Below are 49,684 nucleotides of genomic sequence, written 5' to 3'. Positions count from 1 at the left end.
TCCGGCTTTACTTTTTTGTTTTGCACAAATCAATCAACTCCGGGGTCCCTGGGGGGGGGCTTCCACACCTCGCCGGCGTCTACCCCCGCCTCCGTTGCCTAGGCTGGGGTCATGGGACGGGTGACGGTGCGCAGGTCGGTGGTCCGGGTGACCCCGGACGGGCGGCGCGAGCGGTCGGACGCGCTGGCCGCCGAGGAGCCGCTGGAGCTGCGGGTCGGCGGCCGGGCGCTGGCGGTCACCATGCGCACCCCCGGCCACGATGTCGAACTGGCGCACGGGTTCCTGCTCACCGAGGGCGTGATCGGCGACCGGGCGGACATCTCGATCGCGCGCTACTGCGATGGCGTCGACGACGCCGGGCGCAACACCTACAACGTGCTCGACATCGCGCTCGCCGACGGGGTGGCGCCGCCGGACACCGGGGTCGAGCGCAACTTCTACACCACCTCGTCGTGCGGGGTGTGCGGCAAGGCGGCGCTCGACGCGGTGCGGCTCAAGACCCGGTTCCCCCCGGCCGGAGACGGCGTGCGGGTGTCCGCTCGGGTGTTGGGGACGCTGCCGGCGGTGTTGCGGGAGCGGCAGAAGGTCTTCGCCAGCACGGGCGGTCTGCACGGCGCGGGCCTGTTCACCGCGGCGGGCGAGCCGCTGGTCGTGCGGGAGGACGTGGGCAGGCACAACGCGGTCGACAAGGTGGTCGGCTGGGCCGTGCAGGCGGGACTGGTGCCGCTGGCGGGCACCGTGCTGCTGGTGTCCGGGCGGGCGTCGTTCGAGCTGGTGCAGAAGGCGGCGATGGCCGGGATACCGGTGCTGGCGGCGGTGTCCGCGCCGTCGTCGCTGGCGGTGGAGCTGGCCGACGAGCAGGGCATCACCCTGGTCGGCTTCCTGCGCGGCGACACGATGAACCTCTACGCGGGCGCCGGGCGGGTCGAGTGAAGCCGCTCGACGGGATCGTGGTGGTCAGCCTGGAACAAGCCGTGGCCGTGCCGTACGCGACCCGGCTGCTGGCCGACCTGGGCGCCCGGGTGATCAAGATCGAGCGACCGGGCACGGGCGACTTCGCCCGGCAGTACGACACGTCGTGCGGCGAGGTGTCCAGCTACTTCGCGTGGACCAACGTCGGCAAGGAGTCGGTGGTCCTCGACCTCAAGCATCCCGACGGCGCGGCGGTTGTCGCCGAGCTGATAGCCCGTGCCGACGTCGTCCTGTGCAACCTGTCCCCCGGCGCGGCGCGCAGGCTCGGCTTCGATGCCGACAGCGTCCGGGCACGGCATCGCGGGCTGGTGGTGGCCGAGCTGTCGTCCTACGGCGACGGCGGCCCCTACAGCGACCGCAAGGCGTTCGACGCGCTGATCCAGTCCGAGACCGGGCTCGTCGCGGCCACCGGAGACGGCCCGGCGATGGCCCGCGCGGGGATTTCCGTGGCCGACATCGCCGCCGGGGTGCAGTTGCACGCGGCGGTGCTGGCCGCCCTGGTGCGCCGCGGCCGGACCGGCGAGGGCGCCACCCTGCGACTGACCCTGATGGAGGCGCTCGCCGAGTGGATGCACCAGCCCGCGCTGTATGCGCATGGCACCGGGCGCGCGCCCGAGCGGCACGGCGCCCACCACCCGACGATCGCGCCGTACGGCCCGTTCTGCTGCGCGGGCGGCGCCACGGTGCACCTTGCCGTGCAGAACGACGGCCAGTGGCGGCGGCTGTGCGGCGTGGTCGGGCGCCCGGAGCTGGCGGACGCCTTCCCCGCCGTGGCCGACCGGGTGACGCACCGGGCGGCGCTGCACGCCGAGCTGCAGCCGTACTTCGACACCGTGGACGCCGATGCGCTGCTCGCCGCGCTGGACGCCGCCGACGTGCCCGCCGCCCGCACCCGCGGCGTCGCCGAGCTGCCCGACCACCCGCAGCTCGCCGCCCGCGACCGCTGGTCGGCGGTACCGGTCCCTGGCGGAACGGTGCCGATGCTGCGCCCACCCGTCGACGCCGACTCGTGGACCTGGGACCCGGCCGCCGTCCCCGCGCTCGGCGAGCACACGACAGCCGTACTTGGCTGGCTGGGCTATCCCCCGGACAAGATCGATGATCTCCGCGCCCGCTCGGTCATCTGAACCGAGAAACATTCGACCGGGTAATCCCGATTGGGTGGTCAGGGGGCGTATGCCTGAGGTGTCCGGGGAGCATGGAGGGGGCCATGGGGGTCGGGGACAACGCGCTGGGCAGGCGCTCGCTGCTGGTCGCGGGCGCGGCCGGGCTGGCGACCGCGAGCATCGCCATCGGCGCGCACCCGGCACTCGACGTCCTGGCGGGCGCGACCGCCGCGGGCAGCGCGGGCCCCGAGTCCGTGGTGCGCACCGAACAGGTGTACTCGGCCGCGCGCGGGCGTGCGGTCGACCTGGTCACGGTCCTGCCCACCGAGCTGCCCGCGAAGAACCTGCCGATGTGCCTGTTCCTGCACGGCCTGCGCGGCAGCGCCCGGCACGCCACGCCCACCGGGCTCGCCCGGTCCCTGGTGGACGGTGTGGCGCGCGGCGAGCTGCCGCCGTTCGGTTTCGCCGCCGTCGACGGCGGCGACAACTACTGGCACGAGAACCACGTCGGCGACAACGCGATGGCCATGCTGCTCGACGAGGTGCCGCGCTGGCTGCGGGCCCGCGGCCTCGGCGACGCGGCCGGAACGCCGTTCGGCTGCGCGGGCGTGTCCATGGGCGGTTTCGGCGCGCTGCTCTACGCGCGGCGGCGCCACGAACTGCGCGCGCCGCTGTCGGCGGTGGCGGCGATCTCGCCGGGCCTGCTGCTGTCCTGGCGCGAGATGAGCACGCGGCGCGCGTTCAAGGACCACCAGGAGTGGGCCGCCCTCGACCCGCTGCGCAACGTCGACCAGCTGGGCAAGGTGCCGGTCGGCATCTGGTGCGGCACCGAGGACCACTTCATCGAGGGCACCCGCAGGTTCATCCGGCTCGCCGCCCCCGAACACGTCCACACCGCCCCCGGCGGCCACGGCGACGGCTTCTACCGCCGAATCGTGCCGGACGTGCTGGCGTTCCTGGGCAGACACGCCCCGGCGTAGCGGCGTGTGTCCTCAAGGGACAGGATGGGCCTGCCGCGACACTGACCCACGGAGCAACTCAGTGACTATTCACCGCATCGTGCCGAACCTCAACGTCGACAACGCGACCACCGGCCACGACTTCTACGAGAGTTCCTCGGTCTTCGCAAGCAGTTCGACATGGGCTGGGTCGCCAGCTTCCGATCACCGACGAACCCGAGCGTCCAGGTGAGCCTCGTCTCCGGCGACGCCACCGCACCTGCGCAGTCGTTGCTCACGGTCGCCGTGAGCGACGTCGACGCCGCCTACGCGCAGGCACAACGCCGCGGTTACGAGATCGTCCACCCACTCACCCGCGAGCCCTGGGGCCTTCGACGGTTCTTTGTCCGGGATCCGCACGGCATCGTGTTCAACATCGCCGGCCACACGGACTAGTCCGTCACCTGGCCATGATCATCTGCTCGGGCGCCTCAACCCGCCGCTCGTCGCTTCGAACGAGGGCTGGGCTGGGCTGGAATCTCCCGTCATCCACGGCTCCACTATGCCGTGCGGTCGACCGGCCAGTCCCGGTGCCGGTGGGCACCGGGATGTCCACTCCCGGGTGGTCAGCGCGTGCGGCGCAGGGTGTCGACCAGTTCGCCCACCTTGTGCGCCACCCGTTCGGCGTCGGCGGGGAAATAGGTGACGTTGGTGTCGCCGCGCTCTTCGGCGCGGGTGAGGCAGAGGTAGCGCCCGGCGTCGGTGTCCATCCAGGACAGTCCGGGCGCGCGGCGTTGTCCTTCGGCGACGACGAAGTACCCGGCGCCGAGACGAGGGCGGCGCAGGATGTCCTGGACGACCCGGAGTTGAACGTCGGCACTCGTGCGCGGAGCACGGACCACGCTGCGCACGGCGAACCCCTGGTCCGGGCTGGGCGGCGGCGAGCCGGGCTGGGTGATCGTCACCGACTGCCCGGGACCGGCATCGGCCGACGGCAACAGTTGCACCACACTGCGGATCAGCGCCTCGGGCCGGACCACCAGGAACCGCAGCCCGTGCTCGACGTGCATGACGAGCCCCGCGTTGCGGGCCGTCATCGATGCGCGGGCACACAGGCCGCCGCCCGAGTCGGAGTTGCCGACCACCGCGATCGCGATGTCGTGCTCGGCCAGCAGTCGCACCGCCGCTTCGACCTCGGGAACGAGATCACCGGATCGAGCGGGCCCGCGCCGGTGCAGGTCGTCGCGGACCGCCTGCGTGATCCGGGTCCGGTCGTCGAGGTAGGTGCCGAAACTGGGGATCTGGAAGGGAAACAGCCGACAGTCGAGCCGAAGTCCCTGGGCCAGGATGTCGATCGCAGCGAACGACAGGTCGAACGAAGTGATCATTGTCCGATGACCGGCGGCGCCGTGATCTCGTCGGTGCCGAAGATGCCCTCCGGGTCCGCCTCGACCAGGAAGGCCGGACGCTGGTGCTCGGAGTCCTCGCCGCCCTGACCTCGTCCGCCACCGCCACCCATACCGCCCCCGCTTGCCGCTCCACCGCGCCCGGCACCCGCAGCGCCACCCCCACGGCCACCCGAGGCCGCGTGGTCGGCGGCCACCGCGCCGACGCCGGACTTCGGCGCACCCGCTCCGAGCCCACCACTTCCAGGTCCGCCGGACCCGCCGCCCGGGCCGAACCCGCCACGGCCACCGCCGGGCCCGAACCCACCCGCTGAACCACCACGGCCGCCGGGGCCGAACCCCCCACCGGAACCGAGTCCGCGACCACCCCGCCGCCGGTCGTCGTCAGCGCCGCCCACGGGTCCGCCGATCGGCAAGCCGCCCGGCAGACCGGGATTCGGCGTGGCTTTCGGCGGCGGCAACTGGCCCGGCCTGCCTTGACCCCCGGTCGGCGGCTGAAAGCTCTGCGCGGTCACCGGCGCACTGTCCCGCGAACCCGGCCAGGCAGACGGCCGACCGAAAGGCTCGGACACCCCGATGGGCCCACCCGGTGGAACAGGAGGCACAACCGGCGGCGGCTGGGACGGAGGAGGTGGGGGCTGCGGCGGTGTCCCGCCACCGCCCATGGCGGGCGGTGCGGCGAACGCGGGCATCGTGCTGGCACCCGACATGCTCTGGTCATACCCCGAGGCGACCAGGGCGGCCTGGCCGTGCGCCTCCTGGCTGCGGGTGAAGGTCGCGTAATGCTCGTTGGCCTTTTCGGCGAACGCGAACGGATCGGAGGTAGACCGCAGGTCGGCGAGGGCGGCGTTCATGTCGAACGGCACCGGCTCGGGCATCGTGCGCGCGGTGGCCAGGGCGTCGGAGTGCAACTGCGCCTGTCGGCCCGCCAACTGCGCGCTGGATCCGGCGGTGCCGACGTAGGTGCCCACATCGGCCATGAACTTGCGGGCGGCGTCACCGTCCATACCGCGCCACTGGGACTCACTGTTCGAGATGGCGGAGCTGAACTGCTGCTGAAACCCGATCATCCAGTCGCCGACCCCCACCCAGGCGTCGCCGACTCTGCCGACCTCACCCGGATCGGCCTGCTCCATGACATTGCGCTTCAACTCGTCGTGCGGCACCGCGAGATAGTTCATCCCTGGAATCGTCGGCGCGTCGCGGACCTCGCCACCCTGCGCCAGGATGTGGGCGTCCGCAGCCATCTCGGCACGAGCCAGTTCGTTGACCCTGCCGTCGCGCACCATCTGCGCCATGAGCCTGCCGAAGAACCCGTCGCCGTACTGCTCCCGAAGCCGCTGGTCAACCTGCCGCTCCGCGTCGGCCCGCAACTCCCCCTGAGTCCGCACCGACCCCACCTGATCAACCCTCGGCCGCGCCACCATCACCGTCGCCCCCTCACGGCAGATTCCGCTCAACAGCCTGAGCCATCTTCATCGCGATCTCACACGACTCCGCATCCGTATTGCCGGACGCGGTTGCCGACACGATTGAGGTCGCGGTGATCTCCATCGTCACGGCACAAGTAATACCGAACATCGACTGCAACGCCTTGTGTCGACCCACCACTGGCACCGGTCGTGCGTCGGAATCGGTCGCGTCGACACTGTCCAGACCGAGGTCGTCAAAAATCGTCACACTGGTGGTGACATCTTTCTCACTGAACTGACACGCCCGCCGGTCGCCCTCGTCAATTTCCTTTGGTGTGCTCTTCAGGCCCAACTGGGCGCGATCCGCGTTGGTCAGGAACGAGCACGGCAGCACCCCTGCCAGCGGGCCTGTCCCGCTGGGTTTGGAACCGGCCGTCGCACCGCTGGACGAGGTGGTGGTTGGTCGCTGGCTCTTGGTGACGGTCTGCGACACACCCGACACTGGACCCGCCAGGCCAGGTGTTTGAGTAGAGCACCCAGCCATGGCCACCAACGAACCCAGCATCGCCGCAAACCATGCGGTTCTGAACCTCATCGAAACTCTCACTCCAGCCCACCCAACAGCTTGGTCATCGCCACTCTGTTCGCTTCCTCGGTCGCTTGGTAGTTGGCCATCGCCTGGCGGATGCCCTCCTCCGCCTGCGTCAACGACTCCCGCAATTCTCTGAACCGAGTGACGAACCCGTTCTCATCGGTGGCAACCTGCACCATGAACGGCGCCATTACCTCGCCACCCTTCAACCGCCCCAACGGCGGCGGCTGCGAGATGCGATAGAGGTTGTTCTCCTGCTCACGCATTTCAGCCCTGAAGCGGTCGAGGACGGCGAGGAGGGCTTGACCGCCGTCCGGGCTGACCTCCACCGCGCCTGACGACGCAGCGCTCGCGAAGTCGCGCATGCCATCGAACAGGGAACCGCCCACCGAACCGAACGGGTCCGGCGGCGCACTGCCCCCGTCGTCAACACTCATGCCCGTGACCTCCCCGCCACCGAACGTGCCCAGAAAACGGGGCCAGCACAACTACCGCCCGTGTCCGAGTTACGACGAAGGACCACCATCGCGAGTTCCGTCAGGCTCGATGACGATCTCCGGGAGCACGGCGGGCTGGTAGCGGGCAGCGGCGGCGAAGTGCTCGTCGGCAAGGGCACCTTCGCCACGGCCGAGTGCGCGGAGCGCTTCGGCGCGCAACGCCCACGCCATAACCCAATCCACCGCACCCTTCCCGCGCGCGTGCGGGAGCATGCGGTCCGCCACGGCGTCGGTGCTTCGGGCGATCTGCTCGCACATCGACCACAGCGTGGTCATCCGCGCCAACGCGGCGGCCCGCTGCTCCTCGCTGTCGAGCGAGTCAAGCCATTCGCGTTGGGTCGTGCTGGGCTGGAATCCCCCGTCGTCCATGGGGCCACTATGCCGTGCCGTCGACCGCCACTGACAGGACCGTCGGGCCGTTCGGGTGCACGCGCACGACGGTGACCCGGGCGCGTGGACCGGTGATCACGGCAAATTCACCGCACGCCGACACCCGCGCGACGTGCGGTGCGACACCGTGTTCGTCGGCGAGCGTCGAGAGCCAGGCCGCAGGCAGGGCGCGGGCACCCAGCACGCACAACACGTCGGCGCCGGGTGCGGGTTCAGTCATCGGCTGCCTGCTCACGCATGGTCGCGAGGGCCTTGGTGGTCGCGTCGACGAGGCATTGCAGGCCCTCCTGCGTGGCGACCATCTGGACGTCGTTGGCCCAGCCGCCGCCAATCGAGAACTCGGCCTCGCCGTGACAGACATTGACCTGGATCTCGCACTCCCGCTCGATCTTGACCCACGAACTGACGATGACCCCGTTGTTGGACACGATCACTACCTCCCGATAGATGCGCGCACTTTCGATTTGGCAAGGTTGCTACGATGAGTCCGCCAGGTGGCTCCAGGCGCATGTTCATCGTAAGGTGCTCGTCAAACACGGGCGCGCATATTTAGTTGGAATTCACCCGAAGGAGTTAACCTGTGGCAACGGGACAGCGGCGGACCGCCGACCGCATCCAGGTCGGCGCGACCCTCAAGCGGATGCGTGTCGAGTCAGGCGTGAGCCGCGAGCAGGCCGCCGACAAGGTCGGCTGCACCACCACGACCATCGGCAACATCGAGCAGGGCCGCACCAAGATCAGCCAAGGTGATCTGACTCTGCTGCTCGGGCTGTACGGGGTGCGCGAGGATCAGAGCGGCGACCTGATGGAGGTCAACCGCGAGGCACGTCGATCATTGAAGCGGGTCGCCAACAGCGCGGACATCCAGCCGCACCAACGCCGCGCAGCCGACCTGATCCGCGCCGCACACCGCATCCGGTTCTACAGCCCCGAAGTATTCCCCGGCCTGCTCCAGGAGGAGAACTACGCTCGCGCGATCATGGCCCCGACCGGACATGCGGACAACGTCGTGGAAACCCGCCTGCGCTTCCGTCTTGGCCTGAGCGACGTGCTCACCCGAGATGACCAGCCACCGCTCCAGTTCTGGGTGGTCATCGGGGAGGCTGCGCTCCGTAAGAACATCGGCGGCGGGAACGTCATGCGCAACCAACTTCGCCACGTGATCGAAATGTGCCAGGCCTACCCCAACGTGACGGTCCAGGTTCTTCCGTTCAACGCCCGTGAGCACTACCTCCTCGGCACAACGATGAGCATCTACACCTTCGACAAGATCATCCCGGAGATCGCCAGCGTCGACACCACGATCGGCGAACACTTCCTGGACCGGGACTCGGCCGTCACTGAGGCGATCACCAAGTTCGATGACCTTCGACTCAAGGCACTCGATCCGTTGACGAGCCTGGATATGATCGACAGCCTCAGCGGAAATCACTGAATCGAGTGACGCCATGCCCCTGCAGCCCAACACGTGGACCAAGTTCTCGGACAACGGCAACAACTGCGTGGAGGTCATGCTGACCGAGACCGAGGTGCTGGTCCGCAACTCCAACCGGCCCGACGCGGGTGCCGTGTCGTTCACCTTCGCCGAGTGGGACTCCCATACACAGGGCCACAAGCTCGGCCACTTCGACCTCCCCGCAGGCACGCTCTAGCCGACCGTGCCCACCGCCATCACGGAAGGGTGGCGTGGGCGGTCAGGCGGGTGTGGCGGTCGCGGACCCAGTCGAGGACGCTGGGCCAGGGGCCGTAGCCGGTGCGGGAGTCCAGGGCACCGCCCGCCGGGATGACGTCCAGGTCGATCTTCAGGTCGGCCGCCATGGTCACCGCCTCGCCGACAGGCAGGTAGGCGTCGTTCTCGCCGGTGACCAGTTGGGTCCAGCCCGCGGCCCGGCGGATGCCCGCGGCGTCGAGCGGGGCCGGGGTGAAGCCGTGGACGTCCGGGGAACGCCAGGCCGCGCCCGGCGGGGCGACGAGCAGGACCCGGTCGACGCGCAGCGCGGGGTCGGCGGGGACGCGGGCCGCGTGGTGCAGCCAGAGGGCCGCGCCGAGGGCGTGGGCGACGACGACCCGTTTGCCGGAGCGCGGGGCGGCCTCCAGGTGGTGGGTCAGCTCACCGAGCCACGCGTCCAGGGAGGGGCAGTCGGGATCGCTGAACACCGGGACGTCGATGGCGGCACCCGCGTCGGCCAGCTCGTGCGCGAGCCAGGACTGCCAGTGGCCGCGACCGGCACCGGTGTAGCCGTGCAGCAACAACACGTACGGCCAGGACTCCGCGTCGGTCACCGGCTCAGGCCGACTTCTCGCGGCGCTCCCGTCGCGTGGGTTGGCGGGACACGATGGTCGGGTTCACGTTCTCCCGGACCGTCAGCTCGGTGATGACGACCTTGGCGACGTCCGTGCGGCTCGGGATGTCGTACATCACCGACTGCAGGACCTCCTCCATGATCGCGCGGAGGCCGCGGGCACCGGTGCCGCGCAGGATCGCCTGGTCGGCGATCGCTTCGAGCGCGGTCTCGGTGAACTCCAGCTCGACGCCGTCCATCTCGAAGAGCTTCTGGTACTGCTTGACCAGCGCGTTGCGCGGCTCGGTCAAAATCTGCACCAGGGAGACCTTGTCGAGACTGGTCACGCTGGCAATCACCGGCAGCCGCCCGATGAACTCGGGGATCAGGCCGAACTTGATCAGGTCCTCGGGCATCGTGTCGCTGAAGAAGTCGGCGGCGTCGATGTCGGCCTTGGAGCGGATCTCCGCGCCGAAGCCGAGGCCACGCTTGCCGACCCGATCCTGGATGATCTTCTCCAGGCCCGCGAACGCGCCTGCCACGATGAACAGCACGTTCGTGGTGTCGATCTGGATGAACTCCTGGTGCGGGTGCTTGCGCCCGCCCTGCGGCGGCACGCTCGCGGTGGTGCCCTCCAGGATCTTGAGCAGCGCCTGCTGCACACCCTCGCCGGACACATCGCGGGTGATCGACGGGTTCTCACTCTTTCGGGCGATCTTGTCGACCTCGTCGATGTAGATGATGCCCGTCTCGGCGCGCTTGACGTCGTAGTCGGCGGCCTGGATCAGCTTGAGCAGGATGTTCTCGACATCCTCGCCGACGTAGCCCGCCTCGGTGAGCGCGGTGGCGTCGGCGATGGCGAACGGCACGTTGAGCAGCTTGGCCAGCGTCTGCGCGAGGTAGGTCTTGCCGCAGCCGGTGGGACCGAGCATGAGGATGTTCGACTTCGACAGCTCGACGGTCTCCTCGCGCGACTCCCGACCTTCCCGGCCCTCGGGACGGGCCCGGTCGCCTGCCTGGATGCGCTTGTAGTGGTTGTAGACCGCGACGGCCAGAGAACGCTTGGCGTCTTCCTGGCCGATGACGTACTGGTCGAGGAAGTCGTGGATCTCGGCAGGCTTGGGCAACTCGTCGAGTTTGACGTCGCCCGCCTCGGCGAGCTCCTCCTCGATGATCTCGTTGCAGAGGTCGATGCACTCGTCACAGATGTACACGCCGGGGCCGGCGATGAGCTTCTTCACCTGCTTCTGGCTCTTCCCGCAGAAAGAACACTTGAGCAGGTCTCCGCCGTCACCAATACGTGCCATGACCGCTGACCTCTGTCCCCTCCGGCGCCCTTGGGGGAAGTGCGCCTGGCTGTGTGGCCGGCCGCGCCCGGGAACCGATGTCCGCCGCGGTTCGTTTCCACGACGTACAACGGCCCGGTCGCGTCCGTTGTCCTCGACGGTACCTGCCTACCCCCGGTCAAGGGGAGAACCTGATGCCCGACGCGGCCGAATCCGTGCCCAAAAGCCTTAGTCCACCACCGTAGGCCGTCCGGCCCGCGGGTGTCGGCTGCTTTCGTGCGGAGTTCGGCGCGCCGGGTTCCGCGAGCTGCTACTTGGCCGAGAGCTTCCGGTAAGGCAGCACCTCGTCGATGATGCCGTACTCCTTGGCCTCCTCGGCGGTGAGGATCTTGTCGCGCTCGATGTCGGCGCGGACCTGGTCGACGTCGCGGCCGGTGTGCCGGGCCAGCGTGGTCTCCAGCAGCCGCCGGACCCGCTGGATCTCGTTGGCCTGGATCTCCAGGTCGGAGACCTGGCCGTAGACACCCTCGGTGGAGGGCTGGTGGATGAGCACCCGCACGTTGGGCAGCGCGAGCCGCTTGCCGGGCGTGCCCGCGGCGAGCAGCACCGCGGCGGCCGAGGCGGCCTGGCCCAGGCAGAACGTCTGGATGTCGGGCCGGACGTACTGCATGGTGTCGTAGATGGCCATCAGCGAGGTGAACGAGCCACCCGGCGAGTTGATGTACATCGTGATGTCGCGGTCGGGGTCGGTGGACTCCAGGTAGATCAACTGCGCCATCACGTCGTTGGCCGACGCGTCGTCGATCTGCACGCCGAGGAAGATGATCCGCTCCTCGAACAGCTTGTTGTACGGGTTGGACTCCTTGACCCCGTAGCTCGTGCGCTCGACGAAGGACGGCAGCACATAGCGGGACTGCGGGAGGTGACGTTCACTCACGGGAAGCTCCTGTTTCTGGCGCCGAGGCCGGTCAGTTGGTGTCGGGGGCCTGCGCGGCGCGGGTGACCACGTGGTCGACGAAGCCGTACTCCTTGGCCTCCTCGGCGGTGAACCAGCGGTCGCGGTCGGCGTCGGCGGTGACCTTCTCCACGGTCTGGCCGGTCTGCTCCGCGGTGAGCAGCGCCATCTCGTGCTTCCACTTGGCGTACACCTGCGCGCGGATGGCGATGTCGGACGCGGTGCCGCCGACGCCCGCCGACGGCTGGTGCATCATCACCCGGGCGTGCGGGAGCACGTAGCGCTTGCCCGGCATGCCGGAGGAGAGCAGGAACTGCCCCATCGAGGCCGCGAGACCCATCCCCCAGGTGGCCACGTCGGGCTCGATGAGCTGCATGGTGTCGTAGATCGCCATGCCCGCGGTGACCGAGCCGCCCGGCGAGTTGATGTAGAAGGTGATGTCGCGCTCGGGGTCTTCGGCCGCGAGCAGCAGAAGCTGCGCGGTGATGCGATTGGCGATGTCGTCGTCGACCTCGGAACCGAGGAAGACGATGCGCTCACGAAGCAGCCGCTCGTACACCGAGTCGTTCAAGTTGAGCCCCGCGGTGGCGGACCGCATCGAGGGCGAGAGGTGCTGCGTCACGTCTGCCTGCCTTCTCCCACGTCTGAAAGAACCTTCACGAACCAGTGATCTCGTAACCGACACTAACGAAGGCGGGCGGCGCCGACTTCCCGACACCGCCCACTTTCGCTCAGAGCGTCAAAGAGTGTGTGCCGACCTACTTGGCCGCGGTCTCCTCGACCGCGGTGTCGTCGGTCGCCTCAGTGGCCTCAGTGGCCTCAGTGGCCTCAGTGGCCTCAGTCGCCTCAGTGGCCTCGGCCACCGCGGGCTCGGCCTTGCCGAACAGCTCTTCGAGGTCGACCGCGTTGCCCGACGCGTCGGTCACGGCGGCCTTGCGGACCACCGAGGCCAACGCCTTGCCGCGGCGCACGTCGGCGAAGATGGCGCCGAGCTGGCCCGACTGCTGGGCGCGCTGGACGTACTCGTCCGGGCTCACGCCGAAGCGCTGGGCCTGGTAGATGATCCGCTCGGTCAGCTCGCCGTCGTTGACCTGCACCTGCTCGGACTCGGCGATCGAGTCGAGGATGAGCTGGGTTTTCACCGACTTCTCGGCGTCCGCGCGCAACTCGGCGTCGAAGTCCTCGCGGGTCTGGTCCTGGGTGGCCAGGAACTCGTTGAGCTTGTCCTGGTCGTGGTCGAACGAGTGCACCGCGTCGTGCTGGCGGGACTCGATCTCGGCCTCGACGATCTTCTCCGGCAGCGGGACCTCGACGGTCTCCAGCAGGACCTCAAGGACCTTGTCGCGGGCCTGGACGCCCTGCTGCATCTTCTTCACCCGGGTCAGCCGGGTGCGCAGGTCGGCCCGCAGCTCGTCGATGGTGTCGAACTCGCTGGCGAGCTGGGCGAAGTCGTCGTCCGGCTCGGGCAGCTCGCGCACCTTGACGGTCTGCACGGTGACGGTGACCTCGGCGTCCTTGCCCGCGTGGTCACCCGCGACCAGGGTGGTGGTGAACGTCGCGCTCTCCGTGGCGGAGGTGCCGATCAGCGCGTCGTCGATGCCCTCGATCAGCTCCTCGGAGCCGACCTCGTAGGACAGGCCCGCGGTCTTGGCCTCCTCGACGTCCACGCCGTCGACGGTGGCGGCCAGGTCGATGGAGACGAAGTCGCCGCTCTCGACCGGGCGGTCGGCGCCGGTCAGCGTGCCGAAGCGGGCCCGCAGCTCGTCGAGCTGCTCGGCTACCTCTTCGTCGGTCAACTCCAGGTCGTCCACGGTCACCGCGAACTCTTCGAAAGCGGGCACGGTGATGTCCGGGCGCACGTCGACCTCGGCGGTGAAGGCCAGGTGGTCGCCGTCTTCGAGCTTGGTGACCTCGATGTCGGGCTGGCCCAGGGTGCGGACCTCGCCCGCGGTGACCGCCTCCATGTACTTGGCCGGGATGGCCTCGTTGACCACCTCGTCGAGGATCGGCGCGCGGCCGATGCGGGACTCGATGACCCGGGCGGGCGCCTTGCCAGGGCGGAACCCCGGGATGCGGACCTGGCTGGCGAGCTTGCGGTATGCGCGGTCGAAGTTCGGCTTGAGCTCGTCGAACGGCACCTCGACGTTGATCCGTACCCGCGTCGGGCTCAGGTGCTCGACGGTGCTCTTCAACGTGATCTCCTCGTGCGACTGACAGGGACAAACCCGGGTGCGCCGACCGGCGCCCGGGATCGAAGCCCGAGTCTAGGCGAGCTTGCCCAGGTCGGGACCGGGCGGGGTGTGCTCGGGTGGCGCGGGCTCGTCCGGGTGACGGCGGGTGGGCCGAACCGGTGGGATCGGCGGCGCGGCCTTGCCCGGTGATCGGGTCGGCGGTAAGGAGAAAGGACGATCAACCTGGAGGTCGCGATGTCTCTCGATGTACCCACGGACCTGTTGGCCCGCGCCGAGCGCGGCCCGGTGGACGACGCGGAGTTCGTGGACTGCGTGCGGCGGTCGCTGCCTTACGCGTGGGACGTGATCTCGGCCCTGGCCACCGACCTCGACCGCAGCGCCGACGGCTTCGCCGACCACGAGGTACCCCCGCCGAGCGAGACAGAACGCGGCCAACTCCTGCGCGCCATGGCGTCGGACGCCATCCGCGGCGCCCTGGAACGCCACTTCGACCTAACCCTGGCCTTCCAGAACTGCCACCGGGTAGCCGCCTTCCACCCGTCCAAAGTAGACACCCCCCGCTACCGCGCATTCATCTCTCCCCGCGGCCAACTACTGAACCAATCCCCCCACCTCCGCGACTGCTGACGACCCAACTTCGCGTACACCACCCGAACGAACCACTGCTCGGTGAGCGCGCGCGCCGCTTGGTGGGCTCGTTGGGGGCGCTCAGAGATCGGTGGGCTCGCGGCTGGCGCTCAGAGATCAGCGGGCTGAGGAGTGGGAGGAAGCGAGGCAGGCCTGGAAATCGGTGGGGCTGGTTGGTGACCATCTCGCACCGTGGGCGACCACGCAATTGGTTACACACCTCGACGGCGCGAAGCGCCGAGCCCACGCTGGATCGCGACGTGCCGCAACGTGGGGGGTCCGGGGGGCTCGGCCCCCCGGGTATGGAACGAGCGCCCACGTTCGCGCCCTCCGCGAACATGCGTAGCCCAAAGCTCGTCGGGATGACAGGATTTGAACCTGCGACCCTTCGCTCCCAAAGCGAATGCGCTACCAAGCTGCGCCACATCCCGGGGTCTGCGCGATCAGCTTAGCGTGACCCGCTAGTCTGTTTCCCGTGCCGGGGTGGCCCGGCGCGCGCGGGCGTAGCTCAATGGTAGAGCCCTAGTCTTCCAAACTAGCTACGCGGGTTCGATTCCCGTCGCCCGCTCGGCAGCGGCCAGGTCCCGGACTTGGCCGCTTTTGTCCGCCCAAGGGGCACTTTAGTGGCGGTTTTTCCGACTGTACGGGCTCTCGGACGATGAATCACCGGTCCGGGTGGTGCGGGACACAGCCAGTTGGGTGAAAGTGTGAGGGTTCGGTGAACATCGCCCCAAAGGCCATGGTGTGTCGCGCACGGAGTCGGTAGGCAGGGACCATGTCGCAATCCGGCTACCACTTCGACCTGGACCCTTCTGTGGTCAACCGCACCGTCGTCGGCACGAGCACGCTCGTGGTGGACGACGCAGGCCTGCTGCTGATGCTGCGCCGCCGAGACGCCCGTGCGCTGGACACCTATCACCTTCCGGGTGGTCCCCAGTTCGCGGGCGAGAGCGCGTCGGGCGCGGCGAGTCGGGCTGCTGTGGAGTGCACGGGGGTGGCGGTCGAGATCATCGGGTTGGTCGGTGTCTACAGCGAACCGCAGACCCGCGCGCAGGAGTTGGCCGTCTGTTTCCGCGGCCGCCCGGTGAGCGGGGACCTGCGTACGGGCGACCCGGACCAGGAACCGGTCTGGGTCGAGCCGGAGCGGCTCGACGAGCTGAACGTGCCGCCTGCGACCCGGCTGTGCATCGCGCACGGGCTGACCAAGCACGGTGAGCCGTACTTCACGTGAGCCCTGGGTTTTTCCGGGCCTGTCTCAGCCGCCTGCGCGGCGGGCGTACTCGATCTCCAGCACGGGTCGGCCGTCGCCGTAGTCGCGTTCGCGGATGAGGCCGGTCTCGGTGAACCCGGCCGAGGTGTAGAACCGGCGGGCCCGGTTGGCGCCCGCGATCGTCCACAGCCGCAGCCTGCGGTAGGACTCGGTGACCGGCGAGTCCCAGACGCCGTCGAGCAGGGTCTGGGCTACGCCGGTGCCCCACACGCTGGGGTGGGCGTAGAGCGCGTGCAACTCACCGTCGTTGACGTTGTCGCGGTGGCGGCCGAAGCCCGCGAACGCCACCACCCGGGTGCCGCGCTGCGCCACGAGAACCGTGGATTTCGCGAACTCCGGGTCCGTCATCACCCGTGGCCACATGGCGCGGCGGCTTTCGGCGAATTGGGACAGCCACCGGCTCTCGAACAGATCTCGATAGGCCAGCCGCCAGGCCTCGGCGTGGATCTCACCGATTTCCGCCGCGTCGGCGAGCGTCGCCTCGCGGACCAGAACCGGGGCGTCCACCCTCACCGGAGGCGCTCCGGGTGCGCGGTGGGGAGCCACATGACACCCAGCGTATCCGGTGGGTCACCGACGCACCCGATGGAAATCCAGTGGCTAAACCGGGTCCAAGCGGCGTAAACACCGACTGTGGCCGAATACACCTTGCGCACGCTGACCGACGCGGACCTGCCCACGTTCTCCCGCCTGCTCGCCAACGCCTTTCTCGCCGACGACCAGATCGAGGACATCACGCACAAGGAATCGCTGGTGTTCGAACCGGCGCGCGCGCAGGGGGTTTACGCGGACGACCGGCTGGTCGGCACGGGCCAGGTCCTGAGCCGCGCGGTGTGCGTACCCGGCGGTGGACTGACCCCGTTCGGCGGGGTCACCTCGGTCGGCGTCGCGGGGGACCACCGCAGGCGCGGGGTGCTCACCCGGATCATGCGGGCGCAGTTGCACGGCATGCACGAGACGGGCGCGGAGCCGATCGCGGCGCTGTGGGCGTCGGAGGCGGCGATCTACGGCCGCTTCGGCTACGGGCTCGCCTCGGAGTACGTGCGCTACGACGTCACCGCCAGGACGCCGTTCCGGCCCGGTGTCGACCTCGGTCCGCACCCGGTTCGCGAGGTGCCGCACGCGGCGGCGCTGCCCGTCGTGCGCGCGCTCTACGACCGGTACGCGGCGAGCCGGGTCGGCGCCCTCGCCCGCGACGACGCGCACTGGGCGTACCACCTGCACGACGCCCCGGCCCGGCGCCAGGGCGCGTCGGCGTACCGGTTCGCGGTGCATCCCGACGGGTACGCGGTGTTCCGGGTCGCGCAGGGCTGGACCGACCGCGCGCCGGACGGCCGGGTGTCGGTGCGCGAGCTGGTGGCCACGAGCGCGCAGGGCCACGCCGCGCTGCTGCGGTACCTGCTCGACATCGACCTGATCGGCCACGTCGAGCACGACGGCGCCGTGGACGACCCGCTGACCCTGCTGCTGCAGACGCCGCGCTCCGCGCTGCGCACGGTGTTCGACGGCCTGTTCGTCCGGCTCGTCGACGTCGACCGGGCGCTGCCCGTGCGGACCTACTCGGCACCCGTCGACGCGGTGGTGGAGCTGGCGGACGAGTTCTGCCCGTGGAACGCGGGCCGGTGGCGGATCACCGTGAACGACAAGGGAACCGCCGCCGCCGTCCGCACGCGGGCCGACGCCGACCTGGCCACCAGCACGGCCGAGCTGGGCGCGGCGTTCCTCGGCGGCACCCGGCTCACGACGCTGGCCGCGGCGGGGCGGGTGCGCGAGCACACCCCGGGCTCGGTCGCCGCGTTGTCGGCGGCGTTCGTCGCCGAACGGGAACCCGCGTGCCTGGAAGTGTTCTAAGCATTACGGCTCAGCCGCCCGGGGAACCACGGCGGTGGCGTCCCTCGTTGTGCCGGTGAGACAGACCGGAACCAGGAGGTCGCCATGACCGGGACGATCGTGTTGATTGCGGTGATCCTCGCCGTGGTCGGACTCGGCCTGATGGTCGCCCGCAGCCGGGCCACGGCGCGGCAGCACCAGCTCGACGACGCCAAGGCCGACGCCCGGCGCTGGGTCGAGCGGCTCGGCGGGCAGGTGGTGAACCTGGTCGGCACCAACGAGGCCGCCAAGCAGGCGCTCGCCGACGCCGCCGAGCGCTACACGGCGGCGGGATCGCAGATGGAGCAGGCGCAGACCGCCGAGCAGAGCAGGTTGGTCACCAAGACCGCCCTGGAGGGCCTGTACTACGTCCGGGCTGCCCGCAGCGCGATGGCGCTCGACCCCGGCCCCGACCTGCCGGTCGACCCGGACGCGCAGCGCGCGGGCGCGGTGAACGAGGACCGGCGGGTCAGCGTGGAGGGCCGCGACTACGTGGCCTCGCCCCGTCCGGGCGACGACACCCCGCACTACTACCCCGGCGGGCGCGTGGCGGGGCGGTCGGTGCCGCAGGGCTGGTACAGCGAGCCGTGGTGGCGGCCCGCGCTGGTGGCGGGCGCGTGGGGCATGGGGTCGGTGCTGCTGTTCAGCGCGATGTTCACCGGGATGGCGGGGATCGGCTCGGCCGCGGCCTGGGAATCGGGCTACGACGCCGGACAGTCCGACGCAGGCGGCGATGCGGGCGGGGACGCCGGGGGCGACGCGGGCGGGGACCACGGGGGCGACTACGGCGGCGGAGACTTCGGCGGGAGCGACTTCGGCGGCGGGTTCGACTTCTGAGACTCCGGCTGGCAGGTCGGGCACCAGTAGAGGTTGCGGGCGGCCAGGACGTGGGCCACGATCGGCGTCCCGCACAGCAGACAGGGCTGTCCCGTCCGGCGGTAGACGTAGACCTCGCCGCCGTGGCGGTCCTGGCGCGGAGCGCGGCCGGTGGCCTCGGGCAGGTGTTCGGGGCGGACGGTGTCGATGCGGCCCCGGCGGACGCCGAGGCGCATGAGGTCCACCAGGTCCGTCCACACTTCCGTCCACAGTGGATGGTGGAGCGAGCGGCCGGGCGCCAGCGGGTGGATGCCGTGGCGGAACAGGACTTCCGCGCGGTAGACGTTGCCCACGCCGGCGAGGACGGCCTGGTCGAGCAGCAGCACCGCGATCGGCGTGCGGGAGCGGGAGATCCGCGACCAGACCCGCTCCGGGTCGGCGTCGCGGCGCAGCGGGTCGGGGCCGAGGCGGGTGCGCACGGCGGCCACCTCGGCGCCGGTCAGCACCTCGCACGCGGTGGGGCCGCGCAGGTCCGCCCAGTGTGTGGCGCCGACGAGGCGCATGCGGACCTGGCCGACCGGCGCGGGCGCGGGCAACTCCGCCTCGCTGAACGTGCCGTAGAGGCCGAGGTGGATGTGGACGACGGTGTCGGGGCCGTAGACGTGGAACAGGTGCTTGCCGTACGCCTCGGCGCGGCGCAGCACCTGTCCGTCCACAAGGGACGCTCCGGCGGCGAACCGGCCCTGGGGGCTGGACACCTCGACCGGCGCGCCGCCGAACCGGCGCTGGTGCGCTCGGGCGAGCCGGTGCAGCGTGTGACCCTCGGGCATCAGCTCAGCGGTTCGCCGGTGCGCTCGTAGGCGTCGATGAGCCCGATGCGGCGGGCGTGCCGCGGGTCGGTGGAGAACGGGGTGGCGAGGAACGCCTCGACGATCGCGGTCGCCTCCTCGGCGGTGTGCATCCGCGCCCCGACCCCGATCACCTGCGCGTCGTTGTGCTCACGGGAGAGCCGCGCGGTCTCCGCGCTCCACGCGAGCGCGGCGCGGCACCCCTTGACCTTGTTCGCCGCGATCTGCTCGCCGTTGCCGGACCCGCCGATCACGACCCCGAGGCTGCCCGGATCGGCGACGACCCGGCGCGCGGTCTCGATGCAGAACGGCGGATAGTCGTCCAGCGCGTCATAGGCCTGCGGCCCGACATCCACCACGTCATGCCCGACGGCGGCAAGCCGCTCGGCGAGGTGGGCCTTCAACTCGAAGCCCGCATGATCAGAACCCAGATAGACGCGCACGCGGGCAGTCTGCCGGCAGCACCGGGCGGCGATGCGGATGGTGGTGTAGAACCGGGCGGGTGAAGTGGATCGAACTGGCCGACGGCGTCTTCGCCCGGCGCTATGTCGAGCTTGATCAGACGCTTGGCCTGGTTGTCGGCGGACAGCGGTGTCTGGTGGTCGACACCGGCACCGACGAGGTGCACGGCGCCGAGTTCGCCGACGCCATCCGGGAGATCACCGCATTGCCGTGGACGGTCGTGATCACCCACGCGCACTGGGATCACTTCCTTGGCACCAGGCCGTTCCTGCCCGCACCGGTCTGGGCGCACCCGCGCTGCGGCGCCACCATGACCGCCGACGCGCACGAGCAGGTCGCGTCCTGGGCGGGGAAGTACGCGGACGCGGGCAAACCCGAACTCGCGGAACGGTTGCGACGGGCCGAACTGGTGCTGCCCGACCACGAGGTGGCCGATCGGGCCGAGGTGGACCTCGGCGGCCGCACGGTCGTGCTGGCGCACCTGGGCCGCGGACACACCGACCACGACGTGGTCGCGCACGTGCCCGACGCGGCGGTGGTGTTCGCGGGGGACCTGGTCGAGCAGGGGGCGCCGCCGTCGATCGGGTCCGACGCCCACCCGCTGGAGTGGCCCGCGACGCTGGACGCGGTGGTGGACCTGGGGGCGCGGACCGTCGTGCCCGGCCACGGCGGGCCGGTGGACGCCGGGTTCGTCCGCGGACAGCGGGCCGAACTGGCCGTGGTGGCGGGCCTGCTCGACGGCGTGCGCAGCGGCACGCTCACCGTCGAGGACGCGCTCGCGCGGTCGCCGTATCCGGCGGCGGCCACCCGGCCCGCACTGGAGCGCGCCCGGGTGGCCTGAAAACCTCAGCGCTGGATCGACTTGACCTCGGTGAACTCGTCCAGGCCGAAGCGGCCGAGTTCGCGGCCGTTGCCGGACTGCTTGTAGCCGCCGAACGGGGCTACCGGGTTGAACGCGCCGCCGTTGACGTCGACCTGGCCGGTGCGCAGCCGCTTGGCCACGGCCAGCGCGCGGTCGGCGTCGGCGGAGAACACCGCGCCCGCGAGGCCGTAGACGGTGGAGTTGGCGATCGCGACGGCCTCGTCCTCGTCGGCGTAGGGCAGGATCGACAGCACCGGGCCGAAAATCTCCTCCTGCGCGATGCGCATGTCCCCGCGCACGTTCGCGAACACCGTGGGCGGCACGTAGGCGCCGCGCTCGGGCAGGCCGTCGGTGGTGCCGCCGTAGGCCAGCGTCGCGCCCTCGTCCACGCCGACCCGGATGTAGTCGAGCACCCGGTCGCGCTGGGCGAGCGAGGACATCGGGCCGATCCGCGTGGTCTCGGCGAGCGGGTCGCCGACGGTGTACTTGGCGGCGGCGGCCGCGGCCAGCTCGACGGCCTGGTCGTGCAGCGCGGCGGGCACCAGCATCCGGGTCCACGCGGTGCAGGTCTGGCCGCCGTTGATGTAGGTGTTGGCGACGCCGACCTTCACCGCGCGGGCGAGGTCGGCGTCGTCGAGCACCACGTTGGCGGACTTGCCGCCCAGTTCCAGCGCGACCCGCTTGACCGTCTCGGCGGCCACCGCGGACACCCGCTTGCCCGCCGCGGTCGACCCCGTGAACGACACCATGTCGATGTCCGGGTGCGCGGCGATAGCCTCGCCGACGACCGGGCCGACGCCGTGCACGAGGTTCACCACGCCGTCGGGGATGCCCGCCTCGGCGAGGATCTCCAGGAACAGGTTGGCGTTGAGCGGCGCGATCTCGCTGGGCTTGAGCACCACGGTGTTGCCCGCGGCGAGCGCTGGGGCGACCTTGGCGACGATCTGGTGCAGCGGGTAGTTCCACGGCGTGATGGCGCCGACGACGCCGATCGGCTCGCGCAGCACGAGCGAGTTGCCGATCTCCTCGCTGAACGCGTAGCCGTGCTCGATCAGGTCGGCGATGCCCGCCGACGTCATGGCGGGCAGGCTCGCCTGGACCTTGGTGGCGAAGCCGATCGGCGAGCCCATCTCGGCGCTGATCGTGGCCGCCAGCTCACCGCGGCGGGCGGCCAGACCAGCGGAGATCCGGCGCACGGCGGCGCCGCGCTCGGCCGGGTCGACGGCAGACCACGCGGCGAACGCCGAGCGCGCGGCGGCGACGGCGGCGTCCACGTCGGCGGGCGTCCCGGCGGGCACCGAGGCGATGACCTCCTCGGTGGCCGGGTTGACCACGTCGATCCGGTCGCCCGCGGCGTCGATGAGCCGTCCCCCGACGACGTGACCGGTGCGGGTGGTGACGGGCGCAGCCATGGATCCTCCAAGCCGATATGACACCTGAGCGCTAGGGCGCTGCCAGCGTGTCACATCCCGCGCGGGCGGCGCACGACGACGACTCAGTCGAACTTGAGCTCGCCCGTGCGGGTGCGCTTGAGCTCGAAGAAGTCCGGGTAGCTCGCGAGCAGCCGGGCGCCGTCGAACATGTTCACCGCGTCGTCGCCGCGCGGGATCGAGGTGAGCACCGGGCCGAAGAACGCGACGCCGTCGATGTGGATGGTGGGCGTGCCCACCTCCGCGCCGACCGGGTCCATGCCCTCGTGGTGCATCTTGCGCAGGGCCTCGTCGTAGTCGGTGCTGTGCGCGGCAGCCGCCAACTCGGCGGGCAGGCCGACCTCGGCCAGCGCCCCGCTGATCACGGTGTCGTAGTCCTCGCCGCCCTCGTTGTGGATGCGGGTGCCGAGCGCGGAGTAGAGCTCGCGCAGCACCTCTTCGCCGTGCGCCTGCGCGGCGGCGATGGCCACCCGGACCGGGCCCCAGCCCTTCTCCATCAGCTCCTGGTATTCCGGGGGCAGGTCCCGGCCCTCGTTGAGCACGGCCAGGCTCATCACCCGGAACCGCAACTCGATGTCGCGGTGCCGCTCGACCTCCAGGATCCAGCGCGAGCTGATCCAGGCGAACGGACACAGCGGATCGAAGTAGAAGTCGACCTTCGGCCTGGTCGCGGGCTCCTGCACAGCAGTCATGAAACGTCTCTCCAGAGTCGCATTGTCACCGCACGCGGCGGGCGTGGTCCGCCCCACATCGGGCAACACCGACGATGCGGGAAACCTTCCCGTGCCCTCCTGGACACCTCGGGGGCCCGGGGCGTGATTGGATGCGATTGTCAGTTCCGCAATTCGCAGAGGTCGACCCGACCTACCACCGACAAGTCCGCCGAGGTGTTCTGTGGCCGCCCCCAACCTGACCCGAGACCACGCCCAACAGCGGGCCGCGCTGCTGGAGGTGGAGTCGTACTCCATCGAGCTGGACCTCACCGACGGCCTCGGCAGGCCAGGCGAAGCGACCTTCGCCTCCCGCACCACGGTGGCGTTCACCAGCCGCGAGGTCGGCGCGTCGACGTTCATCGACCTGATCGCCGCCACGGTGGAATCGGCCGAGCTGAACGGCGTGCCGCTGGACGTCTCGGGCTACGCGGCCGAGGACGGCCTCGCGCTGCCGAACCTCGCCGAGCACAACACGCTGACCGTGGTCGCGATGTGCTCGTACATGAACAGCGGCGAGGGCGTGCACCGCTTCGTCGACCCGGTGGACAAGGGTGTCTACCTCTACACCCAGTTCGAGACCGCGGACGCCAAGCGGATGTTCGCCTGCTTCGACCAGCCCGACCTCAAGTCGGTCTACACCATCGCGGTCACCGCGCCGACGAGCTGGAAGGTGATCTCGAACGCGGCCGCCGAGTCGGTCGCCGCGGTCGATGGCGGCGCGGAAGGCGCGGTGCGCCACCAGTTCGAGACGACCAAGCCGATCTCGACCTACCTGGTCGCCATGGTCGCGGGCCCGTACGCCGAGTGGCGCGACGAGTACACCGACGGCGAGGTCACCATCCCGCTGGGCATCTACTGCCGCGCCTCGCTGGCCGAGCACATGGACGCCGCGCGGCTGTTCACCGAGTCCAAGCAGGGCTTCGAGTTCTTCCACCGCAACTTCGGCGTGGCCTACCCGTTCGGCAAGTACGACCAGTGCTTCGTGCCGGAGTTCAACGCGGGCGCGATGGAGAACGCGGGCTGCGTGACCTTCCTGGAGGACTACGTCTTCCGCAGCCGGGTCACCCGCTACGCCTACGAGCGGCGCTGCGAGACGGTGCTGCACGAGATGGCGCACATGTGGTTCGGCGACCTGGTCACCATGCGCTGGTGGGACGACCTGTGGCTCAACGAGTCGTTCGCGACCTGGGCGAGCGTGCTGGCGCAGGCCACGGCCACCGAGTACGAGCACGCGTGGACCAGCTTCGCCAACATCGAGAAGTCCTGGGCCTACCGGCAGGACCAGCTCCCCTCGACGCACCCGGTCGCCGCGGACATCCCGGACGTGCAGGCGGTCGAGGTCAACTTCGACGGCATCACCTACGCCAAGGGCGCGAGCGTGCTCAAGCAGCTCGTGGCCTATGTCGGGCTGGACAACTTCCTGTCCGGGCTGCGGGTGTACTTCGACAAGCACGCCTGGGGCAACGCGACGCTGGCCGACCTGCTGGCCGCGCTGGAGGAGGCGTCCGGCCGCGACCTGTCGTGGTGGAGCGCGCAGTGGCTGGAGACCACCGGGCTCAACTCGCTGCGGCCGCGGTTCGACGTCGACGCCGACGGCCGGTTCACCGGGTTCGCGGTGCTGCAGGGCGGCGCCAAGCCCGGCCGGGGCGAGCTGCGCACGCACCGGGTGGCGATCGGGGTCTACGACGACGTGAACGGCAGGCTGGTCCGCACCCACCGGGTGGAGGTCGACGTCGACGGCGAGCGCACCGACGTGCCGGAGCTGGTCGGCGTGGCCTGCGGCAAGCTGGTGCTGGTCAACGACGACGACCTGACCTACTGCACCATGCGGCTCGACCCGGACTCGCTGACCACGCTGATCGACCGGATCGGCGACATCACCGAGCCGCTGCCGCGCACCCTGTGCTGGTCGGCGGCCTGGGAGATGACCCGCGAGGCCGAGCTGAAGGCCCGCGACTTCGTCACCCTGGTCAGCCACGGCCTGGCCGCGGAGACCGAGGTCGGCGTGGTGCAGCGGCTGCTGCTGCAGGCGCAGACCGCGATCAACTCCTACGCCGACCCGGCGTGGGCGCCGCGGGGCTGGGCCGCGTTCACCGACCGCGTCCTGGCGCTGGCCACGTCGGCGGAGCCGGGCTCGGACCACCAGCTCGCCTATGTGAACTCGCTCGCGGGCTCCGTGCTCGACGAGCCGAAGCTGGCCGTCCTGCGCGGCTGGCTCGACGGGTCGGCGCCGCTGCCGGGCCTCGGTGTCGACACCGACCTGCGCTGGCGGCTGCTGCACGCGCTGGTCGCGCACGGCGCCGCGGGTGCGGCCGAGATCGACGCGGAACTCAAGCGGGACTCGACGGCGGCGGGCAACCGGCAGGCCGAGCGGTCCCGCGCGCTGCGGCCCACCGCCGAGGCCAAGGCCGAGGCGTGGCGCCGCGCCGTGCACGACGACGAGCTGCCCAACGCGGTGAACGAGGCCATCATCACCGGCTTCTCCCACCCGTCGCAGCGCGAGCTGCTGGCCCCGTACGCGGCCGACTACTTCGCCGACGTGGCGGGCGTGTGGTCGCGCCGGTCGAGTGAGCGGGCGCAATCGGTGGCGCTGGGCCTGTTCCCGGCGTGGGCGGTCGCCCGGTCCACTGTGGACGCGAGCGACGGCTGGCTGGCGGGCGAGCACCCGCCCGCCCTGCACCGGCTGGTCTCGGAGGGCCGGGCGGGCATCGTCCGCGCCCTGGCCGCCCGCGAGTTCGACGGCTCCTGACGAGCATGGCGAAGGCCCGGACCTCGTGGTCCGGGCCTTCGTCGTTCGGGGGTCAGCGCCGGGGCGCGGTGCCCGCCTGGTCGCTGAGCATGCGCAGGGCGCTCACCAGGCCACCGGTCAGGTCGCCCTCCTTGAAGGAGGCGACCATGGTCATGATGGCCAGGTTGCAGCCGCGGTCGGGCAGCCTGCGCGCGGCCTCGTCGCCGGTGACGATCTCCACCTTGCGCTGGCCGGGCGACACCGCGATCAGCACCGACTCGCTCGACGCCGCCCCGATCGAGGTGTGCAGCTCCTTCGCCCGCTCGCGGGTGTCGGCGCCGAGGTCGCCGAGGTAGACGCTGAACCCGAGGCCGGTGGACCGGGCCGACAGGGTCAGCGCCTCGTCGAGCCGGGTCAACTGGACCGGGGTGAACGGCAGGCCGGGGGCGACGGGCACCTTCGCCGTGGCCACGGAGATCCGCCCGCTGGCGGTCACCGCGGCGGCGTGGCCGTGCTCCGGGTCCTCCACCGCTTGGACATCCTGGTGCCGAACGAGTTCACCAGCCACCGCGGGCACCTCCCTTGGCCGTGCGCGTGGGCGCGGCGGCGTCCGCCGCTGGAGCGGCGCAGGCGTGATCCGCGCCCAGTCCGGCGGGATTCGCGGTCCACCAGACCGGCGGATGCTCCCATTCCTGGCCGGGGCGGTACCGCGGGCTCTTGGCGAACCGCTCGCGCAATGTCAGTAGGGCGACCGCGCCGTAGATTGCCAACGGGATCACCGCGAAGACGAGAATGGTCTCGACGAGCGTCACACGCGATACGGTAACCGACGTGACCCCGGCGGCCCGCCTGCCCTCCCCACCCCTATGGGCGTACGCCGCACGGGGTGGCGGCATAGGGGTTGGTGCTCCCCTGGTAAGGCCGATCGGCCGAGTGCCGTCCGCCCCGGTAGCTCGTTGGGCGTATCGACGGGGTGCGAACGGCCTCATCTCTCGGTCTAGAACACCTTTGGACTAGTTGACGTCTTGTCCGTAACCCACCAGGGTCATAGCTTTCACCTGTACGGCCCTTGCGACATCAGCCCACTGGCCTAATTGTTGCGCGACCGCCCTCAGGAGGACACTCCATGTACAACTTTGCCCCCCTCGCTGAGGCCACCATCATCACCCGAATGGATGCGGACGCGCCCGTGTCGGCCCTCGGCACCCGAGTGACCCGCGGCACCCGCGTCACGGCGGGCACTCGCGTCACACGCGGCACGCGGGTCACCGCCGAGCACCGCGGCACCAGGGTCACCCGGGGCACCGCCGAGCACCGCGGCACCAGGGTCACCCGGGGCACCAGGGTCACCGCGCGGGAACGGGGCACCAGGGTGACCCGTGGCACGCGCGTGACCTGCGGCACCCGGGTCACCTGAGGACTCAGGCCGCGGGCTCGCCCAGGTAGGGCAGCCACAACGGGTCGGCGTCGACCACGCCCGCGAGCAGCCGCCAGTGCGGCCCGCGCGGCGCGTTCGGGACGACCCGCAGGCGCCAGCCGAGTTCGGATAAGAGCTTGTCCGCCTTGCGGTGGTTGCACCGGGCGCAACACGCCACGCAGTTCTGCCAGGTGTGCTGTCCGCCGCGGCTGCGCGGCACCACGTGATCGATGGTCTCGGCCCGGCCGCCGCAGTAGGCGCACCGGTAGCGGTCGCGGTGCATCAGTCCGGCCCTGGTCAGCGGGACGCGGCCGCGATAGGGCACGCGCACGTAGTTGCTGAGCCGGATGACCGAGGGCACCAGGACACTCGACGCGGCCGAGTGCACCACCATGCCCGCCGGGTCGCCGTGCACGACCTCGGCCTTCCCACAGACGATCAGCACCACCGCGCGCCTCATCGGCAGCGCGGTCAGCGGCTCGAACGTGGTGTTGAGCAGCAGAACCCGACGCCTTCCCCACGAGGACACGCCAGTCGGTAGCGGCGTTGGCGCGCGCGCTGGGGTACCTGCCGGACCCGGATTCGGGTACAGCGTGGGCCTCGGCGCATGCCCAGATGGCGCGCCGAGACGGGTCGGTTGTCGCTCTGGCACTCGACCACCTCCACGGGTGCTGCCTAAGTCGACCACAGATCACCCCCGGAGCGCACGCGTGTTCCATGACGTGTCCCGCATCACCGCACGAAATCACGGTGAACACAGCCGGTGGATGCCCCTTCGACGCGACGGCGCGAGCCGGCTATCGTCGGCCCCGATGAACCCCATGACGCCGTTCTCCCTGGAACCCCCGAAGTGTGTCGACACCGACTCCTGGTGCCGCCAGGTGTTCGAGCTGACCAACAGCGAGTGGCTCGCCGCGTCGGCGAGCTGGCTGGTGGCCAAGCCGGTGAAGATCGTGATGATCCTGCTGGTGGCGTTCGTGCTCCGGCTGCTGGCGCGGCGCCTGATCGATCGGCTCACCTCGGGCCGGGGCAAGATGCCCGCGCTGCTGCGACCGCTGCGGGAACGGGCGCCGCAGGCGCTGGGCAACATGCTGTCCGAGCGACGCGCCCAGCGGGCCAAGACGATCGGCTCGGTACTCAAGTCGGTCGTGTCGTTCGCCGTCTACGGCCTCGCGTTCATCCTCGTCCTCGGCGAACTCGGCGTGAACCTGGCGCCGATCATCGCCTCGGCGGGCATCGTCGGCGTCGCGCTCGGCTTCGGCGCGCAGAACCTGGTGAAGGACTTCCTGTCCGGCATCTTCATGATGCTGGAGGACCAGTACGGCGTCGGCGACGTGGTGGACGTCGGCGAGGCCAGCGGCACCATCGAGGCGGTGGGACTGCGGGTGACCACGCTGCGCGACGTCAACGGCACCGTCTGGTACGTGCGCAACGGCGAGATCCTGCGCGTCGGCAACTCCAGCCAGGGCTTCGCGGTGGCCGTGGTCGACCTGCCGGTCGGCTACAGCGCCGACATCGAGCAGGTGACCGACCTGCTGACCAGGGTCGCCGCCGAGGTGACCGGCGAGGAGCCGTTCGCCTCCGACGTGATCGAGCCGCCCGAGGTGCTCGGCGTGGAGAAGGTGACCCCGGAGAGCATCACGATCCGAATGACGGTCAAGGTCCGCCCCGGCAGGCAGTGGACCGTGCAGCGGGCGCTGCGCGCGCGGGCGATGGGCGCGGTCGAGGAGGCGGGAATCCAGCCGCCGATGGGGCGGTTGTACCCGCAGTCACCCCAGTCCCTCACCTAGTCCGCCGTACGCGAGGATGGCACCGTGGCCACTCCCGAGAACTTCTACGACGCCGTCGGCGGCGAAGAGACCTTCCGCCGCATCGTCGCCCGGTTCTACGCCGAGGTCGCGAACGACGAGATCCTGCTGCCGCTGTACCCGGAGAAGGATCTCGGCCCGGCGGCCGACCGGCTGCGGCTGTTCCTCATGCAGTACTGGGGCGGCCCGCACACCTACTCCGAGCAGCGCGGACACCCCCGGCTGCGGATGCGCCACCAGCCGTTCTCGATCGGGCCCGCGCAGCGCGACGCGTGGCTGCGGTGCATGCGGACAGCGGTCGACGAGGCCGGGTTGTCCGAGCCGCACCGGGCGCAGCTCTGGCAGTACCTGGAGATGGCGGCCAACAGCATGCTCAACAGCTGGGTCTGATTTCTCTTCGACCAATGACACGGACTTCGGGGAGTCCGCCGACGGCGAATGGCAGGATGAGCGATCGTGCGACGAACCGCCGACCCCCGGCCCGCTGACGACTCGGAACCCCTCTGGTGGCACGACGCGGTGGTCTACCAGGTCTACGTCCGCTCGTTCGCCGACTCCGACGGCGACGGCGTCGGCGACCTGGAGGGCATTCGCTCCCGGCTGGGCTACCTGGAGCTGCTCGGCGTGGACGGCCTCTGGCTGACGCCGTTCTACCGGTCCCCGATGGCCGACCACGGCTACGACGTGGCCGATGCGCGCGACGTCGACCCGCTCTTCGGCGACCTCGACGCGTTCGACCGGCTCGTCGCGGACGCGCACGCGCACGGCATCAAGGTCACCGTCGACCTGGTCCCCAACCACACCAGCGACCAGCACGAGTGGTTCCAGGCGGCGCTGCGGGCGGCCCCGGCCAGCCGCGAGCGTGGCCGCTACTTCTTCCGCGACGGGCTCGGCGCGGACGGGTCGATCCCGCCGAACAACTGGACGAGCATCCTCGGCGGCCCCGCGTGGACCCGGGTGCCCGACGGCCAGTGGTACCTGCACCTGTTCGCGTCGCAGCAGCCCGACCTCAACTGGGACGACTCCGACGTGCGCGTCGACCTGGTCGCCACGCTGCGGTTCTGGCTCGACCGCGGCGTCGACGGGTTCCGCATCGACGTGGCGGACGGGCTGGCCAAGCCCGCGGGGCTGCCGGACATGGACCCGGCCGTGGTCACGGTGATGGCGGGCGCCCAGTCGCACAGCGAGGCCGACCCGCGGTTCGACAACGAGGCCGTGCACGAGATCCACCGGCTCATCCGCAAGGTGCTCGACGAGTACCCGGGCACGATGGCCGTCGGCGAGATCTGGCTCGACCGCGACGAGCGCTTCGCCCGCTACCTTCGCCCCGACGAGCTGCACCTGGGCTTCACCTTCACGCTCGCCGAGGCCGAGTTCGACGCCGACTCGGTGCGCCGCGCGATCGACCGTTCGCTGACCGCGGTGGCCGAGTCCGGCACCCCACCCACCTGGACCCTGTCCAACCACGACGTCGCGCGGCACGTCACCCGCTACGGCGGCGGCGAGGTCGGCCTCCGGCGCGCGCGGGCGATGGCGCTCGTGGCGCTGGCCCTGCCCGGAGTCGCCTATCTGTACAACGGTGAGGAACTGGGTCTGCCCAACGTCGAGTTACCCGACTGGGCGCTGCAGGACCCGATCTGGGAACGCTCGGGCCACACCGAACGCGGCCGCGACGGCTGCCGGGTGCCGGTGCCCTGGGAGGGTGACGCCGCGCCGTTCGGGTTCACTGAGGGGCCGAACTCCTGGCTCCCGATGCCGCCGGACTGGGCCGCGCTGACCGTGGAGGCGCAGTTGGAGGACCCGGCGTCGATGCTGTCGCTCTACCGGCACGCGCTGGAGATCCGCAAGACCAACGCGGCCTTCGCGGGCCACCAGCTCGAATGGTACGGCGCGCCGCCCGGCTGCTTCGCGTTCCGCCGCAAGGGCGGCGGGCTGATCTGCGCGCTGAACACGTCCCCGGCCCCGGTGCCGCTGCCGCCGGGCGACATCGTGCTGGCCAGCGGGCCGATGGCGGGCACGCAGCTACCGCCGGAGACCTCGGTCTGGCTGGTCTAGAACAGCAGCGGCAGCAGGGCGTGTCTGCGGCGCACGACAGCCCCGTAGCGCGCGTCGAGGCGCAGCCAGGCGTCGGTGGCGGTCACGCGGATCCGGTCGTCGGCGTCGTCGGTCAGGAAACCCATGCCGGACAGGGCGAACAGGCACCGCAGCGGGATCTTGACCGTCAACCCGTCGCCCTCCACCGTGAGCACGGCCTGGTCGAGCAGCGACGCGGGCGGGGTGCCCTGCGGGCCGACGTTCTCCCTGGCCACGGCCAGCCCCCGGTCGGCGAGCTCGGACACCGTGCGCGCGGGCACCACGTCGACCGTCTGCCAGTGCTGGGTGGGCGGCAGCGCCGAGCGCCACTCCAGGTCGCGCGGCCTGCCGGGGTCGAACCGGTCGCCGCGGACCACGGCGAGGCCCGCGAGCAGCTCGCTGCCGGACACGGTCACGTCGGACGGGTCGATGGCGCCGCGCGCGGTGCGGGTGGCCAGCACGTCGAACGGGGTGGCGACCCACGCGTCGATCAGGCCGCCGTCGCGCCCACGCAGCCGGACGACGGCCCGCGGGTCGAGCCGGACCGCCCTGGCCACAAACGCGCCGAGGTCGTCGCGCTCGGACGGGTCGCCGAACGCCAGCTCAGGCACCGGCGCCACCGTTGTGCCACGCGGCCAGGAAATCCCGCTCGGCGTCGGTGATCCGGCGCGGCAGACCGGACTCCAGGTTGACCGGCGCCACTGTCGTCGCAGCGGTGACCGCGACCGGGTCGGACTCCGATGGTCCACTGTGGACCTTGTAGTCCAGCACGAAGTACGCCGCGCCGATCTCCCGCACCGACATCGCGACCCGCAGCCCGCAGCCGTTGGCGAACAGCGGCGCCCGGTACTCCACCGTCAGCCGGGCCACGACCACACCGCGCGCCAGGTCGTCCGCGCCGCGCAAGGCGGCCTCCCGGAAGAGCAGGTCGACCCGGGCCTCCTCCAGCAGCGTGACGGTGCTGGCGTGGTTGACATGTCCGTACGAGTCCATGTCCGACCAGCGCGGCCGCACCTCGGTCACGAAAACACCCAACGAAGACCCCTCCCGCAAAAGCGAATCCGGCTGGCCGAACCCTATCCCTGGGCGGGCCCGGACCAACTGACCACCGGGGGCCGGGTGGTCCGAACGCTGCTACCGGGCAGCCCGGTGAGCACATTCCTAGCGGACCATGCTCCGTATCTGCCTTACCGCCACCGACAGTGTGGCCAGGTCGAGCTTGCCGACGTTGCGGATCTCCGCCAGCGACGCGCGCGCCCTGGCCAGCCGCGCGTTGGTGCGCTCCCACGCGGCGATCTTGTCGGCGGCCGGTTCGCCCGGGTCGCTCTGGCGCAGCACGTCGAGGGTGATGGCGCGCAGCGACCCGTACAGGTCGTCGCGCAGGGCGAGGCGGGCCAGCGCGTGCCAGCGGTTGCCCCGCTCCAGCGCGCTGACCGAGGTGAGCATCAGGTCGATGTCGAGGTGGTCGGACAGCGCGTAGTACAGCTCGGCGGTCTCCATCGGGCTGCGTTCGGCGTCGAGTCCGGCGTCGCGCTCGGCCAGTTCGGCGACCTCGGTGATGTCGAGCAGGCCGAACGAGTCGAGCAGCGCGGAGATGCGTTTGGCCAGGTCGGCGGGCACGCCTGCGGCCACCATCCGCTCGGCGTCGGCCGTCGCCTCCTCGCGGGCCCTGCCGCGCAGCAGCTCGGGCACGGCGGGCGCCAACTCCCGCGCGACCTCGTGGAACCGGCTGATCTCGGCGCCCACCGCGAGCGGCTGCGGCCGGTTGGACAGCAGCCAGCGCGACACCCGGTCGAGCAGGCGCCGGATCTCCAGCACCATCCCGTCGGCCACCTCGGTGTCCACCAGGGTGTCGAGCGCCTCGATCTCGCGCCAGAGCTTGGGCAGGTCGTAGACCCGGGTGGCGACCACGTACGCGCGCACGGCGTCGGTGGCGCTCGCGCTGATCTCCTCGACCAGCCGGAACGCGTACGAGATGCCCGCGCCGTCGACGACCTCGTTGACCAGCAGCGTGGTGATGATCTGCCGGTGCAGCGGGTGCGCCTGGATCGCCGCGCGGAACCGGGTGCGGAGCTGGCTCGGGAAGTACTCCGGCAGCCTGCGCGCGAACACGTCCTGGTCGGGCACCTCGCTGGCGAGCACCTGCTCCTTGAGCGAGAGCTTCACGTGCGCCAGCAAGGTGGCCAACTCCGGCGAGCTGAGCGCGTCGCCCGACTTGTCCATCGCCTTGAACTGCTCGCGCGTGGGCAGCGCCTCCAGCCCGCGGTCGAGGCCGGTGCGCTGCTCCAGCGCGTCCACCAGGCGCGCGTGCACCGACAGCATCGGCGCGGCGTGCGCCCGGCTCACCCCGAGCACGGCGTTCTGGTGGTAGTTGTCGGTCAGCACCAGCTCGGCGACCTCGTCGGTCATCTCGACCAGCAGCGCGTTGCGCTGCTCCCGGTCCAGCTCACCCTCGCGGATCAGGTGGTCGAGCAGGATCTTGATGTTGACCTCGTGGTCGGAGCAGTCGACCCCGGCGGAGTTGTCCAGCGCGTCGGTGTTGACCTTGCCGTCCGCCCGGGCGAACTCGATGCGGCCCCGCTGGGTGAGCCCCAGGTTGCCGCCCTCGCCGATCACCTTGACCCGCAGCGCGGCGCCGTCGACGCGCAGGGCGTCGTTGGCCTTGTCGCCGACGTCGGCGTGGCTCTCGGCGGTCGCCTTGACGTAGGTGCCGATGCCGCCGTTCCAGAGCAGGTCGACCTCGGCGAGCAGGATCGCCTTCATCAGCTCGGCCGGGGACAGCTTCTCCACGCCATCGGCCAGGCTCAGCGCGCGGGCCGCCTGCGGGCTGATCGGGATCGACTTGAGCGAGCGCGGCCACACCCCGCCGCCCTCGCTGATCAGCGCGCGGTCGTAATCGTCCCAGGACGAGCGGGGCAGCGTGAACAGCCGCTCGCGCTCGGCGAAGGAGGCCGCGGCGACCGGGTCCGGGTCGAGGAAGATGTGCCGGTGGTCGAACGCGGCCACCAGCCGGATGTGCTCGGAGAGCAGCATTCCGTTGCCGAAGACGTCGCCGGACATGTCGCCGACGCCGACCACGGTGAACGGCTCGCTCTGGGTGTCGGTGCCCAGCTCGCGGAAGTGCCGCTTCACGCTCTCCCAGGCGCCCTTGGCGGTGATGCCCATCGCCTTGTGGTCGTAGCCGACCGAGCCGCCGCTGGCGAACGCGTCGCCCAGCCAGAAGTCGTATCCGCCCGCGACCTCGTTGGCGAGGTCGGAGAACGTCGCCGTGCCCTTGTCGGCGGCGACGACCAGGTAGGTGTCGTCCGGGTCGTAGCGGACCACGCCCGGCGCCGGGACGACCGCGCCCGCGACCAGGTTGTCGGTCAGGTCGAGCAGGCCGGAGATGAACATCCGGTAGCAGGCGATGCCCTCGGCCATGAACGCCTCGCGGTCCAGCGTCGGGTCGCCGGTGGGCACCGCGGGCCGCTTCACCACGAAGCCGCCCTTCGCGCCGACCGGCACGATCACCGCGTTCTTCACCGCCTGCGCCTTGACCAGGCCCAGGATCTCGGTGCGGAAGTCCTCGCGGCGGTCGGACCAGCGCAGGCCGCCGCGGGCCACGGAGCCGAAGCGCAGGTGCACGCCCTCCACCCGCGGCGAGTACACGAAGATCTCGAACCGCGGCCGCGGCTCCGGCAGGTCCGGCACCGCGCGTGGCTCCAGCTTGACCGCCAGATACGGCCGCGACTCGCCGTCGGCGTCGCGGACGTAGTGGTTGGTGCGCAGCGTCGCCCGGATGACGGTGAGCAGGCTGCGCAGGATCCGGTCCTCGTCGAGGCTGGTCACCTGGTCGATCAGCGCGGTGATCTCGGCGAGCTGCGTCGCGGACTGGCTCTTGCGGGTCGGCTCGGACAGCGCCGGGTCGAAACAGGTCTCGAACAGCGTGACCAGCGCGGTGGCCACGTGCGTGTGGGCCAGGACCGCGTCCTCGATGTACTCCTGGCTGTACGGGGTGCCCGCCTGGCGCAGATAGCGCGAGTACGCGCGCAGCACCGCGGCCTGCCGCCAGGTCAGCCCGGCGCGCAGCACCAGGGCGTTGAAGCGGTCGGACTCCGCCTCGCCCCGCCAGGCCGCGGCGAACGCGTCCTGGAAGTCCACCTTGAGCCGGTCCAGCCGCTCCGCGCCGACGGACTCCAGCACGGCGGGCTCGATGCGCAGACCGAAGTCGTAGATCCACCAGCGGGTGCCGTCGTCGCGGCGCAGCTCGTAGGGCCGCTCGTCGACCACCTCGACGCCCATCTGCTGCAGCACCGGCAGCACCTGCGACAGGGTGACCCCCTTGCCCGCCAGGTAGATCTTGAACCGGCGCTCGCCCGGCTCGGCCTCCGCGGGCAGGTAGAACGTCATGTCCAGGTCGCCCTCGGCACGCAGACCCTGGAGTTTGCGCAGGTCGGCGAGGGCGTCGACGGCGGAGAAGTCCTCCTTGTACGCCTCGGGGAACACGCTGGCGAAGCGCTGGCCCAGCTCGGTGGCGGACTCCGCGCCCAGCGTCGACCCGCCCGCGACGCGGTCGCGCTGCTCGCCCAGCACGGCCTCGACCATGCGGTCGTCCCAGCTCCGAACCGCCTCGGTCAGCCGCTCCTGGATGCGCGCGACGTCCGGCTCGACCTGGCTGCCCGGGTCGGTGTGCACGATGAAATACACCTGGGCCAGCGGGGTCTCCCCCACCCGGGTGCTGAATTCGAGGTGGGTGCCGCCCAGCTCGTCGAGCAGCACCTCCTGCATGGCGATGCGGGAGGTGGTGGTGTAGCGGTCGCGCGGGATGAACACCAGGCACGAGAAGAACCGGCCGAAGTTGTCCCTGCGCAGGAACAGCCGCAGCCTGCGCCGGTCGGCGAGCGCGATCACGCCCGTCGCGGTGGTGTAGAGCGCGTCGGTGGAGGTGGAGAACAGCTCCGCCCGCGGCCAGTTCTGGATGACCTCCAGCATGCGCTGGCCCGAGTAGGACTCCATCGGGAAGCCCGCGCGGTGGATCACCTCGCGGACGCGGCGCTCGACCACCGGGATGTCCAGGACGTCCTCGTGCAGCGCGGTGGTGGTGAACACGCCGAGGAAGCGGTGCTCGCCGGTCACGGTGCCGTCGGCGTCGAAGGTCTTGACGCCCACGTAGTACGGGTAGATCGAGCGGTGCACGGTGGACGGGGCGCTCGCCTCGGTCAGTACGAGCAGGCTCGGCGCCAGCGCGTGGGCCATCGCGTCGGGGCCAGCGGTCAGCCCGCGGGCGGCCAGGCTGTCCTGGCGCAGCACGCCGAGGCCGCTGGCCAGCACCGTTCGCAGCGCGGGTTCACCGTCGGTCTCGGTGCGGACCAGTTCGTAGTTGCGGTAGCCGAGGAAGGTGAAGTGGCCCTGGGCCAGCCAGCGCAGTAGCGCCGCGCCGTCGGCCACCTGCTCGGCGTCCAGCGGCGGCGGGTCGGCCGCCAACTGGTCGGCCAGGGCGCGGGCGGTGCCCACCATCCGGTCGGTGTCCTCGACGACCTCGCGGACGTCGGTGAGCACCGACAGCAGGCCGGTCTCGATCTCCCGCGCCCGGTCGGCGTCGGTGATCAGGTCGACCTCGATGGACATCCAGGACTCGGCGAACGCGTCGCCGGGCGGGTCGTCGGGGTCGGCGGTGGGCAGCACGTCGAGCAGTCCGCCGGTGAAGTCGCGGCGCACCACGACGATCGGATGCGCGACCCGCTGCACCTGCACGCCGCGCCGCACCAGTTCGGCGGACACGGATTCGACCAGGTACGGCATGTCGTCGGTGACCAACTGGACCACGGAGCCGGGCGTGTTCCAGCCGTCCGCCGAGTCGGTCGGGTTGAGCATGCGGACCGCGGGCCGCCCCTTCACCCGCCGCAGCGCGAGCCGCGCGTGCGACCGCACCGCGCCCACGAGGTCCACCGGGTCGTCGTCGATGACCTCCTCCGGCGGGATGTAGCGGTAGTACAGGCGGACGAGGTCGGCGATGTCGGCCGCCTGCTCGGCGGCCCGCTCGATGAGGTCGTCTCTGGCCTGCTCGGGGCTGGGGCTGACCGGGCGTCCGGCAGACTTCGAGCCGTCGACGCTGACGGCTCTGTCGGTGCGGGACGAAATTCCAGTCGAGGTCATTTCAGGCGGCTCCACGCTAGGTGGCACGCCGGTGTGCCACATACGCCTCACACAGTAGTGCCGCCGCGCGCCGGTCCGTGGCACCCCTGGGAACTGTCCGCGAATCGATAGAACGTTCTTGTGCGGCCGGAAACCCGCTGGAAACGGCCGGGCAACGTGGACTGTCCGACTGGGACACCGTCACCCCCCGTCGAGGTCGGCGGGCGCCCATTCCGACGACCGATGCCGCCCCCGAACGCCGTGCGCTTGCGCACCCCACGCGTCCGCCCGCCGCCGCCCCTCGACGCCACGGGCGCTGTCCCCGGCGCCGACATTCCCGACCTCATCAGCGCGCCGCCGCCCCTCGCGGTTGCTCGTGGGCTCCGGCTCCGCCGCGGTGGGGTCCGCGGCCCACGTTTCGGCGGGCAGGGCCTCGGTCGGCCGGTCCCCCATCGTCTGCGGCCACTCTGGATGCGTGGACTGGAAGGCGACCAGCGCCTCGGCGAGCAGGTTGGCCAGCCCACTCGACGCCGTCCGGTCGCGGCGTGCGGTGAGGCCGCGGGGCCTGCGTCCGTCCCCGTCGGCCGACGGTGGCTGTGCGCCGAGGTCGGCGTCACCCACGGCCGCCTGCCGTGCTTCCGCCGCACCATCAGCGGCAGGCACCTCGCCGTCGGACAGTGGTCGTCCCGCCCGGCGGAGCCAGGCCGCCGCGGCGGTCGAGGTGCGCGGCCGCGTCGCCGTGGTCGTCACCTCCGCGGACTGCGCGCCCGAACGAGTCACCGGCTCGGGTTCAGTCGGGGCCTGGACGAGTGCGCCCGTTCCCGCAGGCTGGAGAACAGGCGCCACATCAATCCCGCCCGACGCGGCGAGTTCACCCAGTCGGGCCAGCAGCGCACCAACCGTCGCAGGCTCGATCTCAGCGGAATCAGGACGAACCCGGCGATCGGGATCGCCCGGTTGTCCGGGACCGACGGGGTGCTCCGGCGGAAGGGGATGACCGGGACCGAGCGGGTCATCGGGCGGGATCGACGGTTCGAGCGGGACCGGCGGAATCGGGTCGGGTTCGACGGGGTCGGGGATGTCGGGCCGGGAGGGTGGTTCGGGCACGTCGTCGGGTTCGGGTACGACCGGGATCGTCGCCCGCGGCGCGACCTCGGGTTCGAGGCGGGATCGCAGGGCCCCGGTCTCCGCTGCCGAGTCACCGGCCGCCGCACGCTCGGTCTCGGTGGTCGGGCTAACCGCGGACTGCTCCTCGTCCGGTGCCCGGCGCCTGCCGCCGCCCGGGGCGGGCGTGATCCCGAACCGGCTGAGCAGTGACTGGGCATTGGCAGTGGGCGGAGCCACCGCCTCGCCAGGCGACGGCGCGGGTGGACTGGCGGTGTTCAGCGACGGCGAGGTCGCGGGGGGCGACGTCGGTTGGCCCGGTTCGCGATCGGTGGGTGCGAAGTCCGGTTCCGCGGGTGGCTGGGACACACCAGGTCGCCATCCCTCAGGTCGCGGACCGGCGAACTGACTCGCCGAGGAATCCAGTGCTTCCCGGAGGGCGGCCACGGTCGCGGAGAGCGTCTCGGTGGTCGCGGGCGAGGACAGCAGGGCGTCGCGGAGGGCCGCCACGGTTTCCGACGTGGATGCCGATTCGGGTGCCCCGGCCGGAGTCGGCGAGGGAATCGGGGGCCTACCAGACGTCGGTGCCACCGAGTGGGCGACGTCCGGGGACGGCGTGGTGTCCGGGCGCTGGCGCGAGGCGCGCAACGGTGCGTTGCCGGACCGTAGAACACCCGGGGACGGTGCGTGATCCGGGCGCGAAGCGTGGGATGTGGAATCGGTGGCGCGGGAGGTGCGATCTGTGGGGTTCGCGGTGGTTCGACTCGGTCTGCCTGCCGCCGCGGCGGACTTCGGGACGGCATGGGCGGGGGGCGAGACCTGCGCTGGGCTGTCCGGTGTCGGCGCTGAGAGAGCGTCGCGGGCGGATTGCAGGAGGGACTCGATGCCGTGCCGGGGGGCGTCGCCGATGGCGGGCTGGGCGGCGACGGCGGTGCTGATGCCCACTTCGCGGCCCTGATCGTCGACGAGCCACGCGGAGTCGACGGCGGCGGCGCGGATGGTGGCGGCGAGGCATTCCGCTTCGTCGCGGGAGGTGCGCGGGAGGAGGACGGCGAACTCGCCGCGGTCGGAGCGGAGGAGTTCGGCGTGGTCGGGCGCCAGGTCGCGGACATGGGTGGCGAGTGCGTTGAGGGCGATGTCGCCGCCCACCGGGACCGGCGGCTCAGTGGGGTCCACCGGCTCGACAGTGCCGAACGGGGCTACCCGAACGAGGGTGACGGCGAACGTGCTCTCCGCGCCCGCGTTGGCGAACACGCTCTTGCGCGACACGTCGTGCTCCGAAGCGGAAGGCTTGTCGGCGGCCGACTTGGCGGTCGGTGCTTGTCGGGCGGGATCCGGTACCGGCTGGCCCGCGCTCCGGGATGCCGCGCGGGAACCCTGATGGGGCAACGAAACCGCGGCGGCCGCGGGCCGGATGGTGGCGCGGAGCAACGAAATCGCGCGTTCGGGCTGCTGGGCGGAACCGAATTCGGCGCTCAGGCGGTGCTTGGCCAGTTCGACGGCCCGCAGGTGGCGGTGTTCGGCGGCGCGGGCCGAGCGGAGCGCGTGCAGCGCGTCGGTCGGGCGTGCGGACTGCTCCTCGGCGTGGGCGAGAAAGGTCCACGTGTCGGCGAGCAGGGAGTCGAGGCCGTGTCGCTCGGCGGAGCGGATGACGTCGACAAGCAGGGTGCGCCCGACCTCGGTGCGGCCCGCGGGCAGGTGCACGCGGGTGGCGACGGCGAGCCGCATGCGGCCCAGCGCGGGCGCGGAGGTGGCCCGCACCGGCTCGCCGAGCGACGGCGCGGCGACCTTGGCGGCCTCGTCGAGGTCGCCGTCGTCGAGCAGGGCGCAGACCAGTTCGAGGGCGAGCCTGCCGCGCACCCGGCCGCCTTCGAGCCGTTTGTCGGTGAGCCGGTTGAGCAGGGTGAGGCCGTCGCGGGCGGACTCGGCCGCGGCCTCGGTGTCACCGTGGCGGCGGTGATACGAGGCGAACCGCACGCACAGCAGCGCGCGTTCGAGTCTGCGGCCGTCCTGGCTGAGCACCTCGTCGGCGGCGAGCAGACGGTCGGCCTCGGCGAGCGCGTCCTCCAGGTCGTCGCGGCCGCCGACGTGCGCGGCGCAGGCGACGAACTGGCCGAGTGCCAGTGCCCGGGTGGCAGGCTTGGCCGCGCGGGTCTGCAGCACCGGCCGCAGCGCCTCGCAGCCCGCCAGCGGCTCGCCGAGCGCACGCGCGCAGGCGGCCAGCGCTATCCGAAGCGTGGCGGCCCGCTCGACCAAGCCGCCGCCGGTGGCCGCGCGCAACGCGATCAGGGCGGGCTCGACGGCCTCGGCGTGTCTACCGAGGCCGACGAGCGAGGTGCCCAGCAACTCCTGGGCCCGCGTCCTGGCCGCCGGGTCCATGGTGCCGTTCGCGAGCGCGCGCACCGCGAACTGGACGGCCAGTTCGGGAGCGCTCCAGCGCAGCCGGTCGGCCGCGTCCACGAGCGCCTCGCACTCCGGCGAGCCGCCTTCCGCGGGTAACTCGTTCCAGGCCGCCACGCCGGTCCCCCGTCTAGTCCCGGGTCAGTTTGCGATAGGTCACCCGGTGCGGGCGGGCCGCGTCGGCGCCCAACCGCTCGATCTTGTTCTTCTCGTAGCCCTCGAAGTTGCCCTCGAACCAGAACCACTTGGCCGGGGACTCCTCGGTGCCTTCCCAGGCAAGGATGTGCGTCGCGACGCGATCGAGGAACCACCGGTCGTGTGAGATGACCACGGCACAGCCCGGGAATTGTTCGAGTGCGTTCTCCAGCGAGCCCAGGGTCTCGACGTCGAGGTCGTTGGTGGGCTCGTCGAGCAGGATCAGGTTACCGCCCAGCTTGAGCGTCAGCGCGAGGTTGAGCCGGTTACGCTCGCCGCCGGACAGCACGCCCGCGGGTTTCTGCTGGTCAGGCCCCTTGAAGCCGAACGCGCTGACATACGCGCGCGAGGGCATCTCGACCTGGCCGACCTGGATGTAGTCGAGGCCGCCGGAGACCGTCTCGAACACCGTCTTCTTGGGGTCGAGGTTCGTGCGGTTCTGGTCGACGTAGGACAGCCGGACGGTCTCGCCGACCTTGACCTGGCCGTCGTCCGCCTGCTCAAGCCCGACGATGGTCTTGAACAGCGTCGTCTTGCCGACGCCGTTCGGGCCGATCACCCCGATGATGCCGTTGCGCGGCAGGTCGAAGGACAGGCCGTCGATCAGGATCCGGTCGTCGAAGCCCTTGCGCAGCTTCTCGACCTCCACGACCACGCTGCCCAGGCGCGGGCCCGGCGGGATCTGGATCTCCTCGAAGTCGAGCTTGCGGGTCTTCTCGGCCTCGGCGGCCATCTCCTCGTAGCGGTCTAGGCGGGAGCGGGACTTGGTCTGCCGCGCCTTGGCGTTGGAGCGGACCCAGGCCAACTCGTCCTTGAGGCGCTTCTGCAGCTTCTGGTCCTTCTTACCCTGCACCGCGAGACGCTCGGCCTTCTTCTCCAGGTAGGTGGAGTAGTTGCCCTCGTACGGGTAGGTGCGGCCGCGGTCGATCTCCAGGATCCACTCGGCCAGGTTGTCGAGGAAGTACCGGTCGTGGGTGACGGCGAGCACGGCACCCGCGTACTGGGCGAGGTGCTGCTCCAGCCACAACACGCTCTCGGCGTCGAGGTGGTTGGTGGGCTCGTCGAGGAGCAGCAGGTCGGGCTTGGACAGCAGCAGCTTGCACAGCGCGACCCGACGGCGCTCGCCACCGGAGAGGATCGTGACATCGGCGTCTGGCGGCGGGCAGCGCAGCGCGTCCATGGCCTGTTCGAGCTGGGAGTCGAGGTCCCACGCGTCGGCGTGGTCGAGCTCCTCCTGGAGCTTGCCCATCTCGTCCATCAGCTCGTCGGAGTACTCGGTGGCCATCAGCTCGGCGATCTCGTTGAACCGGTCGAGCTTCTGCTTGATCTCACCGACGGCTTCCTGGACGTTGCCCAGGACTGTCTTGTCCTCGGTCAGCGGGGGTTCCTGCTGCAGAATGCCCACCGAGTAGCCGGGCGAGAGGAACGCCTCGCCGTTGTTCGGCTGGTCCAGCCCCGCCATGATCTTGAGCACGCTCGACTTGCCCGCGCCGTTGGGACCCACCACCCCGATCTTCGCGCCTGGGTAGAACTGGATCGTGACGTCATCAAGGATGACCTTGTCCCCGTGCGCCTTGCGCACCTTCTTCATGGTGTAGATGAACTCGGCCATGTTCGCGATCGTAGAGCGGTCGGATCCGGCGCCTGAGCGCGGTCGGGTCGAGCGGGCGGCCGGGCAGGTCGGGACCGGTGCCGCGGCGAGCGGGTGCCGCGGCCGAACCCGATGTTCAGCGGTCGCGCGCGCGTCCACGGCCGACCCCTAGGCCGCGACCGGCACGGCGGGAGCGTCGTCCCACACGTGTCGGTCGATCGTGACGGTGCAGCGGGAGAGGTCGGGTCCCACCGACCGCGCGTCGACCTCGACGCTGAGTCGCTGTTTGCCCTCGGTCTCGTACTCGCGGTGATAGAGCCTCCCGGTGACCACCACTTGGTCGCCGCGCGCGAGCGAGGCGAGCACGTTGTCACCGAGTTTGCGCCAGCACCGGACGGTGACGAACATGCGATCGCCGTCGGTCCACTCGCCGGTCTCGCGGACGAACTTGCGTTCCTGGGTCATCAGCCGGAAGTGCGCGATCGTCACGTCGTCCTCGAATCGGCGTCGGCTTACGTCGCCGACGACCTTGCCCACCAGCGTCACCTGTGTCTCGAACACGGGTCCACCCCTTCTTGTCGGGTCGGCACCTCGCGTGTCGACACGACCAACGGTGCCGGGCCGCCAAAGGGATCGCCAGGGGGTCGCAGAATCTGTGGACAAAATGGACCTATGTGGATAACCCGGCCTCAATACGCGCGAAAGTGTCCGGGCGGCATGTTATTTGTTGGGGTTCGCCATCTGCTTGAGCATCGCGTTGTAGGCGTCGAGGTCGTCGCTGTCGCCCGAGTCGACGCGCCGGTCCGACCGCCGTGCCTCGCGGTCGTCGGCGCGGGCCCACTGCACGAGCAGCGCGATGAGCACGACCAGCAGCGGGATCTCGCCGGACGCCCAGGCGATCCCGCCGCCGAGGCGCTGGTCGGCCAGCAGATCGTTGTTCCACGGGAGCGCGAGGCCACGGTAGAACACCGCGCCGACCACGGTCTGCATGCTCATCAGGATCACGCCGAAGAACGCGTGGAACGGCATGGACGCGAACACCAGGCCGAGCCTGCCCAGGTGCGGCAGCTTGTGCGGCGCGGGGTCGATCCCGATGACCGGCCAATAGAACAGATAACCCACCAGCAGGAAATGGGCGTTCATCAGCAGGTGCGCCCAGTGTTCGGGCAACGCCGAATCGAACAGCCCGGACAGATAGAGGCCATAGAACGACCCGACGAACAGCACCAGAGTGACCACGGGGTTGGTGAGCGCGCGCGACACCGGCGAGTGCACGAACGCCAGAATCCACTCGCGCATCCCCGGCGGCGCGTCCTTTCCCGCGGGCGCGATCGCGCGCAGCGCCAAGGTCATCGGCGCGCCCAGCACCAACAGCACTGGCGCCAGCATGGACAGCATCATGTGCGTTTCCATGTGCACGCTGAACATGGCGGGCGCATACCGGCCGAAGCCGGACGAGGTGGCGAACAGGATGACGAAGCACCCCGCGAGCCACGCCACCGTGCGCCCGACCGGCCACGCGATCTCCCGCGCGCGCAACCGGAACACCCCGCGCAGGTACAGCACGGCCAGCACGATCGCGGCGGTGCCGAACACCAGGTCGAAGCGCCAGTCGAACAGCAGGCGCAACGCCGTCGGCGCGCCGTCGAGGGGGTAACCGAGCTGTAGTTCGACCCGGCCCGGCTCGACCGTGGCCGACTCCGGCGGCGGCGTCCTGGACAACGCGGCGGCTAGGCCGAACGTGACAAGCATGATCAGCACCTCGACAGCCGCAAGGCGCACCAACGTGGCACGGGCACCCTCGACAGCCTTGACTGCCCGCTCACGCTGCAGATAGCCGAACACGCCCAGGACGAGCAACGCGGCCGTCTTGGCAAGCACGAGCAAGCCGTACGAGGTGGTGAACAGATCGCCGAGCGGGAGCCGGACCCAGGCGTTGACCACGCCGGACACCGCCATAACGATCCAGCACACCAGCGCGATCCGGGAGAACCGGCGGGCGGCGAGGCCGAGGTGGTCGGCGGTGCGGCGGCCGTGCGCCAGCAGGGCGATGAGCCCGCCCACCCACAGCGCGGCGGCGACCAGGTGGAACAGCAGGCTGTTGGTGGCCAGGTCGTGCTGCCCGCCGCTCGACGAGTGCCCGGTCACCGCGACCGGCACGATGCCCGCGAGCGCGACGAAGAACAACGCCGTGGTCCAACCCCAGGTAAGCACTATGCGCGTGCCGACAAACACCGCGAGCGCGATAGCCGCGGTGACCAGCCACGCCTTCGCCTGCGGCAGCGAGCCGACCAGGTTGAGCAGGATGTCGGTCGGCAGCACGTCGGAGATCGGCCTGCCGACCGCGTCGGCGGCGGTGAGCGGTGCGGAGAGCAGCGCGCCGACGAACCACACGGCGGCTCCCCAGCCCGCGGACCGCACCGCCGCGTAACCGCCCACGTCGAGGACGCCGGAGGGCTGGGGCGGCACCAGAAAGGCGGCGAAGAGCAGCGAACCGACGGCGACAACGCTGCCGATTTCGGCAAGCACGCGTACGACGGTCAGGCCGTGTTCGGTGACTGCGTCCGGCGTGGGCAGGCCGAGAATCACGTAGCGATCGCCGCCGGTGAGCACCACGAGCGCCGCGGCGACCAAGGCGGCGAGCAATCCGCCGACGAGCAGCAGCGGCAGAACACCCGCGCCCCGACGGACGACGGACCGAGCTTTGTCTTCCGGTGGGCTGTCTACCGACACAACGATGAGCGTAGTGGGCGCAAGGCCACCGGCGGAGTTCGCGGGATTCCGACTCCCGTTACCTTGGTCCCGTGAGACTTCGCCCGGCTGTCGTCGCCGTATCGATCCTCGCGCTGACCGCGTGCGGGTCAGCCGTGCCGGGCGTGCCGGTCCCCGCCGCCGGGTTCGGTGCGGTGGTCGAGCCCACGTCCGCGCCGAGCGGGGTGCGCATCCCGGGGTCGCGCGACCTGGCCGGGGTGGACACCTGCCGGCTCGTGCGGCCAGAGGACCTGGCCCAGTCCGGCGGCCTGTCGGGCACGCCACAGCACCGGGCAGCCGCCTTCCCGGAGTCGTGCACGTTCCCGCTCGGCGCGGGCGCGTCGGGCGACCTTGTGCTGGTGGCGTTCTACAAGCCGTTCGACCAGGTGCGCCGCGACCAGCCCAAGGGCCGCGAGGAGACCACGATGGGCCACTCGACCTGGGTGTACTGCGGGGTGTCCGACGGCTACCGGACCTGCGTGGCCGCCGTCGCCGTGCGGCCGGACCGGTCGCTCGTGGTCGCCATGGACAAGCGGGACGCCGCCGAGGACAAGGTGCTCGGGCTACTGCAGACGATCACCGAGACGGTGTTGGCGCGGCTTCCGCGCGCCTAGCCCGCTCCCGGCGCCCGGCAGCCGCCGCGGCGAGCGCGGCAGGCGCGATCACCGCGGCCACGACACCCGCGACTGCCAGCGCGAACGCCAGGTCGGTGAGGTGCGCGATGCCGCCGATCAGCGGCGGGCCCGCGAGAAATCCGCTGTAGGCGATCGTGGTGACGAAGCCGATCTCGCGCTCACCGCCGGTGCCGTCCGCCCGCCTGCCCGCCGCGCCCGCGAGGCTCAGCGCGATGGGGAACGCGTAGGCCAGGCCGACGCCCGCGAGGGCGAACCCGGCGAAGGTCGCGGCGGCCACGGGCACCTGGGTCGACAGCAGCAGGCCCCCGCCCGCCAGCAGCGCGCCGCCGACCAGCAGCCGCTCCGGGCCGAACCGGCGCTCGGCGCGTTCGCCGAACAACCGGGTTATCGCCATGGCGACAGAGAACGTGCCGTAGACGAACGCGGCCGAGGACTCACCGATGCCCCGGTACTGCACGGCGAACAGGGCAGACCAGTCTGCGCTAGCCCCCTCGGCGACAGCCGAGCACAGCGCGACCGCGGCCAGCAGCCACAGCACCGGCCTGCGGACCGGCACCGGCCCGGTCGCGACGGGCGTGACCTCGGGGATCACCTCGTTCGGTACGGACCGGACCACAGCCAGCGCGGCCACCGCCACCACCATGCCCACCACCGCGAGGTGCGGGAGCGGCGCCCACCCGACCGCGACGGCCAGCGCCGCGCCGCCCGCCCCGATCAACCCGCCGAAGCTGAACGCGGCGTGGAACACCGGCATGAGCGGGCGGTCGGTACGGCGGACCACGGTGACCGCGGCGATGTTCATCGCCACGTCGAGCATCCCGACACTCGCGCCGAGCGCGGCCAGGGCCACGCCGAGCAGCACCGGGTCGGGCACGAGACCGAGGGCGGGAACCACCGCGCACGCGGCGACCGCCGACGCGCCGACAAGGACGCGGGCGCCGTAGCGGACCGACAGCCTGCCGGTGACCGACGCGGCCAGGATCATGCCGACGCTGGCGCCGAGCAGGGACAGCCCGAGTGCGCCCTCGGCGGCCCCCACCTGCGCGGCGAGGGCGGGCACGCGGGATGCCCAGGAGCCGAAGACGGCGCCGTTGAGGGCGAAGACGACGAGGACGGCAGTGATGTCCGCCCGGAAACCGAACCGCACCGCGACTCCTTCCACAGGGTTGCTGCGGCCCACTGTACTGAAGCGCTTCAGCACTCACCAGCGAGTGCACCCGGGACAACCGGGATTAGGCTTGGAGCCGTGAGTCAGGGACGGGTTCGACGGCCGACCCTGGACACCGTGGCGCGTGAGGTCGGGGTGTCCAGGGCGACGGTGTCGAACGCCTACAACCGGCCCGACCAACTCTCGGCCGCACTGCGCGAGCGGATCATCCTGACCGCGACCCGGCTCGGGTACGCCGGGCCGGACCCGGTGGCCCGCAGCCTGGCCACCCGCCGCGGCGGCGCCGTCGCGTTCATGCTCGGCAGCGGGCTGTCCGCCGCGTTCTCCGACCCGGCGCTCACCATCGTGCTGGACAGCCTCTCGTCCACTATGGACAGTGGCGAGCGGGCCCTGCTGCTGATGCCGGGCGTAGAGGCTGGGCCACGCCCGGAGAGCGTCGCCCGGGCGCACGCGGACATCGCCGTCGCCTATTCACTCCCGGACGACGCCCCCGCGCTCGCGGAAGTACGCCGCCGGTCCCTGCCGCTGGTGGTCATCGACCAACCCGTCGTGCCGGACTCGGCCCGCGTCGAGGTCGCCGACGAAGCGGGCGCCACCCTCGCGGCCCGCCACCTGACCGCCCTCGGCCACCGCCGCGTGGCCATCCTCGCCTTCGCCCTCGGCACCGACGGCAAACGCGGCCCGGTAACCCCCCAACGCCTGCGGGCGGCGCGATTCCGGGTGACCCGCGATCGGGTGAGCGGCTATCTGGCCGGCCTGGGTGTCCGCGCCGACCAGGTGCCGATCTGGGAGGCCCCCGGCTGTCTGCGTGACCACGGCCGCGAGGGCGCCCGCTGGCTCCTCACCCGCGACCCGCGACCCACCGCGCTGCTGTGCATGTCCGACGAACTCGCCCTCGGCGCCGTCCGTGCCGCCGACGACCTGGGCCTGCGCGTACCAGCCGACCTCTCGGTCGTCGGCTTCGACGACACCCCGGCCGCCCAGTGGGCCGACCCGCCACTGACCACGGTCCGCCAAGACCTGGCCGAGAAGGGCCGAATAGCAGGCGAACTAGCCCTACGACTACTCGACGGCGCCAGACCCGGACCCGTCTCGACCCTCGCGGTCACGCTGACCGAGCGCGCATCCACCGCCTCCGCGTGACCCATCAGCGCCAGGTTCATCACACGACCGGTGCAAGTACGAAACGGTCGAGGCGTTCGGAACGATCAGACGTACCGGGACGGTTTACCCTGCTGCTCCCGGCAGCAGCGCCGTCCACGCCCCTGTAGCTCAGCGGATAGAGCAGGAGCCTTCTAAGCTCTTGGCCGCAGGTTCGAGTCCTGCCGGGGGCACCAAAAACATGGGCAACATCAACAGCCGGGCGGCTGGTACTCGAAGACACCTACCAGGTATGAGTACCAGCCGTTTGACTGTTGATGGTCTCGCTGGCCTGGCTCGCGGTAGCTCGGCGCAGCCATCGTCCTTCAGACGGTACGGCCCGAAGCTTGCCGACCGCTGGTTGGTCGTTGCGCCGCGTCGACCGCTCCGCGATCATGACTGCCTTCGAACAGCCCCCATTGGGGCAATAGCGGATGGTCGACGCCAGGCGAATGAGAGCTTGCTGCCGGGTTGTTTCCTGTTTGGTGTGCGTGTGGCGGTGCCTGTCGCCGTATTCCGGGGCCGCGAGATTCGTGGTGCGCCGCTGGTTCGCTATCTGGCCAGGCGACCGCGTGCGTGCCGCCCATCAGCGGACGCGTCCGCATCCGCCCCGTCCCGTCTAGGGTGAGCAGTCGACCAAGAAGGCGGAGGGAGGCGGCGTGACTACGGAGGAACAGCAGGTGGGCGGGCATGCGGCCTTTAGTGACATCCCCTTGCCCGCCGACTCGGCCCCGTCTGTGGCCTTGGATGGCCCACCTGTCCCGCCAGTGGGGCGCATCCGGCTGTACTCGCCCGACGAGTGGGAGGAGTTCATCCGCGAGTGGGCCACCGCAGTGGAGGAAGACTATGTCCAGATCAAGCTGCTCGGTGGGGCGGGCGACAGGGGCACGGACATCGTCGGGTTCAAGTCCGACCGGCAGTTCGAGGGGCCGTGGGACTGCTTCCAGGCCAAGCACTACGAGAGGCCGCTCAGCTTCTCCGTTGCTGCCGCTGAGATGCTCAAGGTCTTCGTGTCTGTGATCGAGGGGGCGTACAGCCTGCCCGACACTTACCAGTTCCTGGCGCCCAAGGGGTTGTCGACTCGGTTCAACATGTTGATCAGTAATCCGACCACTCTGCGCGAGAGTTTCCTGGCCCTGCTCGTCGAGGGCGAGCCGCAGGTGAAGAAGTTGAATGGGGACACGCTCGACGCGGTGCGGAAGCTGGCGGCGGGGACCGACTTCGCCAGGTTCAGGTCAGTGGAGGTGCTGGACGCGCTGAGCACTCACAGCCGGACCAGGTGGCACGCGGCCCGGTTCGCCACGTCGCTTCCCGCACGCGGTGACAGCGAGGCGCCGCCGGATGAGTACACGTCAGGGGAGGCCCGCTTCCTACAGCAGTTGCTGGCCGTGTACGCGGAGCGCCACCCGGACGAGATCACCACTCTGGGCTCCGTGGCGGGTGTCCCGAAGGTGAGCAGGCACCTGCAGCAACAACGGGTGCGGTTCTTTCGGGCGGAGTCACTCAAGGAGGCTTATTCACGTGGCCGATCGGGAACTGGCCCGGCGTGTTGACGTGAGCGGCGGCCCGTTTGTTGAGAGAATTGGGTTACCAGACTCAGTTCTCACGAAAACGGACCGCCTGATATGTATCATA

At 70.8% G+C, this 49,684-nt stretch carries 47 protein-coding genes and 3 tRNA genes; 21 read left to right on the top strand and 29 right to left on the bottom strand.

What is annotated here, in order from left to right; all coding sequences use genetic code 11:
- Positions 1-111: 111 nt before the first annotated feature.
- The 4 genes from fdhD to ACT4N7_RS05360 all read left to right on the top strand — a co-directional run bounded on the left by fdhD (position 112) and on the right by ACT4N7_RS05360 (position 3,472).
- On the top strand, positions 112-933 hold the full coding sequence (gene fdhD, locus ACT4N7_RS05375) for a formate dehydrogenase accessory sulfurtransferase FdhD (protein WP_444827457.1): 822 nt from the start codon (positions 112-114) through the stop codon (positions 931-933).
- Entirely contained in the window at positions 930-2,099 is a 1,170-nt protein-coding gene (locus tag ACT4N7_RS05370) for a CaiB/BaiF CoA transferase family protein (RefSeq protein ID WP_444827456.1), read from the top strand. The genes fdhD and ACT4N7_RS05370 overlap by 4 nt, the downstream gene beginning before the upstream one ends.
- An 83-nt stretch (positions 2,100-2,182) precedes the next feature.
- On the top strand, positions 2,183-3,058 hold the full coding sequence (locus tag ACT4N7_RS05365) for an alpha/beta hydrolase (RefSeq protein ID WP_444827455.1): 876 nt from the start codon (positions 2,183-2,185) through the stop codon (positions 3,056-3,058).
- A 159-nt stretch (positions 3,059-3,217) separates the two neighbouring features.
- Positions 3,218-3,472 carry a VOC family protein gene (locus ACT4N7_RS05360; protein ID WP_444827454.1) on the top strand — a complete coding sequence of 85 codons (255 nt, stop codon included), beginning with the start codon at positions 3,218-3,220 and terminating at the stop codon, positions 3,470-3,472.
- A 170-nt stretch (positions 3,473-3,642) separates the two neighbouring features.
- On the opposite strand, the gene ACT4N7_RS05355 is transcribed toward ACT4N7_RS05360, so the two are convergent.
- From ACT4N7_RS05355 to ACT4N7_RS05325, 7 genes are all read right to left on the bottom strand, one after another.
- A complete protein-coding gene (locus ACT4N7_RS05355; protein WP_444827453.1) occupies positions 3,643-4,404 on the bottom strand; it encodes an ESX secretion-associated protein EspG in 762 nt (253 codons plus the stop codon).
- Positions 4,401-5,813 carry a hypothetical protein gene (locus ACT4N7_RS05350; protein ID WP_444827452.1) on the bottom strand — a complete coding sequence of 471 codons (1,413 nt, stop codon included), beginning with the start codon at positions 5,811-5,813 and terminating at the stop codon, positions 4,401-4,403. The genes ACT4N7_RS05355 and ACT4N7_RS05350 overlap by 4 nt, the downstream gene beginning before the upstream one ends.
- 49 nt (positions 5,814-5,862) lie before the next feature.
- A complete protein-coding gene (locus tag ACT4N7_RS05345; protein ID WP_444827459.1) occupies positions 5,863-6,378 on the bottom strand; it encodes a DUF3558 family protein in 516 nt (171 codons plus the stop codon).
- A 59-nt stretch (positions 6,379-6,437) separates the two neighbouring features.
- Positions 6,438-6,863 carry a hypothetical protein gene (locus tag ACT4N7_RS05340; protein WP_444827451.1) on the bottom strand — a complete coding sequence of 142 codons (426 nt, stop codon included), beginning with the start codon at positions 6,861-6,863 and terminating at the stop codon, positions 6,438-6,440.
- A gap of 69 nt (positions 6,864-6,932) precedes the next feature.
- Positions 6,933-7,292 carry a hypothetical protein gene (locus ACT4N7_RS05335; RefSeq protein WP_444827450.1) on the bottom strand — a complete coding sequence of 120 codons (360 nt, stop codon included), beginning with the start codon at positions 7,290-7,292 and terminating at the stop codon, positions 6,933-6,935.
- Between the two features lie 7 nt (positions 7,293-7,299).
- Positions 7,300-7,533 carry a hypothetical protein gene (locus tag ACT4N7_RS05330; RefSeq protein WP_444827449.1) on the bottom strand — a complete coding sequence of 78 codons (234 nt, stop codon included), beginning with the start codon at positions 7,531-7,533 and terminating at the stop codon, positions 7,300-7,302.
- On the bottom strand, positions 7,526-7,741 hold the full coding sequence (locus tag ACT4N7_RS05325; RefSeq protein ID WP_444827448.1) for a hypothetical protein: 216 nt from the start codon (positions 7,739-7,741) through the stop codon (positions 7,526-7,528). Before ACT4N7_RS05325 ends, ACT4N7_RS05330 begins: the two co-directional genes overlap by 8 nt.
- A gap of 152 nt (positions 7,742-7,893) precedes the next feature.
- On the opposite strand from ACT4N7_RS05325, the gene ACT4N7_RS05320 reads away from it, so the two are divergent.
- Both ACT4N7_RS05320 and ACT4N7_RS05315 read left to right on the top strand, forming a co-directional pair.
- Positions 7,894-8,748 (top strand): helix-turn-helix domain-containing protein, encoded by an 855-nt coding sequence (locus ACT4N7_RS05320; RefSeq protein ID WP_444827447.1) that lies wholly within the window; start codon positions 7,894-7,896, stop codon positions 8,746-8,748.
- 13 nt (positions 8,749-8,761) lie between these two features.
- Positions 8,762-8,965, top strand: coding sequence for a DUF397 domain-containing protein (locus ACT4N7_RS05315; RefSeq protein ID WP_444827446.1), 204 nt, complete (start codon positions 8,762-8,764; stop codon positions 8,963-8,965).
- A 19-nt stretch (positions 8,966-8,984) separates the two neighbouring features.
- Here the strand turns inward: ACT4N7_RS05315 and ACT4N7_RS05310 are convergent, their stop codons facing one another.
- The 5 genes from ACT4N7_RS05310 to tig form a co-directional block, all read right to left on the bottom strand.
- On the bottom strand, positions 8,985-9,596 hold the full coding sequence (locus ACT4N7_RS05310) for an RBBP9/YdeN family alpha/beta hydrolase (RefSeq protein WP_444827445.1): 612 nt from the start codon (positions 9,594-9,596) through the stop codon (positions 8,985-8,987).
- A 4-nt stretch (positions 9,597-9,600) separates the two neighbouring features.
- Positions 9,601-10,902 (bottom strand): ATP-dependent Clp protease ATP-binding subunit ClpX, encoded by a 1,302-nt coding sequence (gene clpX / locus ACT4N7_RS05305; RefSeq protein WP_444827444.1) that lies wholly within the window; start codon positions 10,900-10,902, stop codon positions 9,601-9,603.
- A gap of 289 nt (positions 10,903-11,191) precedes the next feature.
- Positions 11,192-11,818 carry an ATP-dependent Clp protease proteolytic subunit gene (locus ACT4N7_RS05300; RefSeq protein WP_444827443.1) on the bottom strand — a complete coding sequence of 209 codons (627 nt, stop codon included), beginning with the start codon at positions 11,816-11,818 and terminating at the stop codon, positions 11,192-11,194.
- A gap of 31 nt (positions 11,819-11,849) precedes the next feature.
- Positions 11,850-12,458: an ATP-dependent Clp protease proteolytic subunit gene (locus ACT4N7_RS05295; RefSeq protein WP_444827442.1), complete on the bottom strand. Its 609-nt coding sequence runs from the start codon at positions 12,456-12,458 to the stop codon at positions 11,850-11,852.
- A gap of 136 nt (positions 12,459-12,594) precedes the next feature.
- Positions 12,595-14,028 carry a trigger factor gene (tig, locus tag ACT4N7_RS05290; protein WP_444827441.1) on the bottom strand — a complete coding sequence of 478 codons (1,434 nt, stop codon included), beginning with the start codon at positions 14,026-14,028 and terminating at the stop codon, positions 12,595-12,597.
- A 234-nt stretch (positions 14,029-14,262) separates the two neighbouring features.
- Between tig and ACT4N7_RS05285 the strand changes: the two genes are divergently transcribed.
- Positions 14,263-14,655 carry an SCO5389 family protein gene (locus ACT4N7_RS05285; protein ID WP_444827440.1) on the top strand — a complete coding sequence of 131 codons (393 nt, stop codon included), beginning with the start codon at positions 14,263-14,265 and terminating at the stop codon, positions 14,653-14,655.
- Positions 14,656-15,012: 357 nt separating this feature from the next.
- Here ACT4N7_RS05285 and ACT4N7_RS05280 read toward each other — a convergent pair.
- Positions 15,013-15,086: transfer RNA gene (locus ACT4N7_RS05280), tRNA-Pro, on the bottom strand.
- Positions 15,087-15,152: 66 nt separating this feature from the next.
- Here ACT4N7_RS05280 and ACT4N7_RS05275 point away from each other — a divergent pair.
- A tRNA-Gly gene (locus ACT4N7_RS05275) sits at positions 15,153-15,223 on the top strand.
- Between the two features lie 207 nt (positions 15,224-15,430).
- The gene (locus tag ACT4N7_RS05270) at positions 15,431-15,886 is read left to right on the top strand and encodes an NUDIX hydrolase (protein ID WP_444827439.1); all 456 of its coding nucleotides are present in this window, start codon (positions 15,431-15,433) and stop codon (positions 15,884-15,886) included.
- 24 nt (positions 15,887-15,910) lie between these two features.
- Here ACT4N7_RS05270 and ACT4N7_RS05265 read toward each other — a convergent pair whose 3' ends face one another.
- Positions 15,911-16,438, bottom strand: a complete 528-nt coding sequence (locus ACT4N7_RS05265; RefSeq protein ID WP_444827438.1) for a GNAT family N-acetyltransferase — start codon at positions 16,436-16,438, stop codon at positions 15,911-15,913.
- A 120-nt stretch (positions 16,439-16,558) separates the two neighbouring features.
- Between ACT4N7_RS05265 and ACT4N7_RS05260 the strand changes: the two genes are divergently transcribed.
- Both ACT4N7_RS05260 and ACT4N7_RS05255 read left to right on the top strand, forming a co-directional pair.
- Positions 16,559-17,776, top strand: a complete 1,218-nt coding sequence (locus tag ACT4N7_RS05260; protein WP_444827437.1) for a GNAT family N-acetyltransferase — start codon at positions 16,559-16,561, stop codon at positions 17,774-17,776.
- Positions 17,777-17,860: 84 nt separating this feature from the next.
- Positions 17,861-18,631, top strand: coding sequence for a hypothetical protein (locus ACT4N7_RS05255; protein ID WP_444827436.1), 771 nt, complete (start codon positions 17,861-17,863; stop codon positions 18,629-18,631).
- Here the strand turns inward: ACT4N7_RS05255 and ACT4N7_RS05250 are convergent.
- Both ACT4N7_RS05250 and ACT4N7_RS05245 read right to left on the bottom strand, forming a co-directional pair.
- Positions 18,577-19,440: an Fpg/Nei family DNA glycosylase gene (locus ACT4N7_RS05250; RefSeq protein ID WP_444827435.1), complete on the bottom strand. Its 864-nt coding sequence runs from the start codon at positions 19,438-19,440 to the stop codon at positions 18,577-18,579. The genes ACT4N7_RS05255 and ACT4N7_RS05250 overlap by 55 nt on opposite strands.
- Positions 19,440-19,901, bottom strand: a complete 462-nt coding sequence (locus ACT4N7_RS05245; protein WP_444827434.1) for a ribose-5-phosphate isomerase — start codon at positions 19,899-19,901, stop codon at positions 19,440-19,442. Before ACT4N7_RS05245 ends, ACT4N7_RS05250 begins: the two co-directional genes overlap by 1 nt.
- A 59-nt stretch (positions 19,902-19,960) precedes the next feature.
- On the opposite strand from ACT4N7_RS05245, the gene ACT4N7_RS05240 reads away from it, so the two are divergent.
- Entirely contained in the window at positions 19,961-20,761 is an 801-nt protein-coding gene (locus ACT4N7_RS05240; RefSeq protein WP_444827433.1) for an MBL fold metallo-hydrolase, read from the top strand.
- 5 nt (positions 20,762-20,766) lie between these two features.
- Here ACT4N7_RS05240 and ACT4N7_RS05235 read toward each other — a convergent pair whose 3' ends face one another.
- Both ACT4N7_RS05235 and ACT4N7_RS05230 read right to left on the bottom strand, forming a co-directional pair.
- The gene (locus tag ACT4N7_RS05235) at positions 20,767-22,194 is read right to left on the bottom strand and encodes an aldehyde dehydrogenase family protein (protein ID WP_444827432.1); all 1,428 of its coding nucleotides are present in this window, start codon (positions 22,192-22,194) and stop codon (positions 20,767-20,769) included.
- 83 nt (positions 22,195-22,277) lie between these two features.
- On the bottom strand, positions 22,278-22,904 hold the full coding sequence (locus ACT4N7_RS05230) for a mycothiol-dependent nitroreductase Rv2466c family protein (RefSeq protein ID WP_444827431.1): 627 nt from the start codon (positions 22,902-22,904) through the stop codon (positions 22,278-22,280).
- Between the two features lie 202 nt (positions 22,905-23,106).
- Here ACT4N7_RS05230 and pepN point away from each other — a divergent pair, with 202 nt between their 5' ends.
- Positions 23,107-25,674, top strand: a complete 2,568-nt coding sequence (gene pepN / locus ACT4N7_RS05225; RefSeq protein ID WP_444827430.1) for an aminopeptidase N — start codon at positions 23,107-23,109, stop codon at positions 25,672-25,674.
- A gap of 52 nt (positions 25,675-25,726) precedes the next feature.
- Here pepN and ACT4N7_RS05220 read toward each other — a convergent pair whose 3' ends face one another.
- Both ACT4N7_RS05220 and ctaJ read right to left on the bottom strand, forming a co-directional pair.
- Entirely contained in the window at positions 25,727-26,221 is a 495-nt protein-coding gene (locus tag ACT4N7_RS05220) for a DUF5130 family protein (RefSeq protein WP_444827429.1), read from the bottom strand.
- A complete protein-coding gene (gene ctaJ, locus ACT4N7_RS05215) occupies positions 26,211-26,465 on the bottom strand; it encodes an aa3-type cytochrome oxidase subunit CtaJ (protein WP_444827428.1) in 255 nt (84 codons plus the stop codon). Before ctaJ ends, ACT4N7_RS05220 begins: the two co-directional genes overlap by 11 nt.
- A 359-nt stretch (positions 26,466-26,824) precedes the next feature.
- On the opposite strand from ctaJ, the gene ACT4N7_RS05210 reads away from it, so the two are divergent.
- Positions 26,825-27,070 carry a hypothetical protein gene (locus ACT4N7_RS05210; protein WP_444827427.1) on the top strand — a complete coding sequence of 82 codons (246 nt, stop codon included), beginning with the start codon at positions 26,825-26,827 and terminating at the stop codon, positions 27,068-27,070.
- A 4-nt stretch (positions 27,071-27,074) separates the two neighbouring features.
- On the opposite strand, the gene ACT4N7_RS05205 is transcribed toward ACT4N7_RS05210, so the two are convergent.
- Positions 27,075-27,722, bottom strand: a complete 648-nt coding sequence (locus ACT4N7_RS05205; protein ID WP_444827426.1) for an HNH endonuclease — start codon at positions 27,720-27,722, stop codon at positions 27,075-27,077.
- Positions 27,723-27,891: 169 nt separating this feature from the next.
- On the opposite strand from ACT4N7_RS05205, the gene ACT4N7_RS05200 reads away from it, so the two are divergent.
- The 3 genes from ACT4N7_RS05200 to ACT4N7_RS05190 all read left to right on the top strand — a co-directional run bounded on the left by ACT4N7_RS05200 (position 27,892) and on the right by ACT4N7_RS05190 (position 30,933).
- Positions 27,892-28,860, top strand: coding sequence for a mechanosensitive ion channel family protein (locus ACT4N7_RS05200; RefSeq protein ID WP_444827458.1), 969 nt, complete (start codon positions 27,892-27,894; stop codon positions 28,858-28,860).
- A gap of 24 nt (positions 28,861-28,884) precedes the next feature.
- Complete coding sequence (locus tag ACT4N7_RS05195) at positions 28,885-29,268, top strand: globin (protein WP_444827425.1); 384 nt, start codon at positions 28,885-28,887, stop codon at positions 29,266-29,268.
- 66 nt (positions 29,269-29,334) lie between these two features.
- Positions 29,335-30,933: a glycoside hydrolase family 13 protein gene (locus tag ACT4N7_RS05190; RefSeq protein WP_444827424.1), complete on the top strand. Its 1,599-nt coding sequence runs from the start codon at positions 29,335-29,337 to the stop codon at positions 30,931-30,933.
- Here ACT4N7_RS05190 and ACT4N7_RS05185 read toward each other — a convergent pair.
- The 7 genes from ACT4N7_RS05185 to ACT4N7_RS05155 all read right to left on the bottom strand — a co-directional run bounded on the left by ACT4N7_RS05185 (position 30,930) and on the right by ACT4N7_RS05155 (position 45,088).
- Positions 30,930-31,562 (bottom strand): hypothetical protein, encoded by a 633-nt coding sequence (locus ACT4N7_RS05185; RefSeq protein ID WP_444827423.1) that lies wholly within the window; start codon positions 31,560-31,562, stop codon positions 30,930-30,932. The two genes, ACT4N7_RS05190 and ACT4N7_RS05185, sit on opposite strands and share 4 nt — an antisense overlap.
- Positions 31,555-31,974 (bottom strand): acyl-CoA thioesterase, encoded by a 420-nt coding sequence (locus tag ACT4N7_RS05180; protein ID WP_444827422.1) that lies wholly within the window; start codon positions 31,972-31,974, stop codon positions 31,555-31,557. Before ACT4N7_RS05180 ends, ACT4N7_RS05185 begins: the two co-directional genes overlap by 8 nt.
- Before the next feature lie 138 nt (positions 31,975-32,112).
- Positions 32,113-37,086, bottom strand: a complete 4,974-nt coding sequence (locus ACT4N7_RS05175) for an NAD-glutamate dehydrogenase (RefSeq protein WP_444827421.1) — start codon at positions 37,084-37,086, stop codon at positions 32,113-32,115.
- A 180-nt stretch (positions 37,087-37,266) separates the two neighbouring features.
- Positions 37,267-40,686 (bottom strand): hypothetical protein, encoded by a 3,420-nt coding sequence (locus tag ACT4N7_RS05170; protein ID WP_444827420.1) that lies wholly within the window; start codon positions 40,684-40,686, stop codon positions 37,267-37,269.
- Positions 40,687-40,699: 13 nt separating this feature from the next.
- A complete protein-coding gene (gene ettA / locus ACT4N7_RS05165; RefSeq protein ID WP_444827419.1) occupies positions 40,700-42,376 on the bottom strand; it encodes an energy-dependent translational throttle protein EttA in 1,677 nt (558 codons plus the stop codon).
- Positions 42,377-42,523: 147 nt separating this feature from the next.
- Positions 42,524-42,916: a single-stranded DNA-binding protein gene (ssb, locus tag ACT4N7_RS05160; protein ID WP_444827418.1), complete on the bottom strand. Its 393-nt coding sequence runs from the start codon at positions 42,914-42,916 to the stop codon at positions 42,524-42,526.
- Between the two features lie 159 nt (positions 42,917-43,075).
- The gene (locus tag ACT4N7_RS05155) at positions 43,076-45,088 is read right to left on the bottom strand and encodes a cytochrome c oxidase assembly protein (protein WP_444827417.1); all 2,013 of its coding nucleotides are present in this window, start codon (positions 45,086-45,088) and stop codon (positions 43,076-43,078) included.
- 71 nt (positions 45,089-45,159) lie between these two features.
- On the opposite strand from ACT4N7_RS05155, the gene ACT4N7_RS05150 reads away from it, so the two are divergent.
- On the top strand, positions 45,160-45,720 hold the full coding sequence (locus tag ACT4N7_RS05150) for a DUF3558 family protein (RefSeq protein ID WP_444827416.1): 561 nt from the start codon (positions 45,160-45,162) through the stop codon (positions 45,718-45,720).
- Here ACT4N7_RS05150 and ACT4N7_RS05145 read toward each other — a convergent pair.
- Positions 45,683-46,888, bottom strand: coding sequence for an MFS transporter (locus ACT4N7_RS05145; RefSeq protein ID WP_444827415.1), 1,206 nt, complete (start codon positions 46,886-46,888; stop codon positions 45,683-45,685). The genes ACT4N7_RS05150 and ACT4N7_RS05145 overlap by 38 nt on opposite strands.
- A 99-nt stretch (positions 46,889-46,987) precedes the next feature.
- On the opposite strand from ACT4N7_RS05145, the gene ACT4N7_RS05140 reads away from it, so the two are divergent.
- From ACT4N7_RS05140 to ACT4N7_RS05130, 3 genes are all read left to right on the top strand, one after another.
- Positions 46,988-48,052 carry a LacI family DNA-binding transcriptional regulator gene (locus ACT4N7_RS05140; RefSeq protein WP_444827414.1) on the top strand — a complete coding sequence of 355 codons (1,065 nt, stop codon included), beginning with the start codon at positions 46,988-46,990 and terminating at the stop codon, positions 48,050-48,052.
- 118 nt (positions 48,053-48,170) lie between these two features.
- Positions 48,171-48,246: transfer RNA gene (locus ACT4N7_RS05135), tRNA-Arg, on the top strand.
- 462 nt (positions 48,247-48,708) lie between these two features.
- Entirely contained in the window at positions 48,709-49,602 is an 894-nt protein-coding gene (locus tag ACT4N7_RS05130; protein ID WP_444827413.1) for an ABC-three component system protein, read from the top strand.
- Positions 49,603-49,684 lie beyond the last annotated feature (82 nt).

It is taken from the genome of Actinokineospora sp. (genome assembly GCF_052390155.1).
Lineage (GTDB): Bacteria > Actinomycetota > Actinomycetes > Mycobacteriales > Pseudonocardiaceae > Actinokineospora.
This window is presented reverse-complemented; position numbering and strand designations above follow the sequence as displayed.

Bases quoted from the DNA above. Each gene is read 5' to 3' on its own strand.
- fdhD (WP_444827457.1), top strand. From the start codon at position 112: ATGGGACGGGTGACGGTGCGCAGGTCGGTGGTCCGGGTGACCCCGGAC.
- ACT4N7_RS05365 (WP_444827455.1), top strand. From the start codon at position 2,183: ATGGGGGTCGGGGACAACGCGCTGGGCAGGCGCTCGCTGCTGGTCGCG.
- ACT4N7_RS05360 (WP_444827454.1), top strand. From the start codon at position 3,218: ATGGGCTGGGTCGCCAGCTTCCGATCACCGACGAACCCGAGCGTCCAG.
- ACT4N7_RS05355 (WP_444827453.1), bottom strand. From the start codon at position 4,404: ATGATCACTTCGTTCGACCTGTCGTTCGCTGCGATCGACATCCTGGCC.
- ACT4N7_RS05345 (WP_444827459.1), bottom strand. From the start codon at position 6,378: ATGGCTGGGTGCTCTACTCAAACACCTGGCCTGGCGGGTCCAGTGTCG.
- ACT4N7_RS05340 (WP_444827451.1), bottom strand. From the start codon at position 6,863: ATGAGTGTTGACGACGGGGGCAGTGCGCCGCCGGACCCGTTCGGTTCG.
- ACT4N7_RS05335 (WP_444827450.1), bottom strand. From the start codon at position 7,292: ATGGACGACGGGGGATTCCAGCCCAGCACGACCCAACGCGAATGGCTT.
- ACT4N7_RS05330 (WP_444827449.1), bottom strand. From the start codon at position 7,533: ATGACTGAACCCGCACCCGGCGCCGACGTGTTGTGCGTGCTGGGTGCC.
- ACT4N7_RS05315 (WP_444827446.1), top strand. From the start codon at position 8,762: ATGCCCCTGCAGCCCAACACGTGGACCAAGTTCTCGGACAACGGCAAC.
- clpX (WP_444827444.1), bottom strand. From the start codon at position 10,902: ATGGCACGTATTGGTGACGGCGGAGACCTGCTCAAGTGTTCTTTCTGC.
- ACT4N7_RS05285 (WP_444827440.1), top strand. From the start codon at position 14,263: ATGTCTCTCGATGTACCCACGGACCTGTTGGCCCGCGCCGAGCGCGGC.
- ACT4N7_RS05270 (WP_444827439.1), top strand. From the start codon at position 15,431: ATGTCGCAATCCGGCTACCACTTCGACCTGGACCCTTCTGTGGTCAAC.
- ACT4N7_RS05255 (WP_444827436.1), top strand. From the start codon at position 17,861: ATGACCGGGACGATCGTGTTGATTGCGGTGATCCTCGCCGTGGTCGGA.
- ACT4N7_RS05250 (WP_444827435.1), bottom strand. From the start codon at position 19,440: ATGCCCGAGGGTCACACGCTGCACCGGCTCGCCCGAGCGCACCAGCGC.
- ACT4N7_RS05235 (WP_444827432.1), bottom strand. From the start codon at position 22,194: ATGGCTGCGCCCGTCACCACCCGCACCGGTCACGTCGTCGGGGGACGG.
- ACT4N7_RS05230 (WP_444827431.1), bottom strand. From the start codon at position 22,904: ATGACTGCTGTGCAGGAGCCCGCGACCAGGCCGAAGGTCGACTTCTAC.
- ACT4N7_RS05210 (WP_444827427.1), top strand. From the start codon at position 26,825: ATGGATGCGGACGCGCCCGTGTCGGCCCTCGGCACCCGAGTGACCCGC.
- ACT4N7_RS05200 (WP_444827458.1), top strand. From the start codon at position 27,892: ATGACGCCGTTCTCCCTGGAACCCCCGAAGTGTGTCGACACCGACTCC.
- ACT4N7_RS05175 (WP_444827421.1), bottom strand. From the start codon at position 37,086: ATGACCTCGACTGGAATTTCGTCCCGCACCGACAGAGCCGTCAGCGTC.
- ettA (WP_444827419.1), bottom strand. From the start codon at position 42,376: ATGGCCGAGTTCATCTACACCATGAAGAAGGTGCGCAAGGCGCACGGG.